This is a genomic window from Streptomyces sp. NPDC111516 (assembly GCF_055635345.1).
The window spans coordinates 57672-114540 of the sequence record NZ_JBVKBV010000023.1 but is presented as its reverse complement, the minus strand read 5'-3'; the positions used below and the strand labels follow the sequence as shown (position 1 = coordinate 114540).

The 56869-nt window shown below is 69.3% G+C and carries 48 protein-coding genes and 5 pseudogenes (2 of these 53 only partly in view); 26 read left to right on the top strand and 27 right to left on the bottom strand.

Going from position 1 to position 56869, the window contains the following annotated elements; all coding sequences use genetic code 11:
• A protein-coding gene (locus ACZ7L9_RS31165) for a GH92 family glycosyl hydrolase (protein WP_471420443.1) crosses the window boundary here: on the top strand, positions 1-1995 show its 3' portion. It extends 1188 nt beyond the left edge of the window; 1995 of the gene's 3183 nt are visible here — the last part of the coding sequence; the start codon falls outside the window, past its left edge; the stop codon is at positions 1993-1995.
• Between the two features lie 81 nt (positions 1996-2076).
• On the opposite strand, the gene ACZ7L9_RS31160 is transcribed toward ACZ7L9_RS31165, so the two are convergent.
• The 4 genes and pseudogenes from ACZ7L9_RS31160 to ACZ7L9_RS31145 all read right to left on the bottom strand — a co-directional run.
• Entirely contained in the window at positions 2077-2352 is a 276-nt protein-coding gene (locus tag ACZ7L9_RS31160) for an Ig-like domain-containing protein (RefSeq protein WP_471420441.1), read from the bottom strand.
• Positions 2353-2620: 268 nt separating this feature from the next.
• Positions 2621-5437 (bottom strand): family 20 glycosylhydrolase, encoded by a 2817-nt coding sequence (locus tag ACZ7L9_RS31155; RefSeq protein WP_471420439.1) that lies wholly within the window; start codon positions 5435-5437, stop codon positions 2621-2623.
• Between the two features lie 404 nt (positions 5438-5841).
• Entirely contained in the window at positions 5842-6063 is a 222-nt protein-coding gene (locus tag ACZ7L9_RS31150; RefSeq protein ID WP_471420437.1) for a YbdD/YjiX family protein, read from the bottom strand.
• Positions 6060-7262 (bottom strand): annotated as a pseudogene (locus tag ACZ7L9_RS31145) (carbon starvation CstA family protein); the annotation flags it as partial. The gene ACZ7L9_RS31150 and the pseudogene ACZ7L9_RS31145, both read right to left, overlap by 4 nt.
• 166 nt (positions 7263-7428) lie before the next feature.
• Here ACZ7L9_RS31145 and ACZ7L9_RS31140 point away from each other — a divergent pair.
• Both ACZ7L9_RS31140 and ACZ7L9_RS31135 read left to right on the top strand, forming a co-directional pair.
• Positions 7429-8979 carry a sodium:solute symporter family protein gene (locus tag ACZ7L9_RS31140; protein ID WP_471420436.1) on the top strand — a complete coding sequence of 517 codons (1551 nt, stop codon included), beginning with the start codon at positions 7429-7431 and terminating at the stop codon, positions 8977-8979.
• A complete protein-coding gene (locus tag ACZ7L9_RS31135; RefSeq protein WP_471420434.1) occupies positions 8976-9908 on the top strand; it encodes an RNA polymerase sigma factor in 933 nt (310 codons plus the stop codon). The genes ACZ7L9_RS31140 and ACZ7L9_RS31135 overlap by 4 nt, the downstream gene beginning before the upstream one ends.
• Before the next feature lie 4 nt (positions 9909-9912).
• On the opposite strand, the gene ACZ7L9_RS31130 is transcribed toward ACZ7L9_RS31135, so the two are convergent.
• From ACZ7L9_RS31130 to ACZ7L9_RS31120, 3 genes are all read right to left on the bottom strand, one after another.
• Entirely contained in the window at positions 9913-10446 is a 534-nt protein-coding gene (locus ACZ7L9_RS31130) for a Rid family detoxifying hydrolase (protein WP_471420431.1), read from the bottom strand.
• A 392-nt stretch (positions 10447-10838) separates the two neighbouring features.
• Positions 10839-11642 carry a methyltransferase domain-containing protein gene (locus ACZ7L9_RS31125; protein ID WP_471420429.1) on the bottom strand — a complete coding sequence of 268 codons (804 nt, stop codon included), beginning with the start codon at positions 11640-11642 and terminating at the stop codon, positions 10839-10841.
• Between the two features lie 341 nt (positions 11643-11983).
• Positions 11984-12784, bottom strand: a complete 801-nt coding sequence (locus tag ACZ7L9_RS31120) for an enoyl-CoA hydratase-related protein (protein ID WP_471420428.1) — start codon at positions 12782-12784, stop codon at positions 11984-11986.
• A 112-nt stretch (positions 12785-12896) separates the two neighbouring features.
• On the opposite strand from ACZ7L9_RS31120, the gene ACZ7L9_RS31115 reads away from it, so the two are divergent.
• A complete protein-coding gene (locus ACZ7L9_RS31115) occupies positions 12897-14231 on the top strand; it encodes an aminotransferase-like domain-containing protein (protein WP_471420426.1) in 1335 nt (444 codons plus the stop codon).
• Positions 14232-14482: 251 nt separating this feature from the next.
• On the opposite strand, the gene ACZ7L9_RS31110 is transcribed toward ACZ7L9_RS31115, so the two are convergent.
• Positions 14483-14692 (bottom strand): hypothetical protein, encoded by a 210-nt coding sequence (locus tag ACZ7L9_RS31110; RefSeq protein ID WP_471420424.1) that lies wholly within the window; start codon positions 14690-14692, stop codon positions 14483-14485.
• A 379-nt stretch (positions 14693-15071) separates the two neighbouring features.
• Here ACZ7L9_RS31110 and ACZ7L9_RS31105 point away from each other — a divergent pair, with 379 nt between their 5' ends.
• Both ACZ7L9_RS31105 and ACZ7L9_RS31100 read left to right on the top strand, forming a co-directional pair.
• Positions 15072-15599, top strand: a complete 528-nt coding sequence (locus ACZ7L9_RS31105) for a DUF6328 family protein (RefSeq protein WP_471420422.1) — start codon at positions 15072-15074, stop codon at positions 15597-15599.
• Positions 15600-15639: 40 nt separating this feature from the next.
• Positions 15640-16444 (top strand): annotated as a pseudogene (locus tag ACZ7L9_RS31100) ((Fe-S)-binding protein); the annotation flags it as partial.
• Between the two features lie 320 nt (positions 16445-16764).
• Here ACZ7L9_RS31100 and ACZ7L9_RS31095 read toward each other — a convergent pair.
• Together ACZ7L9_RS31095 and ACZ7L9_RS31090 are read right to left on the bottom strand one after the other, a co-directional pair.
• A complete protein-coding gene (locus ACZ7L9_RS31095) occupies positions 16765-17175 on the bottom strand; it encodes a VOC family protein (protein WP_471420420.1) in 411 nt (136 codons plus the stop codon).
• Positions 17176-17185: 10 nt separating this feature from the next.
• Positions 17186-17626, bottom strand: coding sequence for a helix-turn-helix transcriptional regulator (locus ACZ7L9_RS31090; protein WP_471420419.1), 441 nt, complete (start codon positions 17624-17626; stop codon positions 17186-17188).
• A 302-nt stretch (positions 17627-17928) separates the two neighbouring features.
• On the opposite strand from ACZ7L9_RS31090, the gene ACZ7L9_RS31085 reads away from it, so the two are divergent.
• The 5 genes and pseudogenes from ACZ7L9_RS31085 to ACZ7L9_RS31065 all read left to right on the top strand — a co-directional run bounded on the left by ACZ7L9_RS31085 (position 17929) and on the right by ACZ7L9_RS31065 (position 21531).
• Positions 17929-18507, top strand: coding sequence for a sugar O-acetyltransferase (locus tag ACZ7L9_RS31085; protein ID WP_471420418.1), 579 nt, complete (start codon positions 17929-17931; stop codon positions 18505-18507).
• Positions 18508-18517: 10 nt separating this feature from the next.
• Complete coding sequence (locus ACZ7L9_RS31080) at positions 18518-19105, top strand: TetR/AcrR family transcriptional regulator (protein WP_471420417.1); 588 nt, start codon at positions 18518-18520, stop codon at positions 19103-19105.
• Positions 19106-19371: 266 nt separating this feature from the next.
• Positions 19372-19767 (top strand): annotated as a pseudogene (locus ACZ7L9_RS31075) (molybdopterin cofactor-binding domain-containing protein); the annotation flags it as partial.
• 428 nt (positions 19768-20195) lie between these two features.
• Entirely contained in the window at positions 20196-20942 is a 747-nt protein-coding gene (locus tag ACZ7L9_RS31070) for a peptidoglycan recognition protein family protein (protein WP_471420416.1), read from the top strand.
• Between the two features lie 382 nt (positions 20943-21324).
• The gene (locus tag ACZ7L9_RS31065) at positions 21325-21531 is read left to right on the top strand and encodes a DUF5988 family protein (RefSeq protein ID WP_471420460.1); all 207 of its coding nucleotides are present in this window, start codon (positions 21325-21327) and stop codon (positions 21529-21531) included.
• Between the two features lie 470 nt (positions 21532-22001).
• On the opposite strand, the gene ACZ7L9_RS31060 is transcribed toward ACZ7L9_RS31065, so the two are convergent.
• The 3 genes from ACZ7L9_RS31060 to ACZ7L9_RS31050 form a co-directional block, all read right to left on the bottom strand.
• Positions 22002-22601 carry a hypothetical protein gene (locus ACZ7L9_RS31060; RefSeq protein WP_471420415.1) on the bottom strand — a complete coding sequence of 200 codons (600 nt, stop codon included), beginning with the start codon at positions 22599-22601 and terminating at the stop codon, positions 22002-22004.
• 714 nt (positions 22602-23315) lie between these two features.
• Positions 23316-23543, bottom strand: a complete 228-nt coding sequence (locus ACZ7L9_RS31055) for a hypothetical protein (protein WP_471420413.1) — start codon at positions 23541-23543, stop codon at positions 23316-23318.
• Between the two features lie 224 nt (positions 23544-23767).
• The gene (locus tag ACZ7L9_RS31050) at positions 23768-24319 is read right to left on the bottom strand and encodes a glycoside hydrolase family 25 protein (protein ID WP_471420411.1); all 552 of its coding nucleotides are present in this window, start codon (positions 24317-24319) and stop codon (positions 23768-23770) included.
• A 154-nt stretch (positions 24320-24473) separates the two neighbouring features.
• On the opposite strand from ACZ7L9_RS31050, the gene ACZ7L9_RS31045 reads away from it, so the two are divergent.
• Entirely contained in the window at positions 24474-25169 is a 696-nt protein-coding gene (locus tag ACZ7L9_RS31045) for an NADPH-dependent F420 reductase (RefSeq protein ID WP_471420458.1), read from the top strand.
• 303 nt (positions 25170-25472) lie between these two features.
• Here ACZ7L9_RS31045 and ACZ7L9_RS31040 read toward each other — a convergent pair whose 3' ends face one another.
• Entirely contained in the window at positions 25473-26852 is a 1380-nt protein-coding gene (locus ACZ7L9_RS31040; protein WP_471420409.1) for a radical SAM protein, read from the bottom strand.
• Between the two features lie 158 nt (positions 26853-27010).
• On the bottom strand, positions 27011-27874 hold the full coding sequence (locus ACZ7L9_RS31035) for a pentapeptide repeat-containing protein (protein WP_471420407.1): 864 nt from the start codon (positions 27872-27874) through the stop codon (positions 27011-27013).
• Between the two features lie 390 nt (positions 27875-28264).
• Between ACZ7L9_RS31035 and ACZ7L9_RS31030 the strand changes: the two are divergent.
• The 6 genes and pseudogenes from ACZ7L9_RS31030 to ACZ7L9_RS31005 all read left to right on the top strand — a co-directional run.
• Positions 28265-28732 (top strand): annotated as a pseudogene (locus ACZ7L9_RS31030) (hypothetical protein); the annotation flags it as partial.
• Positions 28733-29153: 421 nt separating this feature from the next.
• On the top strand, positions 29154-29381 hold the full coding sequence (locus tag ACZ7L9_RS31025) for a hypothetical protein (protein WP_471420406.1): 228 nt from the start codon (positions 29154-29156) through the stop codon (positions 29379-29381).
• 449 nt (positions 29382-29830) lie between these two features.
• Positions 29831-30997, top strand: a complete 1167-nt coding sequence (gene rhaI, locus ACZ7L9_RS31020) for an L-rhamnose isomerase (RefSeq protein ID WP_471420404.1) — start codon at positions 29831-29833, stop codon at positions 30995-30997.
• A 99-nt stretch (positions 30998-31096) separates the two neighbouring features.
• Positions 31097-33142 (top strand): bifunctional aldolase/short-chain dehydrogenase, encoded by a 2046-nt coding sequence (locus tag ACZ7L9_RS31015; protein WP_471420401.1) that lies wholly within the window; start codon positions 31097-31099, stop codon positions 33140-33142.
• A 106-nt stretch (positions 33143-33248) separates the two neighbouring features.
• Entirely contained in the window at positions 33249-34727 is a 1479-nt protein-coding gene (locus ACZ7L9_RS31010; protein ID WP_471420399.1) for a rhamnulokinase, read from the top strand.
• A gap of 80 nt (positions 34728-34807) precedes the next feature.
• Complete coding sequence (locus tag ACZ7L9_RS31005) at positions 34808-36271, top strand: arabinose isomerase (RefSeq protein WP_471420398.1); 1464 nt, start codon at positions 34808-34810, stop codon at positions 36269-36271.
• A gap of 52 nt (positions 36272-36323) precedes the next feature.
• Here the strand turns inward: ACZ7L9_RS31005 and ACZ7L9_RS31000 are convergent, their stop codons facing one another.
• The 4 genes from ACZ7L9_RS31000 to ACZ7L9_RS30985 all read right to left on the bottom strand — a co-directional run bounded on the left by ACZ7L9_RS31000 (position 36324) and on the right by ACZ7L9_RS30985 (position 39547).
• Positions 36324-37403: an enoyl-CoA hydratase/isomerase family protein gene (locus ACZ7L9_RS31000; protein WP_471420396.1), complete on the bottom strand. Its 1080-nt coding sequence runs from the start codon at positions 37401-37403 to the stop codon at positions 36324-36326.
• 353 nt (positions 37404-37756) lie between these two features.
• Positions 37757-38245 (bottom strand): GNAT family N-acetyltransferase, encoded by a 489-nt coding sequence (locus ACZ7L9_RS30995; protein ID WP_471420393.1) that lies wholly within the window; start codon positions 38243-38245, stop codon positions 37757-37759.
• 118 nt (positions 38246-38363) lie between these two features.
• A complete protein-coding gene (locus tag ACZ7L9_RS30990; protein ID WP_471420391.1) occupies positions 38364-38777 on the bottom strand; it encodes a roadblock/LC7 domain-containing protein in 414 nt (137 codons plus the stop codon).
• Between the two features lie 143 nt (positions 38778-38920).
• Entirely contained in the window at positions 38921-39547 is a 627-nt protein-coding gene (locus ACZ7L9_RS30985; protein ID WP_471420390.1) for a GTP-binding protein, read from the bottom strand.
• Positions 39548-39952: 405 nt separating this feature from the next.
• Here ACZ7L9_RS30985 and ACZ7L9_RS30980 point away from each other — a divergent pair, with 405 nt between their 5' ends.
• The 4 genes and pseudogenes from ACZ7L9_RS30980 (at position 39953) to ACZ7L9_RS30965 (ending at position 44118) form a co-directional block, all read left to right on the top strand.
• The gene (locus ACZ7L9_RS30980; protein WP_471420388.1) at positions 39953-40318 is read left to right on the top strand and encodes an ArsR/SmtB family transcription factor; all 366 of its coding nucleotides are present in this window, start codon (positions 39953-39955) and stop codon (positions 40316-40318) included.
• Positions 40311-43022, top strand: coding sequence for a magnesium-translocating P-type ATPase (gene mgtA / locus ACZ7L9_RS30975; RefSeq protein ID WP_471420386.1), 2712 nt, complete (start codon positions 40311-40313; stop codon positions 43020-43022). The genes ACZ7L9_RS30980 and mgtA overlap by 8 nt, the downstream gene beginning before the upstream one ends.
• Before the next feature lie 177 nt (positions 43023-43199).
• Positions 43200-43375, top strand: a pseudogene (gene tatA, locus ACZ7L9_RS30970) (Sec-independent protein translocase subunit TatA).
• A gap of 167 nt (positions 43376-43542) precedes the next feature.
• The gene (locus ACZ7L9_RS30965; RefSeq protein WP_189280859.1) at positions 43543-44118 is read left to right on the top strand and encodes a TerD family protein; all 576 of its coding nucleotides are present in this window, start codon (positions 43543-43545) and stop codon (positions 44116-44118) included.
• A 116-nt stretch (positions 44119-44234) separates the two neighbouring features.
• Here the strand turns inward: ACZ7L9_RS30965 and ACZ7L9_RS30960 are convergent, their stop codons facing one another.
• The 4 genes from ACZ7L9_RS30960 to ACZ7L9_RS30945 all read right to left on the bottom strand — a co-directional run bounded on the left by ACZ7L9_RS30960 (position 44235) and on the right by ACZ7L9_RS30945 (position 48663).
• Positions 44235-44669: a DUF742 domain-containing protein gene (locus ACZ7L9_RS30960; RefSeq protein ID WP_471420455.1), complete on the bottom strand. Its 435-nt coding sequence runs from the start codon at positions 44667-44669 to the stop codon at positions 44235-44237.
• A 22-nt stretch (positions 44670-44691) separates the two neighbouring features.
• Positions 44692-45129, bottom strand: a complete 438-nt coding sequence (locus ACZ7L9_RS30955; protein ID WP_471420384.1) for a roadblock/LC7 domain-containing protein — start codon at positions 45127-45129, stop codon at positions 44692-44694.
• Positions 45126-47675, bottom strand: coding sequence for a sensor histidine kinase (locus tag ACZ7L9_RS30950; RefSeq protein WP_471420382.1), 2550 nt, complete (start codon positions 47673-47675; stop codon positions 45126-45128). The genes ACZ7L9_RS30955 and ACZ7L9_RS30950 overlap by 4 nt, the downstream gene beginning before the upstream one ends.
• A gap of 109 nt (positions 47676-47784) precedes the next feature.
• Positions 47785-48663 carry an MHYT domain-containing protein gene (locus ACZ7L9_RS30945; protein ID WP_471420379.1) on the bottom strand — a complete coding sequence of 293 codons (879 nt, stop codon included), beginning with the start codon at positions 48661-48663 and terminating at the stop codon, positions 47785-47787.
• A 171-nt stretch (positions 48664-48834) separates the two neighbouring features.
• Here ACZ7L9_RS30945 and ACZ7L9_RS30940 point away from each other — a divergent pair, with 171 nt between their 5' ends.
• Positions 48835-49431, top strand: a complete 597-nt coding sequence (locus tag ACZ7L9_RS30940; protein ID WP_471420377.1) for a class I SAM-dependent methyltransferase — start codon at positions 48835-48837, stop codon at positions 49429-49431.
• Between the two features lie 71 nt (positions 49432-49502).
• On the opposite strand, the gene ACZ7L9_RS30935 is transcribed toward ACZ7L9_RS30940, so the two are convergent.
• Positions 49503-50405 carry an oxygenase MpaB family protein gene (locus ACZ7L9_RS30935; protein ID WP_471420376.1) on the bottom strand — a complete coding sequence of 301 codons (903 nt, stop codon included), beginning with the start codon at positions 50403-50405 and terminating at the stop codon, positions 49503-49505.
• Positions 50406-50589: 184 nt separating this feature from the next.
• Between ACZ7L9_RS30935 and ACZ7L9_RS30930 the strand changes: the two genes are divergently transcribed.
• Together ACZ7L9_RS30930 and ACZ7L9_RS30925 are read left to right on the top strand one after the other, a co-directional pair.
• The gene (locus ACZ7L9_RS30930) at positions 50590-50865 is read left to right on the top strand and encodes a hypothetical protein (protein ID WP_471420454.1); all 276 of its coding nucleotides are present in this window, start codon (positions 50590-50592) and stop codon (positions 50863-50865) included.
• Between the two features lie 117 nt (positions 50866-50982).
• Positions 50983-51984, top strand: coding sequence for a hypothetical protein (locus tag ACZ7L9_RS30925; RefSeq protein ID WP_471420374.1), 1002 nt, complete (start codon positions 50983-50985; stop codon positions 51982-51984).
• 101 nt (positions 51985-52085) lie between these two features.
• Here the strand turns inward: ACZ7L9_RS30925 and ACZ7L9_RS30920 are convergent, their stop codons facing one another.
• The 3 genes from ACZ7L9_RS30920 to ACZ7L9_RS30910 all read right to left on the bottom strand — a co-directional run bounded on the left by ACZ7L9_RS30920 (position 52086) and on the right by ACZ7L9_RS30910 (position 54043).
• Positions 52086-52616, bottom strand: a complete 531-nt coding sequence (locus tag ACZ7L9_RS30920) for an MOSC domain-containing protein (RefSeq protein ID WP_471420372.1) — start codon at positions 52614-52616, stop codon at positions 52086-52088.
• A 68-nt stretch (positions 52617-52684) separates the two neighbouring features.
• Entirely contained in the window at positions 52685-52867 is a 183-nt protein-coding gene (locus ACZ7L9_RS30915) for a hypothetical protein (RefSeq protein WP_471420370.1), read from the bottom strand.
• An 87-nt stretch (positions 52868-52954) separates the two neighbouring features.
• Positions 52955-54043: a fatty acid desaturase family protein gene (locus ACZ7L9_RS30910; RefSeq protein WP_471420368.1), complete on the bottom strand. Its 1089-nt coding sequence runs from the start codon at positions 54041-54043 to the stop codon at positions 52955-52957.
• Positions 54044-54324: 281 nt separating this feature from the next.
• Here ACZ7L9_RS30910 and ACZ7L9_RS30905 point away from each other — a divergent pair, with 281 nt between their 5' ends.
• Positions 54325-56869, top strand: partial view of a DEAD/DEAH box helicase gene (locus tag ACZ7L9_RS30905; protein WP_471420366.1) — the 5' portion only. It continues 356 nt past the right edge of the window; the window shows 2545 of its 2901 coding nt (coding positions 1-2545); the start codon lies at positions 54325-54327; its stop codon lies off the right edge, out of view.

Here is a 56869-nt window from a genome sequence, read left to right as displayed (position 1 = left end):
CCCCACCGCGCCACCGACATGGCCAAGTCCCTGCTGCGCGTCTACCAGGACGGCGGCTGGCTTCCGCGCTGGGCGCTGGGGCCGAGCGAGACCAACGTGATGAGCGGGGAGGGTCCGACGCCGTTCATCACCTCCCTGTACGCGCGCGGGCTGCTCGACAAGCCCACGGCGCGGACCCTTTTCGAGGCGCTGTGGAAGAACGTCACCGAGGTTCCGGCCGATCAGTCGGTGTTCCGTGGACGGGACGGCAACCCGACGTATGTGCGCAACGGATGGATCGGCTACCAGGACAAGGGCGGCTACGACTGGGGCGACTCCCGGCAGGCCGGTTCGGCGACGCTGGAGTACGCGCTGGCCGACTGCGGTCTGGCCGACATGGCCCGCGGTCTCGGTGAGTCGGCGAAGGCGGCCGCGCTGCGCGAGCGGTGCGGGAACTTCGCCAACGAGTGGGACTTCGGCGTGGGCTCGAAGGGGTTCGACGGCTTCCCTCGCTCCCGGACACCGGAGGGTACCTGGGTGGGCAGCGCGGACCCGACGCGGAGCACCGGTTTCCACGAGGGCACGCCGTGGCAGTACCAGTGGCTCGCGCAGCAGGACGTGCCCGGCCTGTTCGCGCTGATGGGCGGCAGGGCCAAGGCGGAGAAGCGCCTCGACACCTTCTTCGACATGCCGGAACTGCTGCGTGACCATACGGGTGTTGCGAAGAAGTCGTGGGTGGTCGGCGCGTACGACTACCACAACAACTTCGCGTTCAACCCGAACAACGAGCCCGACCTGCACGCTCCTTGGATGTACGCGTGGACCGACCAGCCGTGGAAGACCTCCGCGGTGCTGCGCGCGGCGCAGCCGCTGTTCACCGACGACGCCCAGGGGATGCCCGGCAACGACGACCTCGGCACGATCTCGTCCTGGCTCGTCTGGTCCATGATCGGCATGTACGAGGTGATGCCCGGCTCGGCCGAGTACGTCCTGTCGGCGCCGATGTTCGACCGGGTCCGCATCCAGCCGGAGGGCGGCCGCGCCGTCGACATCACCGCACCCGGTGCGGACCGGTCGAAGCTGCAGTACGTGTCGTCGGTGAACGTCGGCGGTGCCGCGTGGCCGAAGTCGTGGATCACGCATGCCGATCTGCTGCGTTCGGGCACGATCGAGTTCGGCCTCACCTCCGACCCGGCGAGCACCACCTGGGGCCGGGGCAGCGCCAACCAGCCGCCGCGGCACGGCACGACGGACCTGGGTGTCCGGCCGTTCGCGTCGGTGTCCGACACCAGTCCGGCCCTGCTGGAACCGGGCAGGAGCGTCACGGCGACCGTGGGAGCCGTGGATCTCTCCGGATCCGCGTCCGACGTCGCGTTCAGCACCGTCTCCTCCGCCGGTCTCACGGTGTCACCGGCTTCCGGCGGCCTGGTGGTCGATGCCGGAGGACGGGTCACCACTCCCGTGACGGTCACGGCGGACGGCTCGGCGAAGCCCGGTGTGCACACGGTCGAGGTCCGGATGACGGACAGGTCGACCGGCAGGTCCCTGGGCAGCACGACGATCGCGCTCAACGTGACGTCGCTGTCCTACGGCAGGCCGGCGACACAGAAGAGCACCGCGTGGGGCGGTGTGGCGGGGCGGGCGGTCGACGGCAACACCGACGGCAACTTCACCGTCGGGTCGGTCACCCACACCACCGAGGACGGCTCCGCCGAGCCCTGGTGGCAGGTGGACCTCGGAGCTTCGAAGGGCATCTCCGACGTGGCCGTGTGGAACCGCAGCGACTGCTGCTCGGAGCGGCTGACCGACTACTACGTCCTCGTCTCCGACACCCCGTTCACCAGCCAGTCCCTCGCGACGACGCTGGCCCAGCCCGGCGTGACCACCGTGCATCGCACCGACACCGCCGGCACCCCGACGGTCGTCCCGGTGAACACCACCGGGCGCTACGTGCGAATCCAGCTCGCGACCACGGCTCCGTTGTCCTTGGCCGAGGTGGAGGTGATCCCGTCATGACCGCGGCACGTCGATCGCTGACGGGTGTGCTGTCGCTGGTCCTGTGCGCCGCGAGGCCCTCTTTCCTGCATTCGGCCGGCGTCAGCTCGTCCTGCGTCCTACACAGCCGGTCGGCCACGGTCTCCACGCCCCCTGCCCCGATCGGAACCCGTGGCGGGCGCGCCGCCCTGGCATCGCCGGGTCGGAGACGGCCTCCCGCCCGTCGGCGGTGACACGGGCACGGATCAGGGCATTGCCGCTGCCGACGGCCGTGACGAGCCCGTCGGCGGAGACTCGCGCGACCGACTCGTCGCTGTCCGGGTTGGCCTGGTCGGCGAGCCGGTAGCACGACTGGATGTCGATGTCGGTGGTAATCACTGGACCACGGCGGGTTGTTGACGATGTTCCAGATGCCCTGCAGGTGATCGACTGCGAGCCGGGGCGTGAGGGCCGGCCGGGCTGCCCCGTTTGCCTGTTCCCTCACCTCGGGCGAGGTTGCCGCCGGTGCCGGGTGTCGCACCCGTCCGGCACCGGCAGCGCACCTCACGTGCCGTCGGCGCGGGCTCAGAGCGTGTCGGGTGACCTCTGATCGGGCGGCCAAGCCCTGGCACGCACACATTCCGATCGAAGGTCACCCGGCAGGCTCTCAGGCGGGGTGGCCGCCCACGTTGATCTCCGCGGCGCCCGCGAAGGCGTTGCCCGCCGGGGAGTTGAGGCCCGTCAGGCGTACGTACCGGCCGCGAACGGCACCGAACTCGGCGTTCTGGGAGGTGAGCGCCTCGGTGAAGGAGCCGGTGGCCGCCTCTGTCCACGTGGTGCCGTCGGCGGACACCTCGATCCGGTAGTCCTTGATCCTGCCGTTGCGGGCGTTCTGCCGCTGCGTGTACTGCAGGCCCGTGACGTCGTACTGCTTGCCCAGGTCCAGCGTGATGTGGTGGGGGAAGTCGGGAGACGCGGTGTACCACTGGGTGTGCCAGATCGTGTTGACGTCCCCGTCGATGGCGTTCGCCGCGGCGCCGTCCTCGCCGACGGTCTCCTGGCTGTCGACGTCGTGCACACGGAGCGTGGACTGGTCGATCAGGTTCGGCAGCGGGCGCAGTCCGGAGGCGACCGACACGGTCTGGCGTGCGGAGCGATCGCCCTGGACGGCGCTGAGGGTGTGCGTGCCGTCGTAGGTCGCGGCCGGGACGACGCCGTGGCGATCGAAGCGGCCCGAGGCGTCGGCGCGGACCGTGTAGAGGGTCTTGTCGTCGATGCGGATGTCGACGTAGCCGGGGCCGAAGCCGGTGAGCTTCAGCGGGACCCAGGTTCCGGCTTTCACGTTCCGCGGGACCTCGACCGTCGGTCCGGCGGCCGGGGCTTCGCGGCCCGCGTCCTTCGCGTCCACGGCCCGGACGCGCACGGACACCGGGTCGCCCGTGTTCGGGGTGAGCACGCACGTGATGTCCTCGGTGAACGCTGTCTCCACGGTGGCGGTGTACAGACCCGCGGCGTGCAGGGAGTCGCGTGCCTGACGCTGGGTGAACGTCACGGGCAGGACCCGGTTGCCGCACTGCGCGGTCGCGGTCAGGGGCTTGGTGAGCGCGCTGGATGAGGCGGGGTCACCGTCGGTCGCCACGGTGTCCGGGACGATCGCGGTACCGTCCTCGGAGAGCTTGGTGCCGGGTGCGGCGACGAGGCCCAGCGCATGCCGGGCGGTGACTCCGCTCGTGGCGGTCGCGTCGGTGCCGGCGACGGTGGCGGCCCACCGCGCTCCCGGGCTCTCGTAGAAGTTGGTGCCCGCCACGGTCAGACGCGTGCCGAGCCGGGCGAGGCGGGAGCCGAAGTCAGCGACGTCCTTGTGCGCCTTGGGCGTCCAGCCGGTCTCGAGGATCGCGGCCGCCCGGGGCAGGGTCAGGAACTCCGCCTGGTCGTCGCCGCGGATGGTCTCCGACCACAGAGGGCCCTCGACGCCGAGCACGCCCGCCTCGGGGATACCGCCGGACACCGTGGTGGTCGGGTCCCAGTCGTAGTAGCGCTGGAAGTCGCAGGTGCCGCCGCAGGCCCAGGTCAGTCCGATCGGGGTGTCCTTGGTGTACTTCTGGTCCAGGTAGGAGCCGCCGGCCGCCGATACCACGGCCTTGCCGCCCTTGGTGACGAAGTCGCGCACCCAGTCACCGGATCCGACCCAGTACTGCACGACCGAGCCGTCCCAGAAGCCGGGCTTCTGCGACAGTCCGGCCTCGGCGTATTCCGTCCAGCCCATGGTCCCGACTCCCGTCGCCGCCTTGATGCGGGGCACGGCGCGGGTGATGAAGTCGACGTAGCGGGTGTGGCCCATAGCGTGGGATTCGTCGCCGCCCATGTGCACGTACGGGCCGCCGGTCATCTCGGCCAGCTGGTGGAAGACGTGCTCCACGAACGTGTAGGTGAGGTCGTGCCGCTCGTCGAGGGCGGAGTAGCCCACGTTCCCGGTCCCGTTCCAGTCCACGACACCGGTCCTGGGGTCGGGCGCGGGCAGGGAGCGGTCGGTGTTGAGCTGCGGGATCGCGTGCAAGGCGGCGTTGGTGTGGCTGGGGGTGTCGACCTCGGGCACGACGGTGACGAACCGGTCCCTGGCATAGGCGACGATGTCGCGGTACTGCTTCTGCGTGTAGTAGCCGGTACGGCCCAACTCGCCCCGGTGACCCTGCTGGTTCATCGCGGTCGCGCCGGACTCGCGGTGCAGCTTGGTGTAGTCGATCGGGTCGCCCGCGGCCTTGCCGTCGTTGGTGATCTCGATCCGCCACCCCTGGTCGTCGGCGAGGTGCATGTGCAGCACGCTCATCTTCATCCGGGACAGCGTGTCGATGTAGCGCTTGACGGCGTCGACGTCCTGGAAGGACCGGGCCACGTCGAGCATGACACCGCGGTAGGAGAAGCGCGGCGCGTCCTCGATGTGCGTGGCGGGCACACGCCAGTCGGTGACGACCGGGGTCGGTGACTCGGCCCAGACGGGCAGCAGTTGGCGCAGGCTCTGCACACCGTTGAACGCGCCGTGCGCGGTCCGCGCGGTGATGGACACGCCGTCACTGTTGACGTCCAGGACGTACGACTCCGCGGTGGGCGCGGCGCCGTCGACGGTGTACCGCGCCACCGGGTCCACTATGACGTGAATGGCGTTGGCACCGCCGTGCGCCCGCACCGGCACCCGGAACCCGCTCGCGTCACGCAGCTCGCCGGCGAGCTGCGAGCCGACAGCGGCCGCGGCGCCCTCCGCGACGACGGCGAGCGAGGGACGCAGGACGAACGGCGCCTTGCCGGCGTCCTGTTGGAGAACGACCGGACGCGGCACGAGAGCGGTGTCCGGTGCGCCGGACGCACCGGACACCGACTCGCCGGACGCGACGTTCCCGGCGGCGGCCGACGGAGCTCCGGCCAGACCGCCCATGGTCATGAGGACCGCCGCGAGCAGCAGACGCGGCCCACGAGGTCGGAGGTGCACGGGACTTCTCTTCTTTCGCAACCGCATGGGGACTCCCTGAGGAGCAATCAATGATGCATACACATGCTTGAAGAGCCAGGCTTTCTTTCAGGTTTGAGCACCATAATGCGGTGGCGCGAAGTGGTCTAGTCCCTTCGCGAGGACTCGCTCCCTGACCTGTGCTCCCCCGTGCGTAAGGACCCGTCGGCTGGCCGAGGAGGATCCGAAGACCTATGGAAGCGTGTGCGGTGGCAGCCGCAAGCGTGCCGAGGAACTAGGGGTTCGCCCGGCACCGCCTTCGAGTGCTCCGGCCACCGGGCCGACTCCACCCCGACGCCGTCAAGGCCGTCATGCGCGGTCGGCTTCCATCTCACGGCGACGGCCCGTGCGGCCTCGACGCTGGCATCCCCGTGCCCCAGGCCCCCTCAGCAGCAGCGGCTTTGTGGGTTCGCCTCGCGGTGGCGGGAGCGGTGGCGTTCGTAGGCACGCCGGGTCGGCGCCGGCTCGCCGGGATGTCGCTCCTCGTTCCGTCGGCAGTAGCGCTCGTAGTCCGCCGTGCCTGAGATCTCCCTCAGGTACCAGCGGATAACCCGCAGCAGCCGGTTCACAGGGCCGAGGAGCGTTGCCGCTGCGCTTCCCGCTCTCATTCCCGCTCGACCTGCCCCGTGGACGCGCCGGCCAGCGCCTTGGAGCGGGCCCCAGGGACGATGATCGTGGACTCCACGTACGGGGTCTCCGCCGTCGGCAGCGGCTGCGGGGACCGTACGGCCCGGACGCAGATCACGGCCGCGTGGCCGATCACGAGCGCGACCAGCACGAGGAACACGACCATGATGACGCCGTCCACCGTGGAGTTGAGCACCACGGTCTCCATGTCGTCGAGCGACTTCGCCGGGGCGAGGATCTTCCCGGCGTCGAGCGCGTCCGCGTACAGCTCACGTTGAGCGAAGAAGCCGATCTTCGGGTTGCTGTCGAAGATCTTCTGCCAGCCGGCGGTGAACGTGACGGCCACGTCCCACACCAGCGGGACGCCCGTGACCCACGCCCAACGCAGCTTTCCGGCCTTGATGAGCAGGGTCGTGCCCACGGTCAGCGCGATGGCCGCGAGCAGCTGGTTGGCGATGCCGAACAGCGGGAAGAGCTGGTTGATCCCGCCGAGCGGGTCCGTAGCGCCGACGTAGAGGAAGTAACCCCACAGGCCGACGATGACGGCGCTGGTGATCCAGATGCCCGGCTTCCAGGTGACCCGGCCGATCGGCTTCCAGACGTTGCCGAGCATGTCCTGGAGCATGAAGCGGCCGACCCGCGTCCCCGCGTCCACTGTGGTGAGGATGAACAGCGCCTCGAACATGATGGCGAAGTGGTACCAGAACGCCTTCATGGCGTGCCCACCGAACACTCCGGAGAAGATCTCCGCCATGCCGAGGGCGAGGGTCGGCGCACCGCCGGTACGGGCGATCAAGCTCTGTTCGTCGACCGAGTGGGCGGCCGCCGCCAGGGTGTCCGGGCTGATGGTAAAGCCGAGGTTCGCCACCGCCTGGGAGGCACTTTCCACCGTGGTGCCCAGCAGACCGGCTGGGGCATTCATCGCGTAGTACAGGCCGGGGTCGAGTACGGATGCCGCGACGAGCGCCATCACGGCGACGAACGACTCCATGAGCATCGCGCCGTAGCCGATCAGCCGGACCTGTGATTCCTTCTGGATCAGCTTGGGGGTGGTGCCGGAGGACACGAGGGCATGGAAACCGGACAGGGCACCGCAGGCAATCGTGATGAACAGGAACGGGAACAGCGCCCCGGCGAACACCGGCCCGGTGCCCGAGGAGGCGAAAGGGCTCACGGCGTCGTTCATGGGGTCTGCGTCCGGTAGTTGCATGTGGGCCCGCGAGGGTTTACCGCGACACGGCCGGGTTTCCACTCCGATGGCGTTCCCGCGTTCCCCGCTGCCGCCCCGGGACGGAGATCACCGGTCCGTCGGCCGGACACCGTGTCGTATCGAGCGTGGAGGAGTCATGAACAACCTCATCCCAGTGATCACCTGTGCGGCCGTGGTTCTCGTCGCCTCGGCGATCGCGCTGGGGGGTGCCCGCTTCGCCTCGGGCCGCACTGGAGTCAGGGCGGACCTCGAGGACTGGGCCCTGGCCGACCGCCGACAGGGCGGCGGTCTCATCTGGTGTTTGCTCGGCGGCACCGTATACACCGCGTATACCTTCACTGCCGTGCCGGGCGCGGTCTTCACATCCGGCGGCATCGGGTGCTACGCCCTTCCCTACACGGTGATCATCTGCGCGGTGGCCTTCGTTCTCCTGCCCCGCCTGGCAGCGACGGCGCGGGCCCACGGGCACGTCACCGTCGCGGACTTCGTACGGGTGCGATACGGGTCGCCGCTGCTCGCGCTCGCCGTCTCGCTCACCGGAATCTTCGCGACAATGCCGTACATCGCCCTGCAACTGCTCGGCCTGAGGGCCGTACTCAGCGTGCTGGGCATCCGACCGGACGGACTGGCGGGCGACGCGGCACTCACCGCCGTGTTCGCGGTGCTCGCCGTCTCCACCTATCGGTACGGGCTGCGTGCGCCGACCCTCGTATCGGTCGTCAAGGCGGTGCTGGTTGTCGGCTCGACGCTGGCCATCGGTACCCTCGTCCTTACCGGCCTCGGGTCACCGGCGACCCTTTTCGCCCGCGCCGACGCGGCGTTCACGGCGACCGACGGCGCCGCCGCACTCGTGCCGGATCCCTCATTGGCGCCGGCGTACATCTCCCTCGCCCTCGGCTCGGCGCTCGCCCTGTTCGCCTTCCCTCACATCCTGGTGGTGGCCTTCTCCGCCCGCAACGGCGGCGTGCTGCGCCGGTCGTCCGTCACTCTGCACGGCTGGACGGCGATGCTCGGACTGTTCGCGCTGTTCGGTGTCGCGGCGCTCGCATCGGGAGTCCGGCCCCCTCCTGGGCGCAGTGAACTGGCGATCCCCCTGCTCGTGCTCGACCTTGCGCCGGGGTGGGCAGCCGGGCTGCTGCTGGGCTCGATCGTCGTGGCGGCGCTCGTACCGGCGGCAGTGATGTCGATCGGCGCGGCGACGCTGTTCGCGAGGAACATCTACCTGGAATTCGTCAACCCGACGGCGACGGCGGCTCAAGTGACCCGGATGGCCCGGCTGATGTCGCTGGTCGTCAAGGTCGGGGCACTCGTGTTCGCGCTGGGCCTGCACGACCAGGCCGCCATCAATCTGCATCTGCTCGGAGCGGTGTGGGTGCTGCAGATCCTGCCGACGATCGTGCTGGGCCTGCGGCACCGCACGCCTCACCGGATCTCGCTGCTCACCGGCTGGCTGCTGGGCATGGTGGTCGGCACCGGGCTGGTGAACCAAGGAGGGTTCTCCTCCCTGGTGCGGCTGTCGTTCGGCCAGTTGGACGTCCAGGTGTACGCGGGCGTGGCCGGGCTCGCCGTCAATCTCGCGATCGTGGGGCTGACCAGCCCGTTGCTGGATCGACTGGGCGTGCCGCGCGGACTGTCGGGAGTACTGAGGTCGGCCGGCGACGCGCGCAAGAGCGGAGGGGCGGCATGAGAAGAACCGACAAGCCCTGGCACCGAACCGGTGGTCCTGCGACGGCTGTCGAGAGCACTGCCGGAACCATCGACAGCGGCCCGGAGGAGAGCGCTGCCGCCTTTTCGCACGGACCGGATGCCGCCGGTGTGCCGCAGCCCCTACCGGTCGGTCCCGAACCCGGCATCGACCTGCGCGACGTGGAACGTGAAACGGCGATGATCCGCCTGTTCGACGGCCACCACGCCCAACTGGTCCGCCTGGCCGTTCTGTTGGGAGCGGAGCAGGACGCCGAGGATGTCGTCGCCGAGGCGTTCTGTGTGCTGCACAGCCGCTGGTACCGACTGCGTGCACTGGAGGCGGCGCCCGCGTACCTTCGTTCCGTGGTGTGCAATCTCGTGCGGATACGCATACGGCGTCTTCAGGTCTCGCGGCGCCATGCGAATGTGGAGCTGGCCCACATCGCCTCCGCCGAATCGACCGCCCTGCTGCACGAGGACCAGCGGAGGGTGGTCGACGCGCTGAGGGAATTGCCCACCCGACAGCGGGAGGCGCTGGTGCTGCGGTACTGGATGGATTTGAAGGAGAGGGAGATAGCAGAAGCGATGGGGATCAGTGTGGGTGCGGTGAAATCGCACATCTTCCGGGGCATGCATGCGAGCACCTCCCGCGGCGGCGACCCGACAGTGCCGACGTTCATGAACAGCACCTTCTTGTCGAGCAGGAACAGACGCCGCACCGCGTCCCAGTACGCCGGCGAGGAGGTCGGCGGCAGCGCGGTCGACGTCGCGCCTCCGGCCGGCGCGGCCGCGGCCGGGACGGCACCGACCGCCCCCATACCGACGGACGCGGTACCGGCGCCCAGCAGTCCGACGAATCCGCGCCGGGAAACCCCGACTTCCCTACGGTTGTTCAATCCTGACACGGCCATGTCTTCTTCCCTTCGGTGATGTCTCAACGGACGGCAATCGCGGATATCTCGACCTTCGCGTCACGCGGAACGCGGGCGACCTCGACGGTGGCCCGGGCGGGCGGGGCGGAGGAGCCGAAGAACTCGGCGTAGGCGGCGTTGAAACGAGCGAAATCGTCGAGATCGGCCAGATAGACGGTGGTGCTGACGACATGCCCGAGCGACATGCCGTCGGCCTTCAACACGGCCTCGACACTGCGCAGCGCCCGCCGCGTCTGCTCCTCGATGGAGGCGTCGGCGGGGATGGCTCCCGTCTTCGGGTCGATGGGAAGCTGCCCGGAGACGAAGGTGAGGTTCCCGGCGGAGATCCCCTGCGAGTAGGGCCCGATGGCGGCGGGAGCGTCGGGCGTGGTGAGTGCTCGGTGCCGCCCGCTCTGATCGGCTACGGCTGAGGCCCCGCCGACTGCGCCGGCCAGCACAACGGCCGCACCCAGAGCGGCCAGTGCCCGCCGCAGTCGGCTGCGTCGTCTGCCTGCGTGGGGTGGGGCGTGGGAATCGGAGTGGTGCGATGTCGTCACGGCTGCCCTCCAGCTCGTCAACACGTACGCCTGCGCGGCGTGGTGCTGCTTTGTTGCGGGAGGGAGCAGGAAGGTTTACGGGGCGTGGGGAACCGGACCGGGCCGGATCCGCGCGGGCGCCGTGGCACGTGCTCGGGCAGAAGCAAGTACGCGCGTGTGCCGGGACGTCAGGCGGTTCCGGAGGCGTCGGTCGTTCCGTATGAGTCGCCGTACGTCCGAGCCGGAGCCACACCGGCAACAGCCGTTCGAACCATCGCGCACACTCGCGCCGCCAGTGTCGTCGCGTACCGCGACAGCAGCGTCGCGTCGGGGGCCGGATCACCCAGCCGGCCACGACCTGGGCCTGGGTTCAACGACAGCTTCTGATCGCCCTCTCATGGGCAGTCGGGGGGCTAAGCGCGGCGTCCCCACGCGGAGATCATCGGAGCGGTGGCCAGGTCGAGTCGCCCGGTGGCAACGTTCGCCAAGTGACGGTCGATCTCCTCGTCGGTGGCGAGCCCTTCCTCCACCAAGCGGTGGCGGATCTGTCGCACCGTCGCGTCCTCGAGCACGGAACACGCCGGCGAGGTGATCGGGAAGTACGCGTCGGCCTGCACATCGTCCAGGCCGGCTTCGCGTAGCACCCTGGGCAGGGTCCGCCCGTACGCGAGGTCCGCGCCGCGCGCCGCCATCAGGGTGCGGAAGCCGGACCGCAACCGGTTGGCGAGCCGCTGTTCCGGACCCGACTCGTCCGGGCAGAGCAACGGCTGCAACCTGGGGTCGGCGTCCTCCAGAAGCAGCCAGCCGCCGGGTCGCAGCGCCTGGACCATCCGGCGCAGGGCCTCGGTGCGATCGGTGACGTGTACCAGGACCAGCCGGGCGTGCACGAGGTCGAAGCCGCCGGGCGGCGGCGGGTCGACCGCCACGTCGTGGGACAGCGCCTCGATGACGCCGCCGGCGATGTCCCGGGTCCAGGACACGTCGATGTCGGTGGCGATCACCGTACCCCTCGGGGCGACTCGCTCGGCCAGCCCGAGGGGTACGGAGGGACCGCCGGCGCCGACCTCCCAGCACCGCATACCGGCACCGATCCCGAGCTGGTCGACGTGCCGGAACGTCACCGGGTCGAACAACTCGGCGAGGGCGCCGAAGCGAATACCCGCCTCGGACTGTTTGTTGTCCAGAAGGTAGCCGCGGTCGGTGTCGTACTCAGCCATGTCGCAATTCTGACAGACGAACGTAGAGCGGGCTCGGCACAGCCACCATCCCGATGATCTGCCCGCGATCTACTGGCCGCATGTTCCGGACAGCAGGCTGGGGGCGCTCGACAGCAAGCACCCCAAGTCGTGGTGTCCCTCCACAGGAGCCACAGCCGTGTCGGTTGTGGGCTTCGGTCCCGCGGGGAAGCGGCCTCAGTGGCCGGCCACGGAGTACGTGCCGCGCCCTGGCTCACGGGCTGGGTGCAGCAGCACGGGATGCTGCCCCAGCTCGCCCTACGGGCCGTGGCGGTCGAGCTCGGGGAGGCGCTGCGCGCGGTGCACCGGGCCGGGCAAGACGCTCACCTCGCCTGGGTGAACGGCACGTCGGAGACGGCTGTACGGTCCAGGAACCTGCGCAGACCGGTCCGTACGCCGTCGGTCGGCACGGTGGCGGCGAAGCAGGCGGCCTCCACAGCGAGGGCCTCGTCGATCGGGAGATTGACGCCCCGGGTGACCGCACGCAGGCAGGCTGTCACGGCCGTCGGCGCATGCCGGATGATCCGCGCAGCCAAGTCCCGTGTGGCGTCGAGGAGTTCGCCAGCCGGTACGACGGTGTTGACGAGGCCGATGCGTGCGGCTTCGGCGGCCGACACCGGGTCGCCCGTCAGGATCATCTCCAGGCCGCGCTTGCGGCCGACGTGCCGCGGCAGCCTCTGAGAGCCGCCGAAGGGGGGCGGAAAGCCGAGCGAGATCTCGGGCTTGGCGAAGGTGGCGTGCTCGGCGGCGATCGCAAGCGGGGCAGCCTCGGTGATCTCACACCCGCCGCCGTAAGCGAGGCCGTTGACGGCGACGATCACCGGCTTTGGGAACTCCTCGATCCGCCGGGTCAGCATGTGTCCTCGCCGGACGACCTCGCGCAGCGCGCGCTCGGTTCCACCGGCGATGCTCCCCGCCAGGGACGGGATGTCCGCGCCCGCACTGAACGCCCTGCGCCCGGCGCCGGTCAGGACAACCGCCCGCACGGAGTCGTCGGACTCGATGCGGTCGAGGTGCGCGAGCAGCGCGTCGATGGTCGGGTAGTCGAGGGCATTGAGCTTGCGTTCCCGGTCGATGGTGAGCGTGACGACGGGATCGCCGCTGTGGTCAATATGCACGGTCATGCCGTACTCCGTTTCGCCTGGGCATGGACGGGCCCAGGTTAGGAGCCCTAATCTAGGACGCTCCATCTATTGTCCTGGATACAGGTAGTACAGGTTGGGAGCCGGTACCCACGTGCGGCCGCCGTCCTACAAAGCCATCGTCGACGAGTTCGCCGCGGCGATCAGACGCGGCGCGATCCCGGCGGGCAGCCGCCTGCCCACCCACCGCGATCTCGCGCGCGAGCGGCGGATCGCGCTGGCCACGGCCACCCGGGTCTACGCCGAACTCGCCCGTATGGGCCTGGTCGTGGGAGAGCCGGGGCGAGGGACGTTCGTCCGGGTGCCGGCGGGCTACGACGGGATCGAACCGTCCCGCACCCTGCCCGTGCCGCGGGTGGCCGACCTGTCGTTCAACCAGCCGCTCGCCCCCGGCCAGGCCGATGTGCTGCGGCAGGCCCTGCGCGCGCTCTCGGTGGCGGGCGAACTCGACGCGCTGCTGCGCCAGGACCCGCCCGGCGGCCGTCGGCTCGACCGCGCGGTCGTGGCCACCTACCTGCTGGACCGGGGGATCGACACGGCGCCGGACAACGTGCTGCTGACGAGCGGGACCCAACAAGCGCTCGATACCGTGCTGCGCGCCCTGACCCGACCCGGCGACGTGCTGGCCGTCGACGCGCTGAGCTACCCGGGCATCAAGCTGGCGGCCTCGGCGCACGGCCTCGACCTGGCTCCGGTGCCGGTCACGGCGGCCGGCCCGGACCTCGACGCGCTCGAGCGTCTGTGCCGGTCGCGGCCCGTTCACGCGATCTACACGATGCCCACCGTGCACAACCCTCTGGGCTGGGTGCTCGACCGGGACCACCGCGACCGGCTCGTCGCCACGGCCCGCGCGCACGACTGCGTCATCGTCGAGGACGGCACATACGCATTCCTCGAAGTGACGCCGCCGCCTCCCCTGCAAGTCCTCGCACCCGAGCGGACCTGCTACGTCGCCGGCCTGTCGAAGAACGCGGCGCCCGGCCTTCGGTTCGGCTTCGCCGTACTCCCCGGCCGTCACATCGCGAGTGTCACCAGGAGCCTGCGTGTGGCAGCCTGGGGCGCTCCCGGCCTGGTCACCGCGCTCGCCACCGGCTGGCTCGCCGACGGCACGGTCACCCAGTGGGAGAATGATCGTCGCAGGGATGCCGCCGCCCGCCAGGACATCGCCCGCACCGCGCTCGCCGGGCTGGACTTCACGGCCCACCCCGTCTCCTACGTCATGTGGCTCGGCCTGGAGCCGCACCAACGTGCCGACCACGTTGCGGCCGTGCTCGCGGAGGCAGGGATCCTCGTGTCCACCGCGGACGCCTTCGCCACCGGCCCCTACCGTCCGCGAGCGCTCCGACTTGCGCTGGCCACCCCGCCACGGGACGAACTCAGGTCGGCGTTGCACCGGCTGCGGGACGCCATCGAGGCGATCCCCCCATGAACATCGGCCCCGGGGCGGACACCCTGCCGGTCAAGAACCGCCATCAGCAGCTGGGTGTCGCACTGCGGTGCGTAGACTCCCGGCGTCTTGACGAGGAAGGGGGCGGAGGGCTCTGCGAGTTCGCCAGCCATAAGCTTACTCCCGCTGCAGAAGACCGGGCCGTGCTTCCCGGTTCCCTCCGGACAGCCCGAACCGCCTCTTGGGACGACCCCGCGGCCGTCCCGACGGGGCGAGCGCCGACAGTTTCCCCCTCAGGCGCCCCAGCCTGTGAGGAGCCGGTCGGCCAGACGGTCCTCCAGGTACGAGGTCGCGGTAACGCCGAACGCGACGTGGATTTCCGGTTCGGGCTCGTCATCGAGGAGTCCGCGAATGACGTCGTCGTGCGCGACCACGGACCCGGCAAGCGGCGCGCCCGGCGCCAATGGCGCGCGTGCCGCGGTCCGCACCTCGCGGAGGTTCACCACGGTCCTTTCGCACACACAGCGACTCGCCCTGCGCGGCAGGACGGGCGATCCCGCGAGGGGCTGACATACACCCGCCACACGAGTATGTGTGGGCTCCTCCCCGCGGCCCGGACGGAGTCCCCGGCCTGGGCCGCGTTTCTGCGAATGCCTGAATGCGGGTGAGTACGGGGCTGACCTGGGATCAGCGGCTGGACGAAGCGCCGGCGGTCAGCGGTCGGACGCTGTGAGGTAGATGAATCCGCCATAGTGGGAAGGAAGAACAGGCGTCATTGCTGTAGTTGCGAGTGCTCTGTGCGCGAAACCCGGCGAAGCCGCACAGCGGCGCCCAAGAACCGCCTCCAGGAGTTTGGAGCGTGCCGACTCCGAAGGAGTAACCATGACAAACGAAGCGCGAGCGCATCACGATGGTGATCCCGAGGGCGACAGGGACCACGGCTTCGGGCGGCATGAATCCACAGATGCGCGGGCCGACCGCCAGTGGAGCGAGATGTTGCAGGAAGTGCGGGTCGCACAGACCGGGGCGCAGATCTTGTTCGGATTCCTTCTCAGTGTCGTCTTCACGCCTCGTTTTGCGCAGCTGGGCTCGTTCGACAGGAGTCTCTATGTAGTCACGGTGGTACTCGGCGCGTTGGCAACCGGGGCGCTGGTCGCGCCGGTCTCCTTCCACCGCACACTTGCCGGCCACCGGCGAAAGCCCCAGCTGGTCCGCGTGACAGGGCGGTTGATCGCCACCGGGCTCGGCCTGCTGGCCGGTGCCATTGTCTGCGCCGTGCTTCTTCTGCTCCGGGTCGCGCTGGGAACCGGTTTCGCGTGGGTCATCGCCGTGGGGGTATTGAGCTGGTTCGCGTGCTGCTGGCTTGCCCTGCCGTTCGTTCTCAGGCGCCACCTTGAACGCGTGCAGTGATGGACCCCCTCCCCGGAGCACCCGCAGAGGGGCATGTACCGGCGTCGACATGGCCACCTTACAAGCCGGAATTCCTCACCCACCACTACGCGGGACGGCTGCGTCCGGCCGCGCACTATTCGATGGGCCGGCTGCCATTGTGGGCGCGCCTTTCGCGTGTCGCGCCACGCATGGTCAATGCCGTACTGCATGCGCCCGGGCTGGCCGGGCTCGGCAAGCGCCTCGCCGGTGTGGCAGTGGAACGTGATACTCCGGTCTTCGCCGATGAGTCCTTCGTCCAGTGGTGGGCGCAGCGAGATGTCCCGGAGCCGGATCCGGCCGATGGGCGCACGGTCGTCATGTGGCCCGACACCTTCAGCAACTACTTCCACCCGAACGTCGCCAAGTCGGCCGTACGCGTACTGGAGGGTGCCGGGTTCCGGGTGGTGGTGCCGGCCCAGACCGTCTGCTGCGATCTGACCTGGATTTCCACTGGCCAACTGGCGACCGCGAAACGAGTCCTCAGCCGCACCGTGGACGTGCTCCGGCCGTGGCTCGAGGCGGGTACTCCCGTGGTCCGCCTGGAGCCCTCCTGCGCCGTCTTTCGCGCCGATGCCCCCGAAGGGTGGCAGCCACCGCGCCTCACCCGTGCCGCCACAGTGCAGACGCACTGCCACCAGCACGCGGTAAGGAAGTTTGACGCCGACCGGGAGTTGATGCACCGCGCCGGCATGGACACCGATGTCCTGGACGAGGTCTGCTGCGGTCTCGCCGGAAATTTCGGGTTCGAACGTGGCCACCACGAGGTGTCGATGCAGGTGGGCGAGCTGGGCGTGCTGCCCGCCGTGCGAGATGCCGCTCCCGGACGAGGGCCTCGAGCCGTGGGGCGGGCCGGATTCGTCTGCTTCGCCGGCGCAGCCGGCCCGCACACCGTCAGGTCCGGATCCGCCCGTAGGCCGGGGCGTCCGGCACGGCCGGGTGTGGCCCGGCCGGGTCGCGCCGACGGTCGCGGCGGTTGCCTGCACCGCCGGGACTGCGGGCCCCCTCGTCCGTCGTCGCCTTCGTCACAAAACACCCGTTGCCTCGGCGGATCCGCCGTCCGACACATCCGGAGCCCTTGGACGAAACACTCGGTCAAGAACCATTCGGCGCGCCGTGCCGCGTGACCGAGCCGGCGCGGCTGAAGCTACGCCGTCGACCCCTGCGAGATTCGCACCATGTTGCCCGAGGGATCGCGGAACGCACAGTCACGCGGGCCCCAGGGCTGGTCCACGGGCTCCTGCAGCACCTCGGCGCCGGATGCCCGCACCTTCTCGAAGGCCGCGTCGAGATCGTCGGTGCGGAAGACGATGTTCGGCAGGACACCCTTGGTGAGCAGTTCCTGCAGCGCGTCGCCATCGGCCTGGGATCGGCCGGCGTGCGGTTCCGAGAGCACGATCTCGAGGTCCGGCTGGGCCGCGCTGCCGAGGGTGACCCAGCGGAATCCGCCCGAGGCGACGTCGTTGCGCACCTCGAGGCCGAGCGCGTCACGGTAGAAGGCGAGCGACTCGTCCGGGTCGTTGACGGTGATGTGACAGTACTGGAGTGCGATGTTCATGCGCCCAACGCTAGGTGGCGATATCGCGGGCCGCTTCTCGAATCCTGCTCGATGCGTCTCTGGTCGGCCGGGTGCGTACCTTCGCCACGCACGCGGGCATCGCAGTCACGGCGCGGTGTTCCCCGATGCGGTACGCGCTCGGCGACTCCCCCAGAAGCTCGGTGAATCGCGAGCTGAACGAGCCGAGCGAGGTACAGCCGACCGCCATGCACGCTTCGGTCACGCTCATTCCCGCGCGCAGCAGCGCCATCGCCCGCTCGATGCGGCGGGTCATGAGGTAGTTGTACGGAGTCTCCCCGTAGGCGGCCCGGAACTGTCGCGAGAAGTGCGCCGGCGACATGAGGGCGTGGCGAGCCATCGTAGGCACGTCGAGCGGGCGCGAGTACTCGCGGTCGATCAGATCCCGGGCCCGGCGCAGATGCGCGAGGTTGGCGAGGTCTTGCGGGGTCATGCCACGAAAGTAAACCCGCTCCGTGAGCAACCCGCCGACCTGCACCGACAGGCTGAGCACCGGCTGCGGGCACTGGCCGATCACGAGGGCCTTGCTGTGAACCGCGGAACGGATGGTCGCCCGGTGGCGCCTACCGACCGTTGCCCACGCCGGGCACGATGCCCCGTCCGTGTCGACGGACAGAGCCGTCCGGAGCCGACGCCGCAGTGCTGACCGACCCACCGGCCGTCCAGGCAGTGGTGGACGTGCGTTCGTACACTTCAGGCGTACGAACGTACACTACACTGTGTACGATCGTACCTATGAAGGACTACTTCTACGGGGACCCCCGTACCAACCGCGAGCGCATGCTCGCCGGAGACCTCTACATCGACGACGACCCGGAGAACACTCGCGCACAGCAGCGCGCGCTGCGCCTGGCAACCGAGTATCAGGCCGCGTATCTGCAAGACCCGGATGACGCACAACCGTTGCTCGGGGAACTCATCGGCAGTCTCGGTGCGGGTGTGCGTGTCAGGCCTCCCCTGTTCGTCGACTACGGCAGCCACATCAGCGTCGGCGAGGGAACCTTCATCAATTACAACCTCACCGCACTCGACGTCGCTCCGATCAGGATCGGCAAGGACTGCCAGATCGGTCCGAACGTGCAACTGCTGACCCCTACCCATCCCCTCGAGCCGCAGCCACGGCGTGACAAGCTGGAGGCCGCCCAGCCGATCACCATCGGCGACAGTGTCTGGCTCGGCGGCGGCGTGATCGTCCTGCCCGGAGTCACCATCGGGGACAACAGTGTCATCGGTGCCGGGGCCGTCGTTACCAAGGACATCCCGCCGAACGTCGTTGCCGTGGGCAACCCGGCGCGAGTGGTCCGCTCGATCTAGGAGGACAAGGGTGGCCACCGGACGTATCGATCCCGAGCGGCGCGAGCGCATCATCGACGCGGCGCTCGACCTCATCGCCGACGAAGGCGTCGCCGGCGTCTCCCACCGCAAGGTCGCTGCCCGGGCCGGCGTCCCGCTCGGCTCGATGACGTATCACTTCCAGAACATGGACGAGCTGCTGCGTGAGGCGTTCACCCGCTTCGCCGCGACCATCACCGATGTCTTCGAGGAGTGTCTGGGGACCGCCGTCAACCCCGACGAGGCACGCGAAGCGGTCGTCGAACTCGTCCACCATCTTTCCGGCGGCGACCGGCGTCAGCTGGTCCTCACCCATGAGCTGTACACGCTGGCTGCCCGGCAGCCCGCCTACCGTGAGCTCACCAGGGAGTGGATGCGCCGGAGCCGCCAGATTCTCGAGCAGCATTTCACCCCCGCCACCTCCCGCCAGCTCGACGCCCTCATCGAGGGCCTCTCGATCCACCGCGCTCTGGACACCGAGCCGCACGACCGTGCCCTCACCGTCGAGGCCATCGCCCGGATCACTGCCGCGGAACCCACAGCGGTACGAGGATCGGCCGACCGCCCCGACGGCGGCTGACCCACATGAGACCGCCCGGCCGGCACTCACCTGACATGGCGCCGGCCGGGCACCCCTCGCCCCGTACGACGATGGCGTATCCCTCCCGCGCAGTGACGCGTCCCCTCGTCACTGCCTGGAGAACCGCCGACCAGCGCGTGAAGGGGAACCGTGACCACCCCTGCCCCCAAGCGGACTCGGGCACCCGGTCCCGGCAGCCCACGCTCGGGCAGTTCGGCACCCACGGGGTCGGCGAGAAGCACCTCGGTGTCCGGGAGGTCCATCCGATCGATCCGGCCTCCGTACGGGTGCGGTCCGAACACGTCGGCGGCGCCTTCGGACCCAACGGCCTGAGCCCGCACCAGGTGGCCGCCGTGATGGCCACGACCGTCCTGCACCGTCCGGTCCAGGTCGTATTGACTCGACGCCAGATGTTCTCCCTCGTTAGATTCCGCAGCCCCACTGCGCAGCGGATCAGGCTCGGTGCCGACGCCGACGGCCGGCTGGATCCCGGCGCTGGTCCCGTGCCCGGGCTGCTGTTCAGCAGCCGAAACGTGCTCGCCTGTTTCGAGGAGGGCGCCCGCAGGTTCGGCTGGGCACACCGGGACCCGCGACCCGGCCTGCGCCGTGAGGGGCGCCGGCTGCTCGGGACCGGAACGGCGGCGGCCACCCACCCCTCGGGTTTCCATCTCCGGTGGTTGCGTGGAAGTCGGTGTGTGCGACCTGTGGGTGTCCGGGCACTCCGGGACGGCCGGCCGCCCGGACGCGTCACGTAGTCCGATCTGGCAGCAGGCGTGCCGGCACGCTCGCCTGTCCGCAGTAACCCGGCGCGCGCGACGAACCTCCCGCCGCAAAGCTGTGGGCATACGCGCTCCGGCCGTCCTGCCGGCGAAAGACGAAGAAGGTTTTCCCTGTGCGTTTGTTCCGAACATCGCTGTGGGTCACGGCCCCCATGGCGGTGTCTCTCCTCGCGGCGCCGCCCGGCTTGACGAAGGCAGGTGCTGTCGGCGAGACGACGCCGCGAAGGCCGCCATCTGTGTGGTCGGCCGGATCAGTTCCCAGGCCGACTGCCGATTCCACACGTCCGTTCGCGGCCCTGGGAGCCACCTCGGTGGCGTTTCCCCGTGGAGCACCGCGGCCGTCCATCGTGCCGCGTACGCAGTGGCGAGCCGACGAAACCAGGCGTGACGCCCATGCCCACTACGCGGAAAGGGTGACGGCGGTCTTCATTCATCACACCGATACCCCCAACGGCTACGACTGTGCCAACGTCCCGCGTACCTTGCGCAACCTGTATACGGGCCAGACTCGTGACCGCAGTTGGGGAGACTTCGGCTACAACTTCCTCGTCGACACCTGCGGCAATATCTACGAGGGCCGAGCCGGCGGTGCCGACCGCCCCGTCATCGGTTCCCACACCCTCGGCTTCAACCACGGCACCACAGGGATCGCGGCGATCGGCACCTTCGGACGGGGCACCCCCGTACCACCGGCCATGGAACACGCGATCGCGGCCCTCGCCGCGTGGAAACTCGGCCTGAGCGGAATCGACCCGACCAGCAAGGTGCGACTCACATCGACGAACGACAAGAGCCGCTACCCCAAAGGCACTTCGACCCAATTCGATGCCATTTCCGGTCACCGCGACGGATATGCCACCAGCTGCCCCGGGGAAGCACTCCTCGCACGGCTACCCGCGATCCGGAACCTCGCTGCCAGTCTCCAGAACCGATCCCCACAAGCACCCATCGGTACTCTCCTTCCCGCCGGCCTCCAAAACCTCGGCGACACCAGGGGACTTCCCGGCAGTCATTCCGTCCGTCGGCCGTCACTGAATTCCGGGCTTCCCAGAGGCTGAGCCAGAACCCCCTTCCGTGATCAGTATCAGTGAGTTCTGCTATCACCCCGGCGCAAGGCAGGTCCGGAGCCGAGCTCCACGAGCAGTGTGGCCCGGCTTCGGTCGGAAGAGTGACTATCTGACTGAATGGCAGCTTCGACACGGGCAAGACCACTACCGCGGCAGAACTGACCTCTCGCATCCGACTCCAGACACTTCCGAGAAGGTCGGCGAATTGCTGTGGCGCGTGCCGGCGGTGCCCGAGGAGCAGGGTCCGAAACAGCGGATCCCCGGCGTCGGCAAGTCGAACGCCATGCTGTCGGAATGCCCAGAGGAAACACAGCGGCCAGACCTTCGGCGCGTCATGGAACAGCCGGACCACCCTCCCGGGGAAACTTTCATCATGACCAACACAACGAAGGCAATCCTTGAGGGCGGCCCAGACGATCTCCCCGAGCGGATCGTCTCCGTCGACACACCCGGAGTCGACCTCAAGATCCCGTTCCGTGGCGGGTACGAGCACTTCAAGAGCACCACACGCCGCCAGGAAACACCGGACGGCCCATTGCCTGTTTACGAATGGTGGGAGCGCACGGAAATCCCGGGTTGAACACCGGTTGAGGTACGAATCCGGACGCGCGGTCCCGGGCAAGGAAATGCCCCATCTGTCGCCCGATCAGGTGTAATGTGACGAGAAGGCCCGGCCCCGGATCGGCCGTCGTTCTTCAGGGGTTTCGGACCTGGGCCTGATATCCTACTGGCGGATCGCAGGCGCCGGGTCGCCGACAGCAGAACACCACGGGTGCTCTGCACCGGCACGACCATCGGGCAATACCGATCCCCGGCGCCAGAGCCAGTGCATGTCGTGGAACAGAGTGGTATGGGGACCTTGCAGCCGCGAGGACCGTGTGAGGCCACCTCGCATTCCGGCGGCACGAAGCGCCTGAATTCCGCAGGTGTTGTCTTCAACCACGGGGTGCTCCCCCGGGTCCACCTCATGGAGCGGCCAGCGTGAAAGACGCGGAACCCCGGCCCGATTCCGGCGGGCCGGGGTTCTACGTCAACCGAGTGACTCGGTCACTAGTCTCGGTCACCGCGGTCGCGGTCCTTGCCGAAGTGGCGCTCGATCACACGGAAGCTGCCCACCACTCCGTTCTTGACCTTCACGCCGCCCTTGACGCGCCCCGGGAACACCCCGTCGCTGGAGCTGTGCGGTCCGACGGTGGCAATGGGGGCGCCGTTGTCGCAGGTGGCCCCACGGAAGACCTCGACGGCCCGGCGGCTGTCGTTGCGGATGTTGAGGCTCTTGGCACCGAGGCCGCTGACGACGGTGATGCAGCCGCCCGGCTCGGCGGAGTACGTCCGCTCGTTGACGTGAATGCGGCCCTCTTCGTGGCGGCGGCCCTCTTCGCGGCCACGACCTTCCTCGTGGCCACGACCCTCCTCCTCGTAGCCCTTGCCTTCATTGCCCTTGCCCTCGTTGCCCTTACCGGCGTCGCCGCCGTCGAGGGCCGTGACGGGGGCGGGGGCCTGCTGGACAGCGGGGGCGGGGGCCTGCTGGACGATAGGGGCGGCCTGGGCCGGCTCGGAGGTGGCGGCCGACGCGTAGGTGATGCCGGTGGCGGCCAGGGCCGCAGCGGCCGCGACAGCGGCGGTAACAACGGTGGAACGGGTAGCCATGTCACTTCTCCTGTCTCAGAGGGGGCGGCCGAGCAGCCGACCCGTGATTGAACGTACTGACGGTCCCCATACCTGTCATATCGGGCGTATTGAGTGCCGGTTCCGGAGCGCCGATCGAGGTACACAATGTACGCCATATGCTATTTTCATATTATCGGAGGAAAAGTGAACTAGTCCTGAATTCAGGGGACTTGAGATATCGTTAGCCTGTCCAGGCGACTTGCTGGAGCCCGCTCACTCTGATGACGGCGTGTCATTCATTGACACGACCCACGCAGCAGTCCCACGCCACCACCCCGAACACCCGTCTGCCACACCCTCGCCCCCGTTCTGGCTGCTCAGACGGGCTGTGCCCGTCACCGCAGAACCCGAGCAATCGCCTCGATCGGGTCGTGGCTGCGCAGAACGGCAGGCAGGCCAGAAGGATCGCCACATTTCACCAAGCGTTGCAGTACCAAATACGCGTGCGGGCCGGTACGTGCCGACGGGTCCGTGCCCGTGGCCACGGGCCGGGGCTGAGCTCGACGCAGAAATGCCCGGCGTCCGGATAGCGGCGCAGGTACGGGCCTGGTCAACCCGGGCGACCGCCCGGCCGACGGGTCGAGAACAGCCGGGTCGGAGTGGCCCTCACCCGCACCGCCGCTCACAGGCGGTGGCTGACCGCCCGTAAGTACCACCTGCTGAGCGCGCCTGATGCAACGATTCCGAGCGCCGTCATGCGGCCCGGCTGCCCGGCCGCTCGGGCCCCACCGACCGCACCCGCTCCGCCAGGAGCACCACGGCGGACTGGAGGACTCCCACCCGGACCGGAACGCTCCGCATCGCCACCAGTACGGCCGCCGCCTGTTCAACCGGGGTCGCGGTGGCTGCCTGCGGGATGAGCGTGACGATTCCGCGCCCGAGTGCATGGTCGCGAGGCGGCTGAGCCGCAACTGTGGTCACCCGCGAAGTCTGCCGCACCGGACACCGGGAACCACTCAGCAACCTGACTGCGGCTCGTCGGGCCCTTCCTGGACGTGCGCGTGGACACCTCAACAGCACTGCCGGCTACGTCTGTTCGGAGCGGGACAGGGGAGCGAGCAGCTTCTTCTGCACGGCGAGGGCCTCGACCTGTAGCTCCGACAGCTTCGCGCGGCCTACCGGGGTGGGCGTGACGGCGCGTGCAGCTATCCGCGAGCCCAGTCGCGCATGGCGGTCCGCGAGGAGAAGGCGGCGACGTCTTTGTCGAGCGGCCGGTCGGTGTACTGATGAATGCGCCAGGACGCCTGGATCCGGGGCTTACCCGCGGTCACGTAGTCGGCTATCCACAGGCCGTCCCCCGCATACGACGTGGTGTCGTGATGCAGCCAGAAATAGCGGTTGCAGTACAGCAGAACCTTGTGATGGGGCCTCAGGCGCTTGAGCTCACGGATGAAGCGGTCCTTTTCGGCGTTGCTCGCTCGCGTGCCTTCGCCGTTCTCCTCCCAGTCCACGGCGAGCAGATCGCCCGCCTTCTCCGGCGCCTTGCTCACGAAGTACTCCGCCTGGGCCGTGATGTCGCCCGGCCAGAGAAAGTGGTAGAAGCCGACCACGCATGCCGCGTCCCTGGCACGTTTGACCTGCGAGGTCAGATACGGATTGACGTATGAACGACCTTCGGTGGCCTTGATGAGGACGAAGTCCAGTCCGTCCGTATCGAAGGACGACTGATACGCACTGACGTCGATGCCGTGCAGCATGAACACCGCCTCCAAGTGAGCTGGGTGATTCCGGTTCTCTCACTGTTCGTGCCCGCAGTCGCTCCTTCCCATCCGTCCTGTGACGGAGCGAATCCTTTTGCCACTTCCCGGAATAGGCGACCGGAGCGGGTAGTTGGTGAAGCGGCAAGTCCACATCACATACCGCAGGCACCATCGGAAGGTCGGATCCATGAAGATCGGCATCGTCGGAGCGGGCAACATCGGCGGTAACCTCACCCGGCGTCTCACCGCACTGGGGCATGACGTTTCCGTCGCCAACTCGCGCGGTCCGCAGACGCTCACCGAGCTCGCCGAGGAGACCGGAGCCACCCCGGTCGCAGCGGCCGAGGCCGCTCGGGGAGCCCAGATCGTGGTTGTCACCGTCCCCCTCAAGGCAGTCCCCCGTCTGCCCTCGGGATTCCTCGACGAGGCTGCGGAGGGGGTCGTGGTCATCGACACGGGCAACTACTACCCGCAGCAGCGCGACGGCCGCATCGCGGCGATCGAGGACGGCCTGCCGGAGAGCCGGTGGACCGAGCAACAGATCGGCCACCCCGTGATCAAGGCGTTCAACGGGACGTACGCGCAGGACATCCTCGACAACGGCCGTCCCAAGGGCAGCCCCGGCCGTCAGGCGCTGCCGGTGGCCGGTGACGACACGGCGGCCAAGCAGGTCGTGCGCGACCTCATCGACGAGCTGGGCTTCGACACCGTGGACGCGGGTGGCCTCGACGAGTCCTGGCGGCAACAGCCCGGCGCGCCCGTCTACGGTCACCAGGGAGACGCCGAGGCCGTTGCCAAGGCACTCGCCGACGCTTCCCCGGAGCGTACGGCGGAGTGGCGCGCCTGACGGGCCGGGGCGACAGCGATCGACGGGTTCATCCTCGTCGCGGTGGGCGTCGCACGTACGACCAGGCCTTCAAGGATGGCGGTCCGAGCGGGTACCTGCCCGTTCCGCGTGGTCGACGAGCCGGTACAGGCAACTGATCGCCAAGCCCCGCCGAGATGCTGGAGCAGGTGGCGGAGGTCTCCGTCACCTGCTTCGCACCGAAGATCACGGTCCGGTACTACGCTCGGCCCGGCCTCTCGTGCGCCCCGGTCGTACGCGAATCGGCTGCCGCCGCCCTGGCTGTGTCCGAAGGCCGGTCCTATGTCAGCGCACGTCGCCCGGGCGGGCCGGAAGGCTGTCCATGAATGAGCTGACGGAGAAGACGGCGCGACCGGGTCCGGGCGGGCCGTAGCCGGGGGGTGAGCTGAGCCCGTACTCCTCCATCGTCGCACGGTAGGCGTCCAGCAGGCGGATGTGATACTCCAGCGGCGCTCCGTCCGGGTTGGTCTTCCCGAGCGGGGTGGTGGGCTCCGGGCACCAGGTGGTGAAGCGCGGCGTGATGCCGTGCGACATGAAGAACCGCAGGCCTTCGGTGGTCGATTCGATGGCCTCGTTCACCGTGGTGAAGCCGAAGGGCTCGGCCATCTCCACGCCCGCCACGAAGTTGGGGATGACATTGCGGGGGCCGAAGACCTCGGCGGAGTCCAGAATGCGGCGGTGCCACTCGTCACGGCCCACGTAACGCTCCTTGCCGGGGCAGTAGAGCTCGAACAGCCGGCGGTCCCACACCTCGTAGTTGGGGTGGTAGATCTGGACGCCGTAGTCGTGAAAGCGCTGTACATCGGCCTTGGGCAGGGCCTGGGCGACGACCTTGCCGATCCAGCGACCGGGAAAGCGCTCCTCGATGGCCTTCGCGTACTGACCGTAGAAATCCGCCTCGTCACGGCCGCCGATGTGGGAGGTGATGGCGCCCCCGGTGAGGGTGTACGCGGTCGATGTCTTCGCGGTGTCGTATTTGTCGATGATGGCCAGTGCCTCCAGGACCTCCTCGACCGGCTTCACACCGGTGTACGGGCGTCCTGCCGCCTTGTGCTGGCGCCAGTTGTGGTTGATGTCGCAGTACTGGCACTCCTCCTTCGCCCCGAAGTACTGGCAGACCCGGAAGACCGTCAGATAGACGAGGTAGCCCCACTGGATGGTGGGCGCGACCTCCATCACGGACTTGCCGTTCTCGAGAGTGTGCCGGTAGTAGTCCGGCATCGGTGGCAGGCCGACGTCGGAGATCCGCCGGCCGTCGAGGTACAGCCCGAGCACGCCGTCGCCGTCGGCAGCGACACGGTACGGGGACGCCGGGTTGACCCTTACCGACACCACGGTCCGGCGCAGCTCGTACGGTCCACCGGTGAGGACGATCTCCTCCGGCGGGCGGCGGAGCGCGGCCGCGCCGAGCTCGGGGAGTGTTCCGTGGTCGAACGAGAAGATGAAGTACGACTTCGGCTTGACGTCGCCGCCCTCGTTGTCGCTGAGCGCGGACTCGTCGAACGCCACGCCGCCGCGCAGGAGATCTTCCTTGATGACGGCTTCCCGGGGCACGTGCGGGAACTGCTCCATGAGCCGCTCGATCAGGCGGGTGCGGCTCCGGCCTTCACCACTCTTTTCGGGGCGGCTCTGATCGGTGCGGCTGCGGTCGGTACTGCTGGGCATGTGCGCGACTCCTCGGTCCGGTCGTCGGAGGCGTTCCGGGTACGCCTGACTGTGCAACGAACCACGGGCGCCTGCGGTGCCCGGCCGCACCGGCCGATTCGTCCGGGTGCGGTGCGAATGCTGTCCGGTCCGTCAGTGACACGGTCCGGGCGGGGAATTCACCGGTCCCAGTGCGTGGGCCGGCTGAGCGCGGGCGGCAGTCTCGTAGCCGCGTCGCCCCGGGCAGCATTGAGCTGCGCCTGAGTCAGGAAGAGACTTCCGGTGAGGTCGGCACCGGACAGGTCGGCGTCCCGGAAGTCGGCGCCGATCAGATCGGCCAGGCGCAGGTCGGCACCCGTGAGGTCCGCCGCGATGAGGTAGGCGCCTCGCAGGTCGGCGCCGCGCAGATCGGCGCCCTTGAGTCTGGCTCCGATGAGGTCGGCGCCGCGGTGGTCGCGCTTCTTCCTGCGGGGCACCGTGGCTCGTACCAGTTCGCTGGTACGGAGCAGGAGACCCGCGACGTCGTCACGGTGCGCGGCCACGTCCAGGTCCGTGAACCCGTCCGCAGGCAGATGGGTGAGGCGGTCCGTCTCGTCGAGGCCGCGCCGGATCTCGCCGTGGAGGGAGCGTGCCGCTTCCAGGGACAGTGCTTCCGTGAGGTACCAGAGGAGTTCGTGGAGTTGCCGCATGACCGGGAAAACCTGGAACATCTGCTGCGCGGTCTGCGGGGCCCGCCGCCAGTCCTGCCCGTCGAAGGTTTCACGGGAGACCTTCTGGCCGGCCCCGAAGCATTCGTACACGGTGCACCCGGGGAAGCCCTGCGTCCGCAGATCGGTGTGGATACCGCAGCGGAAGTCCTCCTGGAGATTACGGCAGGGCTTACCGGCATCCTTGTTGATCGCGAAGTCCGCGGACCGGGTCAGGGTCAGTGCGACGCAGCACAGGCCGAAACAGTTCGCACAGTCGGCGCGCAGCGCGGCACGCTCGGCACGCTCGGTGCGGTCGGTGCGGTCGGTGCCGGGGCGTGGGGCGTTGTCGGGCACAGTGCGTGGGTCCTCCGGGACAGGGAACTGTCGGACGGTCGACCCTATCCGGATCCGTCACCCGTACACACCGTTTTCGTGATCACCACCAGTAGGCACCGACCACCGTTGCGTCCCTTTCGGCTTCTTTGCAGGTACCGGACCAGGGGCTGCGCTCCGGGCGGGAAGCGTGCGCGCAATGTGGTGGCCGACATCGTCGATGCCGGGGATGGCAACGTGCACCCTCTGATCGTCACGTCGCCGTCCGATGAAAGGGGCGCTCCAAAGGCGTAGCTGGGACCTCGGCTGTGGGGCGGCGTCTTCGGCGTCCGGGGCGGCCCACGCCCGAGCCGTTGTCAGTGGGGCGACGCACACTGACTGCAGTACGGCATGGGCGAAGGGGGGACAGTCATGGGCACCGAGCACGAGACCGGCTTCGAACCGACCGCCGGGGACGGCCCACAGGCTTCGGCACCGGACGGAAGCCGGGCGGCTGCGGTACGGACGGCGTTCGAGGGCCTGCTGCAGATCCGACGGCTGGCGAACACCGGACACGCGAGTCCGGAGGGTGTGCCCGCACACTGGGAGATTCACCGGCCGATACGGGCCGTCGCCCTGGCACTGGAGGCATCGGGCCTGGCTGCCTCGGCCGTTGACGGCTCGGGGTTGCGCACGGCGACCGGTTACCGTCTGCTGCCCGGCGATGCGCCGGGCAGCGTGAAGGTCGAGTGGCTCGGTCCGCCCGGCAGCGGAGCCGCACATGCAGAAGAGGTCGAGCTGCCCCGGTGCGCCGCCGTGCTGCGGGAGTTGGGCTGGACGGTGTTGTCGTACCGGGGGCCGCGGCGCAGAAGATTCCTGGAGGTCGAACCACCAGCCGGTGACGGAGACGCACCCCATCTCGCCGAGAGTGATCAGTACGAGGACGGGAACCAGGCGGTGCATCCGATCAGCGAGCGGCACGCGGCAGAACCGGCGGCGAAGCTAACGCCGCACGTCCCGCACGAACGTGTACAAGGCACTGAGGAAGATCACAGCTCCAGCCCCGATCCAGAGGGCCGATGCCCCGGAGCGGTACGCACGAACGGCAACGACGAGCAGCAACATGCCGGCAAGAACACTGAAGGCCGAGATCAGAACGCTGATGCGGTTGGTCACACGGACATCATCAACGACAACCTCGGCGGGCGGGAGTGATCCAAACGAATCGGCCCAGCCGACGGCCCGGGGCCGCCGTGGAGGTCATTGTCAGACCCATGGGGGATGCTGGTGGGTCCGACACCTCTGACCGGGAGATGCTGAGATGCGTAATGACGAACTCGCCGCGGCCCAGGCGTATGTCCGACTGCTGGAGGCCACTCGGGCAGCGCTCACGGAGCCTGACGAAGGTCCCGCGTATGTACCCTTGCTCGCCTCACCGATCGCGGAGGCGGATGTCGCACTTGCGCGTGCGGGGCTCTGCGGCAATGAGTCCCGGTTCTTCGATCTCGTGCGCTCGCTCCAGCCGAGCATGTCCGGCAGCGGTCGCTGACCGGACCTGCTGAACGGCACCGTACAGTCGCGGTGCACTCCATCGCCGGGCGGACCGAACCGGGCAGGTCCGCTCGGCCGTCTATCAGTCGAACAGTTGACCGTTAATCCGATTCGCGAGCCGCGCACCTGCGGGCTTGCTGTCGTCGCGCCGGCGCTCTTCACCTCGGCGCTCGGATGCGCCACCATGCTCGGAACGAGTCGGCGGACCGGGCGCTCCCGGGCCCGCGCGCGATGCCCGTCGGCCCGCACAGCATCATCCGTCCCACGGCCACATCTCCCCTCGCCGTTTCGGGCGTACTCGCACCCGGCATGGTGAATTGATTCAAACAGCCAGGAGAACTCGGACAGTCGCTTGACTGGCAGCTTTTGGCAAACCTAGCGTCAGATGAAACGATTCATAACCTTCCGAACCACGGGTCGCTGGATGACTCCGCTTGTGAGGTGTTCATGTCTGACATGTCGGCCGTGAAGGCAACTCTGAAGTCCCAGGTGATCGAGACGCCGTCGTGGGGGTACGGGAACTCGGGGACTCGGTTCAAGGTGTTCGCGCAGCCGGGGGTGCCACGCGACCCGTTCGAGAAGCTGGAGGACGCGGCACAGGTGAACGCGTTCACGGGTGTGGCACCGAAGGTGTCCTTGCACATCCCGTGGGACAAGGTCGAGGACTACTCCGAGCTCAGCCGGCATGCCACGGATCTCGGGCTGCGGATCGGCGCGATCAACTCCAATGTCTTCCAGGACGACGACTTCAAACTCGGTTCGGTCACCCACCCCGACCCGAAGGTGCGCCGCAAGGCAACCGACCATCTGCTGGAGTGCGTCGACATCATGGATGAGACCGGGTCCCCCGATCTCAAGCTCTGGTTCTCCGACGGCACGAACTATCCCGGGCAGGACGACATCGTGGCCCGTCAGGACCGACTCGCCGAGGCACTGGCGGAGGTGTACGGGCACCTGGGTGACAAGCAGCGGATGCTGTTGGAGTACAAGCTGTTCGAGCCCGCCTTCTACACGACGGATGTGCCGGACTGGGGCACGGCGTACGCGCACTGCCTCAACCTCGGTCCGAAAGCCCAGGTGGTCGTGGACACCGGGCACCACGCGCCCGGCACCAACATCGAATTCATCGTTGCGTTCCTGCTGCGGTCAGGGAGGCTCGGCGCGTTCGACTTCAACTCCCGGTTCTACGCCGACGACGATCTCATGGTCGGCGCCGCCGACCCGTTCCAGCTGTTCCGGATCATGCACGAGGTGGTCAAGAACGGCGGCCTGAAGTCCGAGACGAACGTCAACTTCATGCTCGACCAGTGCCACAACATCGAGGCGAAGATCCCTGCGGTGGTCCGGTCGGTCGCCAATGTGCAGGAAGCGACCGCCAAGGCGTTGCTGATCGACGTGGACGCGCTGAGCACCGCGCAGCGGTCCGGCGATGTGCTCGCCGCGAACGGTGTCCTGATGGACGCGTACAACACCGATGTCCGTCCACTGCTCGCCGAGGTGCGTGAGGAACTCGGCCTGGCCGGCGATCCGTTCGCCGCATATCTGGCCTCGGGCAATCAGGAGCGGATCGCTGCCGCCCGGGTCGGCGGCGAGCAGGCCGGCTGGGGCGCCTGAGCCCCGCCCCCTCCCCCGTACGCCCGTCCGACCGTTTCAGCCCGATTCCAACCCGGCCCCCGATCCGACCCGGCCCCGCCCCGACCCCGAAGGAATCTCATGACGTCCGCGACGCACGCCGAAGTCGCCGCCCTCCTGGAACGCGCCCGCCGGATCGGCTCCGACGCCCGCAACACCAACTACGCAGGTGGCAACGCATCGGTGAAGGCCACCGACACCGACCCGGTCACCGGCGGCGAGACCGAGCTGCTGTGGGTCAAGGGTTCCGGTGGTGATCTCGGCACCCTGACCGAGGCCGGCCTTGCCGTTCTGCGCCTGGACCGGGTGCGCGCGCTGAAGTACGTGTACCCGGGGGCGGAGCGCGAGGACGAGATGGTGCCGGCGTTCGACTACTGCCTGCACGGCAAAGGGGGCGCTGCCCCGTCCATCGACACGGCGATGCACGCACTGGTCGAGGCCGCGCACGTCGACCATCTGCACCCGGACTCGGGGATCGCGCTGGCCTGCTCCGCCGACGGGGAGAAGCTCACGGCGGAGTGTTTCGGGGACAAGGTGGCGTGGGTGGGCTGGCGCAGGCCCGGGTTCCAGCTCGGTCTGGACATCGCCGCGGTCAAGGAGGCCAACCCGCAGGCCGTCGGTGTGATCCTCGGCGGCCATGGCATCACGGCGTGGGGCGAGACGTCCGAGGAGTGCGAACACAACGCACTCTGGCTGATCCGTACGGCCGGGACGTTCCTTCAGGAGCGGGGGAAGGCGGAGCCGTTCGGCCCCGTGCGGGCGGGCCGTGAGGCCCTCGCCGAGGAGCCCCGCCTGGAGCGCGCCGCCGCGCTCGCCCCGCTGATCCGCGGTCTGGCTTCCACCGACCGTCCGCAGGTGGGCCACTTCACCGACACGGAGCCCGTGCTGGACTTCCTCTCCCGTACCGAACACCCGCGGCTCGCCTCGCTCGGCACCTCGTGCCCGGACCACTTCCTTCGTACGAAGGTCCGCCCGCTGGTCCTCGACCTGCCCGCGGACGCCCCGCTGGACGAGGTCCTGGCGCGCCTGAAGCAGCTGCACGGGGAGTACCGGAAGGCGTATCGCGCGTACTACGAGCGTCACGCCGCCCCCGACTCACCCGCGATGCGTGGCGCGGATCCGGCGATCGTGCTGGTGCCCGGGGTCGGTATGTTCTCCTTCGGCAAGGACAAGCAGACCGCCCGGGTCGCCGGGGAGTTCTACCTCAATGCCATCAATGTGATGCGTGGCGCCGAGGCCGTCTCCTCGTACACGCCGATCGAGGAGTCCGAGAAGTTCCGGATCGAGTACTGGGAGCTGGAGGAGGCCAAGCTGCGCCGGATGCCGAAGCCCAAGCCGCTGGCCACCCGGGTGGCGTTGGTCACGGGTGCGGGGTCCGGTATCGGCAAGGCCATCGCGCACCGGCTGGTCGCGGAGGGGGCGTGTGTCGTCGTCGCGGACCTCGATGCGGAGAGCGCCGCCTCGGTGGCGCAGGATCTCGGCGGGCCCGACAAGGCTGTCGCGGTGACGGTCGATGTGACCAGTGAGGAGCAGATCGCCAGGGCGTTCGAGGCCGCCGTGCTGGCGTTCGGCGGTGTGGATCTCGTCGTGAACAATGCCGGGATCTCGATCTCGAAGCCGTTGCTCGAAACCACCGCCCGGGACTGGGATCTTCAGCACGACATCATGGCGCGCGGCTCGTTCCTGGTGTCGCGCGAGGCCGCCCGGGTGATGAGGGCGCAGAACCTCGGCGGCGACATCGTCTACATCGCGTCGAAGAACGCGGTGTTCGCCGGCCCGAACAACATCGCCTACTCGGCGACCAAGGCCGATCAGGCTCACCAGGTGCGGCTGTTGGCGGCCGAATTGGGCGAGCACGGAATCCGGGTCAACGGCATCAATCCCGATGGTGTGGTGCGTGGTTCGGGGATCTTCGCGGCCGGCTGGGGTGCTCAGCGTGCGGCGACGTACGGCATCGAGGAGGAGAAGCTCGGCGAGTTCTACGCGCAGCGGACCCTGCTCAAGCGCGAGGTGCTTCCGGAGCATGTCGCGAACGCCGTCTTCGCCCTGACGGGCGGGGACCTGACGCACACGACCGGTCTTCACATTCCCGTGGACGCCGGTGTGGCCGCGGCGTTCCTTCGATGACCGGCGTCCCTGAGATGAGCCGCATCCCCGCGATCGCCCTCGTTGCCTCGATGCCCCTCGTTCCAGCGATGAACCACGTGTACGCGACGAACCGGATGAGATGTACATGTCCGTGACGTCACGAAGCGAGGCGGTCTTCGCGGCCGTGGACCTCGGTGCCACCAGCGGTCGGGTGATCACCGGCCTTGCCGGGCCGGGGAAGCTCGTGCTTACCGAGGAGTACCGCTTCCCCAATACCCCGGTCCGGCTGCCGGACGGATTGCGGTGGGACGTACTCGCCCTGTACCAGGGGATGCTGGACGGGCTGCGGACGGCCGCGCGCAGCGGCCCGATCGCCTCGATCGGCATCGATACCTGGGCGGTCGACTACGGCCTTCTCGATGCCGACGGCGTGCTCCTCGGGCTGCCGTTCCACTACCGCGACGGTCGCAATGGCCGGGCGGCCGAGGAGGTGCTGGCCGAATGCGGGGCGCAGGAGCTGTACGCGGTCGGCGGGTTGCAGCATCTGCCGTTCAATACGGTGTTCCAGCTCGCCGCACATCGTGCGAGTGCCCAGTGGGGCGCGGCACGAACGGTGCTGTTGATCCCCGATCTGCTGGTGCACTGGCTGACCGGCACGGTGGGTGCGGAGATCACCAACGCTTCGACGACCGGTCTCTTCGACGCGTCTGCCGGTACCTGGTCCGATGCCCTGATCGGCCGGCTGGATCTGGAGCGTTCCTGGTTCCCGCCATTGCGTGAGCCGGGCGACCCGGCCGGGACGCTGTTGCCGCATGTCGCCGAGTACACCGGTCTTCCGGCCGGTACTCCGGTGACGACCGTCGCCTCGCACGACACGGCTTCGGCGGTCGCCGCGGTCCCCGCGACCGAGCCCGGATTCGCGTATGTGTCCTGCGGTACCTGGTCGTTGGCTGGTCTGGAACTGGCGGCTCCGGTACTGACGGAGGAGTCCCGGGCGGCGAACTTCACCAATGAACGCGGGGTGGACGGGACCGTCCGCTATCTGCGCAACATCATGGGCATGTGGCTGCTGGAGGAGTGCCGCCGCGCCTGGGACCGGGAGGGTACGGCACCGGGTCTCGCGGAACTGCTCGCCGAGGCAGCCCGGGCCCGGCCGTTCGCCGCGGTGATCGACCCCGACGACGCGACGTTCCTCGCCCCGGGTGACATGCCGTCGCGCATCGACGCCCACCTCGTACGGACCGGACAGGCACCGCCCGGGAGTGCCGGCGGGTACGTACGGTGCGTGCTGGAGAGTCTGGCACTGGCGCATCGCAGAACGCTGCGGCAGGCCGCCGGGTTGGCGGGGCGGGAGCCGGCCCGGATCCATCTCGTCGGCGGCGGTTCGCGCAACGAGCTGTTGTGCCAGTGGACCGCGGATGCCACCGGGCTGCCCGTGACGGCCGGTCCCGCCGAAGCGACCGCGCTCGGCAACATCCTCTTGCAGGCACGCTCCCATGGCCTCGTGGGCGATCTCATGGACATGCGGCGACTCGTCGCGCAGACCCAGGAGTTGCGCCACTACACCCCGCAGGGAGATCAGCGTGCCTGGGACCGGGCTGCCGCGAGGCTGCGGCCGGCCTGAGTCCCGGGCACTTCGACACGCGGGCCGGGCCCCGTCCGGCGGATGCCCGGGCCCCGATGGATGACGAAGGAAGGAAGCTCATGACTGATGTCTCTCCCGTCGCGCTCGACGGTGCGCTCGCCCACACCGCACGTCGCCGTACCCGCGTCGGCCTGGTCTCCGGTGGACTCGGTGCGTACTGGCCGCAGTTCCCCGGTCTCCTCGACCAGCTGCGCGAATCGGCGCGTCACGTGACCGGGCGGTTCGAGGAGATGGGCTGCGAGGTCGTCGACGCCGGCTTCATCTCCGACCCGCAGGAGGCCGCCGGCGCGGCGGAACAGCTGCGCAGGGCCGACTGCGACATCGTCGTGACGTTCCTGACGACGTATCTCACGGCTTCGATGGTCCTGCCGATCGCCCAGCGCACCCACTCCCCGGTGCTGGTCATCGACCTCCAGCCGACCGAGGCGATGGACCACCCGAACACCGACACGGGCCAGTGGCTGGCGTACTGCGGACAGTGCCCACTGCCGGAGGTCGCCAATGTGTTCCGGCGCAGCGGCATCCCCTTCCGCTCCGTCTCCGGTCATCTGCACGACGGGAACGCCTGGAGCCGAATCCGCAGGTGGATCTCCGCCGCGCGGGTGCGGGGCGCGATGCGGCACGGCCGGCACGGGTTGATGGGCCACCTCTATCCCGGCATGCTCGACGTCTCCACCGACATGACGCTGGTCTCCACCCAGTTCGGCGGGCACGTCGAAGTCCTCGAATTCGACGACCTGCGGGTCCGTGTCGCCGCCGTGACGGACGAGGAGGCCGCCGAACGCGTCGCGCTCGCGCGCAGGGTCTTCACCCTCGACGATTCCGTCGACGAGGGCGATCTTGCCTGGGCCGCCCGGGTGTCGGTCGGACTGGACCGGCTCGTCGCGGACTTCGGGCTCGACAGCCTCGCCTACTACCACCGCGGTCTGGAGGGTGAGATCCATGAGCGGCTCGGCGCAGGCATGATCCTCGGCGCTTCGCTGCTGACCGCCCGGGGCATCCCGATGGCCGGGGAGTACGAGCTGCGCACCAGCCTCGCGATGCTGATCGCCGACACCATCGGCGCCGGCGGCTCCTTCACCGAGCTCCAGGCCCTCAACTTCCGCGACCGGGTCGTCGAGATGGGGCACGACGGTCCCGCCCACCTCGCGATCAGCGCCAAGGATCCGCTGCTGCGCGGGCTGGGTGTGTACCACGGCAAACGCGGGTGGGGCGTCAGCGTCGAATTCGACGTCAGGCACGGTCCGGTCACCACGTTCGGCGTCGGCCAGGAGGCGGACGGGACATTCACGTTCATCGCCTCCGAGGGCGAAGTCGTCCCGGGACCTCTGCTGGAGATCGGCAACACCACCTCCCGTGTCGACTTCGGCTTCGACCCCGGTGAGTGGACCGATGCCTGGTCCGCGACCGGCATCGGCCACCACTGGACTCTTTGCACCGGCCGCCGCGCCAAGGACTTCAAGGCCGCGGCCGACCTTCTCGGCATCCCGTTCCGCACCGTGACGGGCCCCAACGACCTCTGAGAGGCCCCTGCCTCGATCTGCCCAATTCCACCCTGTATGCACCAGTCTGTTGTTATGCCTCAGTCCGTTGTTCGGGAAGCGGGAACAGGCCGAGCTCGCGGTCTCCCAGCGGCGCGAAGAAGAGCGCCACGTCGGCCTCGGTGACCTCGGCCAGGTCGGCCGGATTCCACTGCGGATTGCGGTCCTTGTCGATGATCTGGGCACGCACGCCTTCCACCAGGTCGGGCTTGGTGAAGGCGGTGCACGAAGTCCTGTACTCCTGGTCGAGCACCTCCTCCAGGCTGCCGAGCCCGCGGGCCCTGCGCATCGCGGCGAGGGTCACCTTGAGCGCGGTGGGAGACTTGGCCAGGATTGTTTCGGCGGCCTGCTTGGCGGCGGGGACACCGCTGCTTCCGAGCCGGTCGAGGATCTCCTCGACCGAGTCGGGCCGGTAGCAGAAATCGATCCACTCGCGGTGCTCCGCCAGTTCACCGCCCGGCGCGGGTGAGGCGTGCCACCGTACGGTCTCCTCGACCTCGGCTGCCGTACCGCAGGTGGCGAGGGCCGTGGTGAGCCCGGGAAGGCGGTGCGACGGCACGAATTGGTCGGCGAGCCCGCACAGCAGTGCGTCAGCCGCACCGACCGCGTCCGCGGTGAGTGCCAGATGAGTGCCGAGCTCACCGGGTGCGGCGCTGAGCAGGTGCGTACCGCCCACATCGGGGACGAAGCCGATTCCCGTCTCGGGCATGGCGACGCGCGAGCGTTCGGTGACGATACGGACGTCGCCATGGGCCGAGACACCAACGCCGCCGCCCATGACGATGCCGTCCATGACCGCGACGTACGGCTTGGGGAACCGGGCGATACGGGCGTTGAGCCGGTACTCGTCACGCCAGAAGTCCATCGATGTGCCGCCGCCCGAGCGGGCGTCCTCATGGATCGAACGGATGTCGCCGCCCGCGCAGAGACCGCGCTCCCCCGCGCCGGCGATCAGGACCGCGGTGATGGCGTCATCGCGCTCGGCTTCGCCGAGTGCTTCGTCCATGCGCAGGACCATGGCGTGGTTCAGCGCGTTGAGGGCGTGGGGGCGGTTGAGCGTGATGTGCCGGATGCGTCCCTCGGTGTGCAGCAGAACGGGATCGTCGTGATTCATCAATGCGCTCCGATCAGCCCCTGTGCCGTATCGCCCGCCGATCGCGGACGATCTTCCGCTGCCATTCTGCGGGGCGGGTCCCGGGCTCGGGCAGCAGGGGTGCGGGAGGGCGAGAGCGGGCGCTCCGCGCCTCCCGCCTCCGCTCCCACACCGACCGCGGAGCAGCCGTGACGCGAGCGCAGAAGAGCGAGAGCGCAGAGAGGCCTGGCTCCCCGCGAGCGGGGAGCCACCGGAACCGTACGGGTCACGGCCCAGGTGGGAGTGGGAGCTGCGGCCGGGTCGGCGGTGAGGACCGTGCCGGTGAGGCCGACCACCGCTGCGGCCGCGAGTGTCCCCGCAGCGCGCAGGATGTGTCAGAGACGGCAGTACATGATGTGCAGTCCGACAAAGCCCTGTTTCGGATGGTTGAACCCCTCGGGCAGCGTTCCGAGGACTTCGAAACCGAGCGAGCGGTAGAGCCGGACAGCGTGGATGTTCGTCTCCACCACGGCGTTGAACTGCATGGCCCGGAACCCCGATGCGCGAGCCCAGTCCAGCGTGTACGCACAGAGGGCCCGGCCCACCCCCTGACCGGAATGCTCGGGGTCGACCATGTAACTGGCGCTGGCGATGTGTGCGCCGTTGCCCATGTGGTTGTTGTTCATCTTCGCCGTGCCGAGGACCGCCCCGTCGTCGTCGACCGCGACGACCGTGCGGTTCGGTGACTTGAGGAGCCACCATGAGCAGGCCTCGTGCTCATCGAGGTCGGGCGGATAGGTGAACGTCTCGCCCGCGGCAACGATTTCGTGGAAGAACGGCCAGATGCCGGCCCAGTCCCCGGTTGTGGCTTCCCTGATCAGCATGCGGGTCAGGATGCCGGTTCCGCTCTCCCCGCACCAGGAGTTTTCAGCAAGGACGGAGGGATGGGCGCCGCCGCAGCCCGAGCCGGGCAAACAGCCCGAGTGCGGCTCCCGCGACCGGTCAGGGCTGGTTCGCGCCCTCGCTACCCGCCTGCCGCCTGGCGACACCGAGGTGCTCCCCTACCCTGTTCACGAGCAATGTCATCTCGTACGCGACCTGGCCGACGTCGGCCTCGGCCTCGCTGAGCACGCACAGACAACTACCCTCACCCGCGGCCGTCACGAAGAGCAGCGCCTCGTCGAATTCCACCATGGTCTGCCGGGCCTTGCCGGCCCGGAAGTGGCGTCCCGATCCACGGGCGAGGCTGTGCAGCCCGGACGAGACCGCGGCGAGATGCTCCGCGTCCTCGCGCGCCAGCCCCGAACTCGCTCCGGTCACCAGACCGTCGTTCGACAGCACCAACGCGTGCCGTATGTGCTCGACCCTGCCCGTGAGATCGTCAAGGAGCCAGTCGAGTCCCCTGTCCAGCGCCATATCCCCGCTCCTCCCCGCTCATACGTTCCCCGTGCCCCACGTTTCGCGTAAGCCTTGCGTACGGGCCACGTAGGGGCAAGCGGTCCTCCATCATGTGGCTGGGTCCTGGCTCCGTGGCGCGCGAGGGAAGAGTGCCGGGAGAGTCAGCCCACCGAGCCGAGGAGCCGGGCCGTGTGCATCCGCCCGGCGTACTCGACCATGCGGATCAGGACTTCCTTGCCGGAGTCCCGGTCGCGCGCATCACACAGGACGACGGGTGTCCCGAGGTCGAGATCGAGGGCACGGGACACTTCGCGCTCACCGTATGCGCGGGCACCGGCGAAGCAGTTGACCGCGACGACGAAGGGGATGCGTCGGTGCTCGAAATAGTCGACGGCCGGGAAGCAGCCCTCCAGACGACGGGTGTCTGCGAGGACCACAGCCCCGAGGGCTCCCTGGGACAGTTCGTCCCACAGGAACCAGAAACGGTCCTGACCCGGTGTGCCGAACAAGTAGAGCGAGAGGCCGGACCGGATGGTGATGCGTCCGAAGTCCATGGCGACGGTGGTCGTGGTCTTCCGATCGACCCCGTCGGTGTCGTCGACCGACTGTCCCGCCTCGCTGAGGAGTTCCTCGGTCCGCAGCGGCCGGATTTCGCTGACCGCACCGACCAGCGTCGTCTTCCCGACTCCGAAGCCTCCGGCGACCAATATCTTGAGTGCAAGAGCCTCGGTCTCCCTGGCCTTCCCGGCCGTCACCCCGTGAGTGTTGTCAGCGTGCTCGGAAAGCATCGATCACTTCTCTCACCAGTGAGTCCCAAGACACTGAATGCGCAGGTCAGAGCTGTCTTGAAGGGCTCGGATTCCGTGAACCGTCAGCATGATTACGTCGACAGTGACTACGGCGACAGCATGGCAAACGAGCACCTGCCCCGGGGGACGGGATCGCTTTTTTAGCGATGTGATCGTTTCCCGCTCACTCCATGACCGGATGGGTCCACAACCGGATGAGTCCAGCCACCGATGCGTCCCTCCGAGCGCGTCCGTGGTTCGCGCATTCCCGGTCGTGAGTGCGCGGGCCCCCGCACAAGGGTCACGCGTTCCCGGAGGTACGGGCCCGCGGCCCCCGACCGCCCGGCGCCTACACTGGGTACTTCGGGCGCGGGAAGCAGCCCTACGCGGACAGGGAGAGCAAGAGTGTCGACAAGTGCCGGCGGCGGTTTCGAGGATCCGCCCGCGGAGGTACTGGTGGAGGCGGCTGCCGCCTTCGGCCTGCTGGCGACGCCTGCGCGGCTGCACATCGTGTGGGCCCTGTCCCAGGGCGAAAGCGATGTCACCGGCCTCGCGGACCGGGTGGGCGGCACCCTTCCCTCGGTGAGCCAGCATCTGACAAAGCTGAAACTGGCCGGACTGGTACGGTCACGGCGCGAGGGCCGCCGGCAGGTGTACCTGGTCGACGACCCCGATGTGGTGACCGTGGTACGCCTGATGGTCGGCCAGCTCGCCGAACGCGCCGGACACGCGCCCGAGCAGCCCGTACGCCTCCGTGGGCTCGGTGCCTGAGAGCAGTGCCGCCGCAGGTGCCGGCAGCACCGAGTCCGATCGCTCGTCGGCCGTCGTCGTGCCGATAGCGGGCGCGGCGGCCACCCGGAGCGCCTCCGTCGATCTCGCGCGACCAACGTCGCCGAGTGCCGCACCGACCTCCTTGCAGGTGCTGCGTTCGCTGGACAGCGGCCCGCGGGGGCTACTGGAGGGGCAGGCAGAGGAACGACTGGCGCGGTTCGGCGAGAACACCCTGCCGGCCTGGCGTCCGGTCTCCTGGCCCCGTCGTTTCCTTCGCAGCCTGCGGGATCCGTTCACCTCGGTGCTCCTCTGTCTGGGCCTGGTCTCGGCAGCGGTGGCCTCGTGGGGCACCGCGTCGGTGACGCTGGTGCTCGTGGTCGTCAGTTGTCTGCTGCGGTCCGCGGAGGAGCATCGGGCCGACCGTGCGACGGCTGCCCTGCGGGAACTGGTGGCGACCACCGCGACCGTGCTGCGCCGCACCGGCCCGGATGACGTCCCACAGACGCGTGAGCTGCCGGTCGGGGAGCTGGTGCCGGGCGATGTGATCAGGCTCGGCCCGGGTGATCTCGTACCCGCCGATGTGCGGCTGCTGCGCGCGAGCGGCCTGACCGTGCATCAGTCGGCCCTCACCGGTGAGTCGGCGCCGGTCTCCAAAGAACCCGTCGATACGCCGGACCGATACCTCACGGTCGGCGCCGGGCCGGCCGACGGGTCCGGGCTGTTCGAACAACCCGAGCTGTGCTTCCAGGGCAGCAGCGTGGCATCCGGCAGCGGTACGGCGGTGGTGACGGCCACGGGTGCCGACACCCGGTTCGCCGCCGCGTACGACGATTCCGCTCGCCGCCGCGGCACGAGCGCCTTCGACCGTTCGGTGCAGGGGATCTCCTGGACGCTGATCCGGTTCATGCTGCTCACCCCGCCGCTGGTGCTGATGGCCAACGCGGCACTGCGCGGCCGTGGTCTGGAGACACTGCCGTTCGCCGTCGCGGTGGCCGTCGGTCTGACTCCGGAGATGCTGCCGGTGATCGTCACGACGGCGCTGGCCAGGGGCGCTTCGCTGCTCGCCCGGAACCGTGGGGTGATCGTCAAACGGCTGCCCGCACTGCACGATCTCGGGGCGATCGATGTGCTGTGTCTGGACAAGACCGGAACCCTCACCCAGGACCGGCCGGTGGTCGAACGGTCACTGAACGGATCGGACCGGTCCGATCCCGAGGTGCTGCACTGGGCCGGGGTCAACGCCTTGTGGACGCTGCAGCTCGCTGATCTGCCCGCCCCCGACGCACTCGACGAGGCGGTTCTGGACGCGGCCGAGGACCAGGAGGAGGCACTGTCCGCGTACGACGGTGTGGCCGCGCTGCCGTTCGATCCGGTGCGGCGCCTCGCCACCGCGGTCGTCCGCAGCCCCGGCAGGCTCGGTACGCACACCCTTGTGACGAAGGGCGCAGTGGAATCGGTGCTCGACCGGTGCGCCCTGGACGATGGCGAACGGGACCGGCTGAAGGCCCTGGCCGCCCGTGAGACCGGGAATGGTCTGCGGCTGCTGGCGGTGGCCCGTACCGAACGGCCCGCCCGGCTCGGTCCGTACACGACGGCCGACGAACGGGGGCTGGCCTTCCTCGGCTTCGTCACTCTGCGGGACGCGCTCACCTCGAGCGCCGCCGAAGCGCTGGCCGTTCTCGGGCACCGGGGCATCGCCGTGAAGGTCCTCAGCGGCGACGATGCGGGGACCGTCGCCCGCGCCTGCCGGGATCTGGGCCTCGACCCGGGTGAGGTCGTCTCCGCGGAACGGATCGACGCGCTGTCGGACGGGGAACTCGCGCAGGCCGCCGACCGGGCCACGGTCTTCGCCCGCTGCACGCCCGAGCACAAGGCCCGGATCGTCTCCGCACTGCGCGGCTTCGGACACACCACCGGATTCCTCGGCGACGGCGTCAACGATCTGCCCGCGATGCACGCGGCCGATGTCGGCATCTGCCCGCGCAACGCGGTCGATGTGGCGCGGGAGACCGCCGACGTGGTGCTCGCCGAAAAGGATCTCGTGGCCATCGACCACGCGATCACGGAGGGCCGGCGCTCCAGCGGGAACATCGCCACGTATCTGCGCATCACGCTCTCGTCGAACCTCGGCAACGTCATCGCGATGCTCGCCGCAGGGCTGATGCTGCCGTTCCTGCCGATGCTTCCGGCACAGGTCCTGGTGCAGAATCTGTGCTTCGACGTGGCACAGCTCGCCTTCGCGTTCGACCGGCCCGCACCCTCGGTGCTGCGGCGGCCCACGGTGCTGCGTCCGCGCGACTTCCTCCGCTTCATCACCGGTTTCGGTCTGCTGAACGCCACCGCCGACCTGGCGACGTTCGCCATGCTGGCCTTCGCATTGCGCGGTTCGGCGACATCGGGCGGGCAGGAAGCCTTCCATTCCGGATGGTTCACCGAGAACCTGCTCACCCAGGCTCTGGTGATGCTGCTGCTGCGTACCGGCCGTCGCACCGCCGAGGATCGCAGCGGCGGTCCGCTGCGCGCGGCCGCGTCGGGTCTTGCCGTGGTCGGGCTGCTGCTGCCGCTCACCCCGCTCGGTCCGTTGCTCGGCATGAGCGCACTGCCGCCGCTCTATTACCTGTTGCTCGCAACGGTCCTGGCCCTGTACGCATACGGGCTGTGGGCCGCCCGTGCCCGCTACGAACGGAAGTGGAGGTACTCATGACCCCCTCGCGCGTCGGCCACCCTGCCTCCGACCCCGGTCCGGGCATCGACGGCGGGCACGTGGTGCGTGCTCGCCGCGCCACGCTCTCCTCCTTCGGATGATGGTCCGGGCATCGCTCTGAGCGCCGCGGTGCCGCTTCTGGCGGGCGTTGAGAGCGCAGGGGAGGGCGGGACCTACATGTTGCGCAACGGCCTCGAACCCTGGCACGTGTTGATCGTGGTGATCGTGCTGTTCGGCTCGAAAGGCTGCCGGACACGGCCCGCGCCCTGGGCAAATCCATGCGGATCCTGAAGAGTGAGACGAAGGCCATGAAGGAGTCCGATGCGAGTCCCGGGAGCGGCCCGCACACGTGAGGCCCCGGCTCGCCGACGGGGAACACCCCTCGCAGCTTGTTACTTCAGGAATTGCGCAAGCAAGGGAACTACGGGCGCGACACCGTCGTTGACCCTGGTGACGGCCGAAGAAGTGCTGATCACCGCATCATCGAATCGCTGAACCACTGGATCAATGGAGGAAGTTCATGGGTGTGACCCTGGCCAAGGGCGGTAACGTCTCCTTGTCGAAGGAAGCGCCCGGCCTGACCGCAGTGACGGTCGGCCTGGGCTGGGACGTACGGACGACCACGGGTGCGGATCACGACCTGGACGCGAGTGCGCTGCTGTGCTCGGACGCCGGCAAGGTCCTCTCCGACCTGCACTTCGTCTTCTACAACAACCTGACCAGCCCGGACGGTTCGGTCCAGCACACCGGTGACAACCTGACCGGTGAGGGCGAGGGCGACGACGAGTCCATCAACGTCGATCTCGCGGCTGTCCCGGCCGATGTCGCCAAGATTGTTTTCCCGGTCTCCATCCATGACGCGCAGAGCCGTGGGCAGAGCTTCGGCCAGGTCCGCAACGCCTTCATTCGCGTGGTGAACCGGGCGAACGGCGTCGAGCTGGCCCGCTACGACCTCAGCGAGGACGCCTCGACCGAGACCGCCATGGTCTTCGGCGAGCTGTACCGGCACGGTGCGGAGTGGAAGTTCCGGGCGGTCGGCCAGGGTTACGCCTCGGGCCTGGCCGGTATCGCGTCCGACTACGGCGTCAATGTCTGAGCCGGCAGAACCGTACGGCCGTTGAGCGCGGTCCGCTCTCCCCTCCCGGCACAGGGAGAGGAGAGCGGACCGTGTGCTCCCTGTGCCGAGGGACCGGCCGCATCACCGTGGTGCCCCTACAGGGCCCTCAGGCCGTTGATCACCTCGCGGAGGAGGTGTTCGTCCGGCAGCTGCGCGGGCGGTACCGGGCGGCTGACCCGCACATAGCCGGCTTCGAGCAGATCGCCGAGGAGTACGCGTACGACTCCGACCGGCAGGTCGGCGTCGGTGGAGAGTTCCGCGACGGACTGGGTTTCCGACCGGCAGAGCGCGAGCATGGCCCGGTGTTCCGGACCGAGCAGGGATTCCTCGGAGCCGTCCAGCGCGTTGTCGTCCAGGGTGACGAGTGCGATCAGATCGAACCGCACGCCGGCGGGGCCCGGTTCGGTCCGGCCGCCCGTCACTGCGTACGGGCGGACCAGCGGGCCGGCTTCGGCGTCGTACCACTGACTGCCTGTGCGTGCGTGCGGGCCCGGGGGCAGCGGGGTGCCTCCAGGACCCCCGTCGGTCATGGACACGGCCGTCTCCGCCCGCTCAGCCGACGGTCGGCGCAGGCGCGACGAACCGCGGCGGGGTACGCAGGTGCTCTCCGACACGTTTGACGAGCCGGGCCATCTCGTAGGCGACCAGTCCGATGTCGGCGAAGGCCGTGCTGAGTACCGCGAGACAGGATCCGTCGCCCGCCGCGGCAACGAACAGGAAGCCCTCATCCATCTCGACCATGGTCTGGCGTACGTTCCCGGCGCGGAAATGGCGCCCTGCGCCCTTGGCCAGGCTGTGAAATCCGGAGGCCACCGCGGCGAGATGTTCGGCGTCCTCGCGGCTGAGGGCGTTGGAGGCGCCCACCGCGAGGCCGTCGCCGGAGAGCACCACGGCGTGGCGGACCTCGCCGACCCGTGCCACCAGGTCGTCCAGCAACCAGTCGAGTTCACCCGAGGTGTGGCGATCCCCGGTCCTCTCGTTAGCGATCATGCGTGGTCTCCTTCGCTGCGTGGACGGGGCTCGGAAGTGCCGGGGGTGGTGCCGCCGCCGCGCACCCAGCCGTTGCGGTAGGCGGTCATGCGGTCCCGCGCCTGCTCGGGGGTGCGCTCCAGGAGGCCACCCTTGTCGTTCGGGGCGCCGCGCGGCGATTCGTCGGGGTGCGGCTCCTCACGGAGTTGCGGGACGAGATTGGTCTGGCGCACCCGGCGCGGCAATGTGCCGTCGTCGGGCTGCGCTTCCGTCCAGGCCCCGGGCCCGTGCTCGGCCGTGCCGCCCGGACGCCCGCGCAGCGAGGTGACCGCGGCAGCCGGCTCCGTACGGGATTCGAGTGCGGGTACGGGTACTGGCGCGGGGAAGGCGGTGGTCCGCGGTCGCACCGCGCGAGGACCGGATCCGGGTCCGGGTCCGAAGGGCGGGCGGTCCCGGTCGTCCCCGCGCTCGACCGAGGCGTTCCCCGGCGCGGCCGGCTCCTCGGCCGCCGGGAGTGCGCTCTGCAGCAGTGACGTGGGGAGCAGAACCACGGCGGTCGTCCCGCCGTACGCGGAGGTGCGCAGCCGGACCTTGATGTGGTGCCGCACGGCGAGTCGGCTGACGACGAAGAGGCCGAGCCGGTCGCTGTCGAAGAGGTCGAGCGCCTCCGCCTGCTCAATGCGCCGGTTCGCATCGCCGAGGAGTTCGTTGCCCATGCCCAGGCCACGGTCCTCGATCTCCAGGGCGTAGCCGTTGCCCACGAACTCGCCGGTGACGCGCACCTTGGTGTGGGGCGGTGAGAACTGTGCGGCGTTCTCGATGAGTTCGGCGAGCAGATGGGTGAGGTCGGCGACGGCGGTGCCGTTCACCGCGGCGTCGGGCAGTTGCCGTACCTCCGCCCGGGCATAGTCCTCGATCTCGGAGACGGCGGCGCGTACGACGTTCGTCAGCGGTACGGGCATCCGCCAGGCCCGTCCCGGCGCCGCACCGGACAGGATGATGAGGCTCTCGGCGTGCCGTCGCATCCGGGTGGTGAGGTGGTCGAGCCGGAAGAGGTCGCTCAGCTCGTCCGGGTCGTCGGCCCGGCGCTCCATGCTGTCGAGGAGGTTGAGCTGACGGTGGACCAGTACCTGGCTGCGGCGGGCGAGGTTGACGAAGACTCCGGAGATGCCATCGGCGAGTTCGGCCCGTTCGACGGCGGCGCTGAGGGCTGCCCGGTGCACGGTGCCGAGTGCCTCGCCGACCTGGCCGATCTCGTCCTGGCTGGCCGGGCCCTGCGGGGCCTCGGCCGCGATGTCGAGTTCCTCGCCGGCCCGTAGCCGTCGCATGGCGCGGGGCAGTTTGCGTCGGGCGATCTCCAGGGCGCTGTTGCGGAGGCTGACCAGTTCGACGACGAGCGCGCGGCCGATGCGTACGGAGATCACCAGGGACGCGGCGACGGCGGCGCAGCCGAAGAGGACTGCGGCTCCGGACGGGCTGAGCAGTCCGCGGGTCAGCGGCTTCGTCCGGTCGGCGGCGCGTTGTCCAGCGGTGGTGTCGATGGTGCGCAGCTCGCTCCGTACGCGGGCCGCCGCTCGTTCCCAGTCGGTCACGGGCACCGCCTGTGCCGCCTGGCGTCCGGCTGGTGCGGCAACCACCTTGTCCTCGGCAGCCTGGAGCTGCCGATACGCGGCTCCGGTGGTGAACCGCTGCCAGGTGGCGCGCTCGGTGGCGGGGAGATCCGCGCCCGCGGTCTCGGCGAGGTTCCTCCGGGTGGCCACCGCTCCGGTGAACAGGCGCAGTTGGCCGCCCTTGAGCGTTCCGGTGCGGGCGGCTGTGGCGAGCAGGGTGTCCTCACGGGCCAGCATCTCGTCGGCGCGGGCGAGTTCGAGCAGGACGCGGGCGTCGGAGCCGAGTGCGTCGTCCTGGATTCCGGTGAGGGCGCCGGAGACGCCGAAGGCTGCGGAGACGGCCGCGGTGTACTGCTCGTACACGGCGCGCTCGTCGCCCGCCCCGCTCTTGTCGGTGCGCAGTCGGTGGGTGAGGGCGAAGAACCGGTCGAGCCGGTCGGCGACCGCGGGCGGGAGGTTGCCGGTGTCGGCGATGGTGTGGTCGCTGTCCAGGCGCAGTGCGGCGAGCGCGGTGTCGGTGCGCCTGGCCTGCCGCTCCAGTGCGGCGGCCTGGACGCTGCTGGGGGCAGCGGTCTGCAGGACGGCCGCCCGGCGCTCGCTCTGGAGTGCCGCGACGGCGGTCGATATCGGGGCCCGGACGTCGCCGTCGACCCGCTGCAACTGGCGTAGGCGTGCCACCTCCTGGGCGGTGGTGACCGTGGCGAAACCCCACAGGGCGAGCAGCGAGACAACCGGCACCATCAGCAACGAGATGATCTTGGCGCGTACCGTCCTGGGACGCAGCGTCCACCGCCCGCGCGGCGCGGATGGGTCGTGTGTCAGCAGCAGTTGTGCGTCGTGCTCGGCACTCTCGTCGGCAGGCGGTCCCGCATGTGCGCGGCGTCCACGCGTCGGCGGGGCGGTGGGCCGGGCGGCGGCCGTCGCACCGGTTTCCGGGGTCGTGCGGGGTGGGCGCATGGCCTCCTCGTTCCGGGTGTGGAGCTGGGTGTGTCGCGGGCGCCGGGGGCCGGTGCCGTTCGGCCGGGTGCACAGGCGCCGGGGCGTGGTGATGTCGGGCGCGGTGGTGTCAGGGCGTAGTGGCGGGCGATGTGTCGCGGTCGCTCGGACCACCGCGTCGTGGCCGGGAGACGGGACCCCTCCCGGTGAATCCGTGTGGTGCGGTCTCCGTGGAGTCCGCTTCGGCCGGTGCTGCGGTGCGTTCGGCGTAGACATAGGCGGCGCGTTCCCGGGCCGTCGGGGAGAGCGCGACGAACGCCGAGGTCAGGAAGAGGTACGAGCCGAGACCGACAGCCAGGGGGAAGATGAACTGCATGGCCGTGGCCCCGGCAAGGTCCCTGCCCGAGGGCGTGACCTGCACGGAGACCGCCAGCATTCCGGTGTAGTGCATGCTGCTGACCGCCGCGCCCATGACGAGCGAGGCCAGCGCGACGGCCCGGGTGGACTTGATGTTGAGCGCCGCCCAGAGTGCCACCGTCGCGGCCACGACAGCGATGGCGACGGAGAGCGTGACGCGCAGCGGGTCGTAGTGGATCGTGCCGTGCAGGCGGAGCGCCGCCATTCCCAGGTAGTGCATGCTGGCGACGCCGAGTCCGGTGGCGAATCCACCGAGCAGCAGTGCCCTGGTCCGGTCGCGGCTGTAGCCGACGGCGAAGACTCCGCCTCCGACCACAGCCATGGCGCCGAGCAGGCTGAGGAAGGTCAGCGCCACGTCGTAGCGGATGTCGGTGCCGGTCACGCCGAAACCGAGCATCGCGACGAAGTGCATCGTCCAGATGCCGGAGCCGATGGCGGATGCGGCCGTGATCAGCCAGTTGCGGCGCGAACGGCCGGTCGTGTCGAGTGCCCGCACGGTGCAGCTCAGTCCGAGTGCGGAGCCGATGCATGCCATCGCATACGACAGCGCAGGTGTCAGCCAGCCGAAGGTGGCGTGGTCCAGGTGTCCCATGGATCGGGGACGCTAGTCGCGATGGGGGCGCGCGCCCCGGGCGCATTTCGAAAGCTGCTGAAATATGACAGAGAGATGTTCCCGAACGATCGCAGAGTGCTCGAACATGCACCCCATTTCCCGATGTTTCGCTCTGTTCCGCCCCCTCGGCAACTGCGGGATCATGTCCGTATGGCCGATGACCATACACACGTCCAAGAGTTCTTCACGGCACGCGCGGCGGACTGGGACACCCGGTTTCCTGATGACGGGCCTGCCTACGCCTGCGCCGTCGGCACACTCGGGCTGGGCCCCGGTGACGCCGTGCTCGACGCCGGCTGCGGTACGGGCCGGGCACTGCCTGCTCTGCGCGCGGCCGTGGGACCGCGGGGCACGGTCCTGGGCGTGGACCTCACGGCGGCGATGCTGGAGGCGGCGGTACGGGCGGGGCGGGACCGGAGCGGAGCTCTGCTCCTCGCCGATGTCGCCCGCCTTCCCCTGCGCTCGCGGTCGCTCGACGCGGTGTTCGGGGCCGGGCTGATCTCCCATCTCTCCCACCCCGGACCGGACCTGGCGGAATTGGCGCGGGTGGTCCGGCCGGGAGGCCTACTGGCACTCTTCCACCCCATCGGGCGGGCCGCTCTGGCAGCGCGCCATGGCCGCCGGATCACGGACGACGATCTGCGCGCCGCGCCCAACCTCCGTCCGCTGCTGGCGCATTCGGGCTGGCGGCTCGATACGTACACCGACGAGGACGACCGATTCCTCGCCCTCGCGGTACGGGACTGACGGTCGAGCGCTCTGCCGTCCTGCTCACTTCCTGACCGATCGGCTGCCGGCTCGACCGCCCGCTCGACTCCTCATTCGACCGGGGCGTCGGGGCGCCCGTGGTGCGCTACCGGACAGCCGCGGATGCCCGGGCTGGGGAACGTACCGAGCCCGGCCACCTCGTAGCCGTCCGGGTAGCCCTTGATCTCCGGGTTCTGCCGGGCGTAGTGCGGGGTGGCACGCGGCGGCAGCAGTCGTACGGCCCGTGCCCTCAGCCGCAGGGCGCCGTGGGTGAGGCTACGGGTCGCGGGGCCCGGGCGTTCGTACCGGAACGCCCGCAGCAGGGAATCGTCGAGAAGCGCGAGGGCCGCTTTCCGTGCGGCGGGCGCCAAGGGACGCGGATACCAGGAGCTCATCAGGTCCAGCGTGGCATCGGAGACGCGCCGTGCCCCTTCGTCCCAGCCGAAGTGCTCGGCCTCGTAACTGTCGAGGGTGCGCTCGAAATCCTCATACGTCGCCGGCAGGTCCTTGATGCCCATATGGGCGCCCATGGTCCGGTAGTAGACGGCGCACGCCCGCAGTTCATGGTCGGACAGCCGGCGCCAGCCGTAGCTGTCGAGCCACCGCTTCGGGGTGACGACGAACGTGCACAGCACATAACGCATGTCGTCGTTGCTGATGTCGTAACTGCGGTGCATCTGATTGATCCGGCGGATGGCCGTGCGCCCCGGGGTGCTGTCGAAGCCGTGCTCGACGACCGTGTCGAGGAGGAGCGCGGTGTCGTCGTAGCGCTTCTGCGAACGATCCGTCAGTTCGGCCGTTTCGGCGAGGAGTCGTCCGATGCGCGGGACGGCATAGGTGCGGTACAGGGCCAGTTCGAGAGCGCGGGTGACGTCCCAGGGGAATTCGTAGGTTGCCGTGATCCGATAGATCCGGAGGAAGTCCCGCTCCGGATCGAGGCGCTGAATCTCCCTCAGCCGGTCGTACCGCTTCATCGTGCTGCCCCCTTGCCTCGGTCGGAGGTCCAACTCTACGTCGGCGGGGAACACCGTAGGTTGTACGAGCAAGTGCTGGACGAGCAGGTGATGTTCGACCAGATGCTGTTCGCACGTCATGCATTCACAGGTCCTTGGGAGGACGGTCTTCGTGATCGACATATTCAGCAGTTTCCGGAAGGTTGTGTCCCCGGACCGGAAGGGCGAGCGGCCCACAGCACCTCTCGACCAGGACCGGCGCAAGCAGCACAACCTGTTCGAGGCGGCCGCCACGTATGTCTCGGCATCCGTGGAGGAGGATGAGGCGCGGATCGACGAGGCGAGCGGGTGGGTGTCGCCGGAGGCGCTCTCCTTCGGTATCAGCGAGTTGGCCTGCCGGGCCGTCATCGCGCTGGCCCGCGAGCGTGACGAGTCACCGCAGACAGTGGCCCGTTCGCTGCTCGGTCTGCCCACGGACTGAGGTGCGCCGTCCGTCGGGCCGCGGGCCGCTCGTCCTCCCTTGTCAGGGCCTCGACGATTGGGTTACCGACTGGTTAAGGTGCGCCGGCGGACAACCATGACGGACGAGGAGGGTGCCGTGACCGGCACGAGCGACGCAGTCGCGGATGACGACGCACTGTATGTGCTGACCGCGGTGCTGCTGACACCGGCGCAGTTCCCGAGCGTGCTCGGCGACGACTACCCCGCCGCGTGTGCGGCGCTCGCCCTCGAACCGTACGCCGAAGGGTACGGACTGGTCCTCGGCCAGGACGGCGGTGGTGCGCGGTGGACCGTCGTCGTCGAGGACGTGTCGCTGGTCGCGGTCGCCATCGCGGCCTGGGACTGCGGAATGGAGTACGACCTCTCCCCCGACGGCCGTTCGGTGGTCTGCGCTCTGCCCGGCTGGCCTCTCGCGGTGAGGGTCGCTGTTCCCGGGGTGGCCGCCCCGCACGATCCGTTGCCGGACCCGGATGCCGACGGGGCCGATCCGGCGCCGCTGGCACCTCCCGACACGGAGTCGTGGGGTCCGGCCCAGCGGCGCATGGGCGCGGACGAGATTGCGCACCAGTGGGCGGCCTGGCGCGAGCAGCTCGACGACGAGACGGCCTTCGCCACTCCGGACGGCGGCACGGACGCGGCCGCGGGCCGGGCCGACGACCGCACCGGCACGTCCGCCGGGCCGACCGAGCGGGACGACGCCGACACCGACGTCAGAAGTGAAGCCGGAGCCGGGCCCGAAGTCGAGATCGAGGCCGGGGCCGAGAGCCGGCACCGGAGCGACGGGCCCGGCTCCACCGCCCAGAACCCCGCGGAGGACAAGCCTTCCAGGGCGCATCCCGGTGTACGCCGGGCCCTCGCGCAGGCCCATGCCTATGTGGACACCCCGCCGCCCCCGGGCCGTGTCCGGTCCTCCTTCGCCACGGGCGACGCCCGGATGCTGCGCGCCGACGGCCCCGGCTGGTCACTGGTCGCCAGGACCGATGACATCGCGTTCATCCTGCTGGACGAGGAACCGGGCGAGGTGCTTCCGGTCGGGCGCGGCACGGAACTGCCCGGCCTGTTGAAGGCCCTGGACGCCATCGCGGTACGGCCGGCCTGAGCAAGCTCCCGGCGCTCAACGTGAGGCGGCAGCCGATCGTCGGCAGCCGCCCACCAGCTTGTGCGCCCCGGCCCCACCGCCGTGTGTCGCGCGCTCTCCGGTTACACGCGCTCCAGCGCGCGATGCGGCCCGACGGGCAACTCGGCCTCGATCGGGTCCCCGGGCCGGACCACACCACCAACCGTGACGACACCCATGATCCCGGCCTTGCGCACGATGCGGCCCGCAGCGTCCCTGCCGACGACCTTCTTGAGGAGCCCGTCGCGGAAGTTGTCGATCTGCAGGCACGGATTGCGCAGGCCGGTGACCTCGACGACTGCCTCGTCGCCGAGGTGCAGCAGAGTGCCGACGGGGAGGGCGAGGAGATCGACCCCGCTGGTCGTGACGTTCTCCCCGAGATCGCCGGGAGCGACCTCGAAACCGGCTGCTCGCAATTCACCGAACAGCTCCGCGTGGATGAGATGGACCTGGCGCAGATTCGGCTGGGTGGGATCCTGCGCGACCCGGGACCGGTGTTTGACCGTGACTCCCGCGTGCACGTCTCCCTCCACGCCCAGCCCGGCCAGCAGGGTGATGCTCTTCCGGTTCGGCTTGGTGAACGAATATGTCTCGTTCCTGCTCACTGCGGTCACGGTCCCGCCCACAGCGGAGTCCCCCTCGTTGTCAGCTTGATGTCAGCGGCTCGGCTTCAGCTGGTTCTTCAGCGGCCTATTTCCTTGCGGGTGATCCTGCGGAGCCTGCGTCGCTGGCTCGGGTCCAGCAGCAGATAGGCGACCGCCGGAACTCCGATCAGGACCAGCAGCGACAGCCAGAATCCGATGAACGGCATCAGGATGACTGCCGCGACGACTCCCCCGATGGCAATCTTCGCGCTTTTCGACATCGTCCACGCCTCCTTCGCGGCCCGGAAGCCGCTCCTGCTGTGAGAACGCCTGTGCGCCCCCATCGGTTCCTGCCGGCCGCGGCATCCTCACCTCAGGGGTTCGCCGACCTCGTGCATGTGCTGGAGTGCCTGCCGGTAGGACTCGATCAGTCCGGTCTCCGTGTACGGCATGCCGATCGCCTCGCAGTGGGCGCGCACCATGGGCTGTGCCAGGCGCAGATGCGGGCGGGGCATGTTCGGAAAGAGGTGGTGCTCGATCTGGTAGTTGAGCCCGCCGAGGAACCAGTCCGTGAGGATGCCGCCGCGTACGTTGCGCGAGGTCAGGACCTGACGCCGGAGGTGGCCCCAGCGGTCGCCGTCGGGGTCGGGCATCTCCATGCCCTTGTGGTTCGGCGCGAACGCCATGCCCAGGTGGAGCCCGAACAGCGCGTGGTGCACGAGAGCGAAGACGACGGCCTTCCCCGGGGACAGGACAGTGAGCAGCAGTGTTGCGTACAGACCGAGATGGGCGACCAGGAGAAGTGCCGAGAGGGCCCGTTCACGGGCGGGCTGCCGCCGCAGGTACTGGAAGCCGGAGATCTTGAGCGCGATGCCTTCGAGGAGCAGCATCGGGAAGAACAGCCGCGCCTGGTTACGGGTGAGCCAGCGGGCGAAGCCTTCTCGCTGGGCCGCCTGCTTCTGGGTCCAGACCAGGGCGCCGACGCCGACGTCCGGGTCCTTGTCGATGTGGTTGGGGTTGGCGTGGTGGCGTACGTGCTTGTCGTTCCACCATGCCTCGTTCATGCCGAGCAGCAGGTTGGCGTGCACGAGGCCGATGGCCCGGCTCGCCTTGCGGTCACCGGATATCTGCGCGTGTCCCGCGTCGTGTCCGACGAACGCGGTGCGGGACCAGAAGATCGCCAATGGCAGTGCGAGCAGGAGGGTCCACCACGTGTTGCCGAGGAGGAACATGCCGGTGAGCACGGCACCCAGTGCGACCAGGTTGGTGGCGATGCCCGCCGCGTACCACCCGGTGCGCCGCTCCAGGAGCCCCTGCCCCCTTACCGCCCGCAGGAGGGGAGCGAAATCGCTCCCCTGGCTCGGGGCGGTTCCGGTACGGCCGGCAGTTACTTCACTTACAGCATCTCCCGTACCGTCACGGGTGCCTTCCACGACGGTGGCTACGGCCTGGGGCATGAGGTCTCCGGTCTCTGAAAAGCTGCGCTGACCTGTAGAAACGTATGGTTACGACGGGTGCGTCAGCCATGGCGCCACCACCCCGGACCTCCGGGGGAAAGCCCCCTCCCCCGAAGGGGGTGCTGGCTACACCCTGAAGCGCGGCAGGCGGTCGCGCAGGCTGCCGAGTCACCTGAAAGTGAGCTGGATCACGGCGATTGCGCCCACGGGGGCACGCTGTGGTGGAGTACCCTCGGCGCCTCGAGCCCCAACTAGTCAAATTTGAGGAATTCGGCATCGCTGTGCACAGGCTTCCTGCGACAACGCTCTCCGAGATCTCCGCACTCTCCGGCTGCTCCGTGGTCTTCCTGCCCGCGGATCCCTTCCGTACCGGCCGTATGGCTTTCTGGTATCCGGACAGCGGCAGTCCCCCCGACACTCCCGGTTCCGTCGAGGAGTTGACCGTCGTCGGCGCCGACGCGCGGGTGCACGTCGTACCGGCGCTGCTGCTCCCGGTCCGCGACGCACTGCCCGTGCTCACGCGCGCGCGGACCTCGGAGCATGCTTCCGGTGCCGCCGCGTTCTGGGGCGCCGCCGCTCTGCTCGCTCTGCAACTCGCCGCCCGCGGTTTGCTGTTGCCCGGACTGACGGCCACCGATCACGACGCGTGGCGGGCCGGTCCGCTGACTGCCGACGATCAGTCGCGGATCCGGACGCTCGCCGCCTCGATGCCGCCTCTGGCCCACGCGGTACCGCTCGACGAAACCGTCCAGCCGGTGCTGCTGCCCGAACCCGAGCGACTGCTGCGCGCGTTCCTCGACGCGGTGGCGGACGGGCTGCCGCGCACCCCCGCGGCGGCCTTCGCCACCGGCAGCGCAGCGTTCGCCGTCGACGCGCCGCAGCATCTTCCCGGTCAACGTGCCTGGGCCACCGATGTCGCGGCCGGGCACGACGCGGGCGTCCGGCTCTCGCTGCGGGTCGAGGCGTCGGGGCTGACGGCGTCGGACCAGGACGAGGACGAGGAGCGGACCGCCGGGCCGTCCTTCCGCGCTGTCCTGCAGATCCACAGCGTCAGCGATCCGGCGCTGGTCGCCGATGCCGCCGAGGTCTGGGCCGGCTCCGCGCCGGCCGCGGCCGGCTTCGGCCCACGGGTCCGGATGGACGTCCTGTTGGCGTTGCGCCGGGCCGCCCGTGCCTGGCCTCCGCTGACTCCGCTGTTGTCGGCCACGGTGCCCGACTCCGTCGACCCCGCCGACGAAGAGCTCGTCGAACTCCTCGGCCCCGCCGGGCGGGCACTCGCCGCGACCGGGGTCCAGGTCCACTGGCCCAGGGAACTGGCGCGCAAGCTCACCGCACGCGCCGTCATCGGTCCGCAGGACGACGGAGCGGACCAGGACCACGATGGATTCACCCGGACCGGCTCCGACACCCCGCCGCTTTTGTCCGCCGATGCGCTGCTGACGTTCAACTGGTCGTTCGCCCTGGGCGACCAGCAGCTCAGCCGCGCCGAGCTCGACCGGCTCGCCGAGGCCAACAGGCCGGTGGTGCGGCTGCGCGACCAGTGGGTGCTGATCGATCCCGAAGAGGCACAGCGCGCTCGCGAGACCCAGGACCGCAAGGTCACTCCGATCGATGCGCTCGGAGCCGTACTGACCGGTTCCACCGAGGTCGACGGTCGCCGGGTCGAGGTCCGGGCCGCCGGCTGGCTGGAGCAGCTGCGCCGCCGGGTGGCCGACCCGGAGTCCGGCGGGCAACAGGACGGGCAGCGGACGGTCGGTCAGCCAGCGGCCCTTGCCGCCACACTGCGCGACTACCAGCTGCGCGGTCTGAACTGGCTGCACACCATGACGTCGCTCGGCCTCGGCGGCTGTCTCGCCGACGACATGGGGCTCGGCAAGACCATCACTCTGATCGCTCTGCATCTGCACCGCCAGAGCATCGAATCGGCCGCCGGGCCGACGCTGGTGGTCTGCCCGACCTCGCTCATGGGGAACTGGCAGCGGGAGATCGAGAAGTTCGCGCCCGGTACGCCGGTGCGCCGCTTCCACGGCGGGTCGCGCAATCTCGCGGACCTGGCGCACGGCGAGTTCGTCCTCACCACGTACGGCACGATGCGGCTCGACGCGGCGAAGCTCGCCGGCGTCCGCTGGGGCATGGTGGTGGCCGACGAGGCGCAGCACGTCAAGAACCCGTACTCGGCAACGGCCAAGCAGCTGCGGACGATCGGTGCACGGGCACGGGTGGCGCTCACCGGCACGCCCGTGGAGAACAACCTGTCCGAGCTCTGGGCGATCCTCGACTGGACGACGCCAGGTCTGCTGGGCAGGCTCGGCACGTTCCGTACCCGCTACGCGCGCACCGCGGAGGGCGGCGATCCGGCGGCGGCCGAGCGGCTCGCCGCGCTGGTGCGGCCGTTCCTGCTGCGACGGCGCAAGTCGGATCCCGGCATCGCGCCCGAGCTGCCGCCGAAGACGGAGACCGACCGGACGGTGTCGCTGACAGCGGAACAAACGGGGCTGTACGAAGCGGTGGTACGCGAGACGCTGGCCGCGATCTCCGGCGCCGAGGGCTTCGCCCGCCGCGGCCTGGTCGTGAAGCTGTTGACGGCCCTGAAACAGATCTGCAACCACCCCGCGCAGTACCTCAAGGAGAAGGAGCCCCGGATCGAGGACCGTTCGGGCAAGGTGGAACTGCTGGACGAGCTGCTCGACACGATCCTGGCGGAGGACGCGAGTGTCCTCGTCTTCACCCAGTACGTGCAGATGGCCCGGCTCCTCGAACGGCATCTGGCGGCGCGCGGGGTGCGCACGCAGTTCCTGCACGGCGGTACGCCGGTCGCCGAGCGGG

What these genes read in the sequence shown, in the direction of transcription:
- ACZ7L9_RS31150 (WP_471420437.1), bottom strand. Translation starts at nt 6,063, where the DNA reads ATGAGAGCGGGAAGCGCAGCGGCAACGCTCCTCGGCCCTGTGAACCGG.
- ACZ7L9_RS31140 (WP_471420436.1), top strand. Translation starts at nt 7,429, where the DNA reads ATGAACAACCTCATCCCAGTGATCACCTGTGCGGCCGTGGTTCTCGTC.
- ACZ7L9_RS31135 (WP_471420434.1), top strand. Translation starts at nt 8,976, where the DNA reads ATGAGAAGAACCGACAAGCCCTGGCACCGAACCGGTGGTCCTGCGACG.
- ACZ7L9_RS31125 (WP_471420429.1), bottom strand. Translation starts at nt 11,642, where the DNA reads ATGGCTGAGTACGACACCGACCGCGGCTACCTTCTGGACAACAAACAG.
- ACZ7L9_RS31120 (WP_471420428.1), bottom strand. Translation starts at nt 12,784, where the DNA reads ATGACCGTGCATATTGACCACAGCGGCGATCCCGTCGTCACGCTCACC.
- ACZ7L9_RS31105 (WP_471420422.1), top strand. Translation starts at nt 15,072, where the DNA reads ATGACAAACGAAGCGCGAGCGCATCACGATGGTGATCCCGAGGGCGAC.
- ACZ7L9_RS31095 (WP_471420420.1), bottom strand. Translation starts at nt 17,175, where the DNA reads ATGAACATCGCACTCCAGTACTGTCACATCACCGTCAACGACCCGGAC.
- ACZ7L9_RS31090 (WP_471420419.1), bottom strand. Translation starts at nt 17,626, where the DNA reads ATGACCCCGCAAGACCTCGCCAACCTCGCGCATCTGCGCCGGGCCCGG.
- ACZ7L9_RS31085 (WP_471420418.1), top strand. Translation starts at nt 17,929, where the DNA reads ATGAAGGACTACTTCTACGGGGACCCCCGTACCAACCGCGAGCGCATG.
- ACZ7L9_RS31065 (WP_471420460.1), top strand. Translation starts at nt 21,325, where the DNA reads ATGACCAACACAACGAAGGCAATCCTTGAGGGCGGCCCAGACGATCTC.
- ACZ7L9_RS31060 (WP_471420415.1), bottom strand. Translation starts at nt 22,601, where the DNA reads ATGGCTACCCGTTCCACCGTTGTTACCGCCGCTGTCGCGGCCGCTGCG.
- ACZ7L9_RS31050 (WP_471420411.1), bottom strand. Translation starts at nt 24,319, where the DNA reads ATGCTGCACGGCATCGACGTCAGTGCGTATCAGTCGTCCTTCGATACG.
- ACZ7L9_RS31040 (WP_471420409.1), bottom strand. Translation starts at nt 26,852, where the DNA reads ATGCCCAGCAGTACCGACCGCAGCCGCACCGATCAGAGCCGCCCCGAA.
- ACZ7L9_RS31025 (WP_471420406.1), top strand. Translation starts at nt 29,154, where the DNA reads ATGCGTAATGACGAACTCGCCGCGGCCCAGGCGTATGTCCGACTGCTG.
- rhaI (WP_471420404.1), top strand. Translation starts at nt 29,831, where the DNA reads ATGTCTGACATGTCGGCCGTGAAGGCAACTCTGAAGTCCCAGGTGATC.
- ACZ7L9_RS31015 (WP_471420401.1), top strand. Translation starts at nt 31,097, where the DNA reads ATGACGTCCGCGACGCACGCCGAAGTCGCCGCCCTCCTGGAACGCGCC.
- ACZ7L9_RS31010 (WP_471420399.1), top strand. Translation starts at nt 33,249, where the DNA reads ATGTCCGTGACGTCACGAAGCGAGGCGGTCTTCGCGGCCGTGGACCTC.
- ACZ7L9_RS31005 (WP_471420398.1), top strand. Translation starts at nt 34,808, where the DNA reads ATGACTGATGTCTCTCCCGTCGCGCTCGACGGTGCGCTCGCCCACACC.
- ACZ7L9_RS31000 (WP_471420396.1), bottom strand. Translation starts at nt 37,403, where the DNA reads ATGAATCACGACGATCCCGTTCTGCTGCACACCGAGGGACGCATCCGG.
- ACZ7L9_RS30995 (WP_471420393.1), bottom strand. Translation starts at nt 38,245, where the DNA reads ATGCTGATCAGGGAAGCCACAACCGGGGACTGGGCCGGCATCTGGCCG.
- ACZ7L9_RS30990 (WP_471420391.1), bottom strand. Translation starts at nt 38,777, where the DNA reads ATGGCGCTGGACAGGGGACTCGACTGGCTCCTTGACGATCTCACGGGC.
- ACZ7L9_RS30985 (WP_471420390.1), bottom strand. Translation starts at nt 39,547, where the DNA reads ATGCTTTCCGAGCACGCTGACAACACTCACGGGGTGACGGCCGGGAAG.
- ACZ7L9_RS30965 (WP_189280859.1), top strand. Translation starts at nt 43,543, where the DNA reads ATGGGTGTGACCCTGGCCAAGGGCGGTAACGTCTCCTTGTCGAAGGAA.
- ACZ7L9_RS30960 (WP_471420455.1), bottom strand. Translation starts at nt 44,669, where the DNA reads ATGACCGACGGGGGTCCTGGAGGCACCCCGCTGCCCCCGGGCCCGCAC.
- ACZ7L9_RS30955 (WP_471420384.1), bottom strand. Translation starts at nt 45,129, where the DNA reads ATGATCGCTAACGAGAGGACCGGGGATCGCCACACCTCGGGTGAACTC.
- ACZ7L9_RS30950 (WP_471420382.1), bottom strand. Translation starts at nt 47,675, where the DNA reads ATGCGCCCACCCCGCACGACCCCGGAAACCGGTGCGACGGCCGCCGCC.
- ACZ7L9_RS30945 (WP_471420379.1), bottom strand. Translation starts at nt 48,663, where the DNA reads ATGGGACACCTGGACCACGCCACCTTCGGCTGGCTGACACCTGCGCTG.
- ACZ7L9_RS30940 (WP_471420377.1), top strand. Translation starts at nt 48,835, where the DNA reads ATGGCCGATGACCATACACACGTCCAAGAGTTCTTCACGGCACGCGCG.
- ACZ7L9_RS30935 (WP_471420376.1), bottom strand. Translation starts at nt 50,405, where the DNA reads ATGAAGCGGTACGACCGGCTGAGGGAGATTCAGCGCCTCGATCCGGAG.
- ACZ7L9_RS30915 (WP_471420370.1), bottom strand. Translation starts at nt 52,867, where the DNA reads ATGTCGAAAAGCGCGAAGATTGCCATCGGGGGAGTCGTCGCGGCAGTC.
- ACZ7L9_RS30910 (WP_471420368.1), bottom strand. Translation starts at nt 54,043, where the DNA reads ATGCCCCAGGCCGTAGCCACCGTCGTGGAAGGCACCCGTGACGGTACG.